The sequence below is a fragment of the Acinetobacter sp. YH12128 genome (assembly GCF_013418655.1).
In the GTDB taxonomy this organism is placed as follows: domain Bacteria; phylum Pseudomonadota; class Gammaproteobacteria; order Pseudomonadales; family Moraxellaceae; genus Acinetobacter; species Acinetobacter amyesii.
The window spans coordinates 1-43,012 of the sequence record NZ_VPBO01000028.1; the positions used below are offsets into that span (position 1 = coordinate 1).

Annotated in this window: 37 protein-coding genes and 1 pseudogene; 27 read left to right on the plus strand and 11 right to left on the minus strand. The window is 39.6% G+C overall.

The genetic code is table 11. The features are described 5' to 3' along the window. Positions 1 to 125: 125 nt before the first annotated feature. The 5 genes and pseudogenes from FTU64_RS13770 to FTU64_RS13790 all read left to right on the plus strand — a co-directional run. Positions 126 to 431 (plus strand): annotated as a pseudogene (locus FTU64_RS13770) (hypothetical protein); the annotation flags it as partial. Next, a complete protein-coding gene (locus FTU64_RS13775; protein WP_180060055.1) occupies positions 431 to 1,981 on the plus strand; it encodes a GH3 auxin-responsive promoter family protein in 1,551 nt (516 codons plus the stop codon). The pseudogene FTU64_RS13770 and the gene FTU64_RS13775, both read left to right, overlap by 1 nt. A 1-nt stretch (position 1,982) precedes the next feature. Next, the gene (locus FTU64_RS13780) at positions 1,983 to 3,149 is read left to right on the plus strand and encodes a GNAT family N-acetyltransferase (protein ID WP_180060057.1); all 1,167 of its coding nucleotides are present in this window, start codon (positions 1,983 to 1,985) and stop codon (positions 3,147 to 3,149) included. 128 nt (positions 3,150 to 3,277) lie between these two features. Beyond that, positions 3,278 to 4,579, plus strand: coding sequence for a DUF945 family protein (locus tag FTU64_RS13785; RefSeq protein ID WP_180060059.1), 1,302 nt, complete (start codon positions 3,278 to 3,280; stop codon positions 4,577 to 4,579). A gap of 497 nt (positions 4,580 to 5,076) precedes the next feature. After that, on the plus strand, positions 5,077 to 5,235 hold the full coding sequence (locus FTU64_RS13790; RefSeq protein ID WP_162689727.1) for a hypothetical protein: 159 nt from the start codon (positions 5,077 to 5,079) through the stop codon (positions 5,233 to 5,235). 41 nt (positions 5,236 to 5,276) lie between these two features. On the opposite strand, the gene rlmKL is transcribed toward FTU64_RS13790, so the two are convergent. Next, a complete protein-coding gene (gene rlmKL, locus FTU64_RS13795) occupies positions 5,277 to 7,481 on the minus strand; it encodes a bifunctional 23S rRNA (guanine(2069)-N(7))-methyltransferase RlmK/23S rRNA (guanine(2445)-N(2))-methyltransferase RlmL (protein WP_180060061.1) in 2,205 nt (734 codons plus the stop codon). A 221-nt stretch (positions 7,482 to 7,702) separates the two neighbouring features. Here rlmKL and FTU64_RS13800 point away from each other — a divergent pair, with 221 nt between their 5' ends. The 7 genes from FTU64_RS13800 (at position 7,703) to FTU64_RS13830 (ending at position 15,228) form a co-directional block, all read left to right on the plus strand. Continuing rightward, the gene (locus FTU64_RS13800) at positions 7,703 to 8,059 is read left to right on the plus strand and encodes a hypothetical protein (protein ID WP_180010389.1); all 357 of its coding nucleotides are present in this window, start codon (positions 7,703 to 7,705) and stop codon (positions 8,057 to 8,059) included. Between the two features lie 369 nt (positions 8,060 to 8,428). Continuing rightward, a complete protein-coding gene (locus FTU64_RS13805; protein ID WP_180060063.1) occupies positions 8,429 to 9,445 on the plus strand; it encodes an aspartate carbamoyltransferase catalytic subunit in 1,017 nt (338 codons plus the stop codon). A 10-nt stretch (positions 9,446 to 9,455) separates the two neighbouring features. Further along, a complete protein-coding gene (locus tag FTU64_RS13810; protein ID WP_180060065.1) occupies positions 9,456 to 10,691 on the plus strand; it encodes a dihydroorotase in 1,236 nt (411 codons plus the stop codon). Between the two features lie 116 nt (positions 10,692 to 10,807). Beyond that, positions 10,808 to 11,518, plus strand: coding sequence for a hypothetical protein (locus FTU64_RS13815; RefSeq protein WP_180060066.1), 711 nt, complete (start codon positions 10,808 to 10,810; stop codon positions 11,516 to 11,518). A 15-nt stretch (positions 11,519 to 11,533) separates the two neighbouring features. Then, entirely contained in the window at positions 11,534 to 12,436 is a 903-nt protein-coding gene (locus FTU64_RS13820; protein ID WP_257222266.1) for a lysozyme inhibitor LprI family protein, read from the plus strand. 166 nt (positions 12,437 to 12,602) lie between these two features. Then, the gene (locus FTU64_RS13825) at positions 12,603 to 14,078 is read left to right on the plus strand and encodes an OmpA family protein (RefSeq protein ID WP_180060068.1); all 1,476 of its coding nucleotides are present in this window, start codon (positions 12,603 to 12,605) and stop codon (positions 14,076 to 14,078) included. Positions 14,079 to 14,199: 121 nt separating this feature from the next. Further along, the gene (locus tag FTU64_RS13830; RefSeq protein ID WP_180060070.1) at positions 14,200 to 15,228 is read left to right on the plus strand and encodes a DUF1311 domain-containing protein; all 1,029 of its coding nucleotides are present in this window, start codon (positions 14,200 to 14,202) and stop codon (positions 15,226 to 15,228) included. Between the two features lie 49 nt (positions 15,229 to 15,277). Here the strand turns inward: FTU64_RS13830 and FTU64_RS13835 are convergent, their stop codons facing one another. Together FTU64_RS13835 and FTU64_RS13840 are read right to left on the minus strand one after the other, a co-directional pair. Beyond that, positions 15,278 to 15,724: a universal stress protein gene (locus FTU64_RS13835; protein WP_078188616.1), complete on the minus strand. Its 447-nt coding sequence runs from the start codon at positions 15,722 to 15,724 to the stop codon at positions 15,278 to 15,280. 142 nt (positions 15,725 to 15,866) lie between these two features. Further along, on the minus strand, positions 15,867 to 16,310 hold the full coding sequence (locus tag FTU64_RS13840) for a universal stress protein (RefSeq protein WP_078191806.1): 444 nt from the start codon (positions 16,308 to 16,310) through the stop codon (positions 15,867 to 15,869). A 312-nt stretch (positions 16,311 to 16,622) separates the two neighbouring features. On the opposite strand from FTU64_RS13840, the gene FTU64_RS13845 reads away from it, so the two are divergent. The 3 genes from FTU64_RS13845 to FTU64_RS13855 all read left to right on the plus strand — a co-directional run bounded on the left by FTU64_RS13845 (position 16,623) and on the right by FTU64_RS13855 (position 18,618). After that, positions 16,623 to 17,630, plus strand: a complete 1,008-nt coding sequence (locus tag FTU64_RS13845) for an alpha/beta hydrolase (protein WP_180004902.1) — start codon at positions 16,623 to 16,625, stop codon at positions 17,628 to 17,630. 81 nt (positions 17,631 to 17,711) lie between these two features. Then, positions 17,712 to 18,056 carry an SMR family transporter gene (locus FTU64_RS13850; protein WP_078188613.1) on the plus strand — a complete coding sequence of 115 codons (345 nt, stop codon included), beginning with the start codon at positions 17,712 to 17,714 and terminating at the stop codon, positions 18,054 to 18,056. Between the two features lies 1 nt (position 18,057). Then, a complete protein-coding gene (locus FTU64_RS13855; protein ID WP_180060072.1) occupies positions 18,058 to 18,618 on the plus strand; it encodes a TetR/AcrR family transcriptional regulator in 561 nt (186 codons plus the stop codon). 330 nt (positions 18,619 to 18,948) lie between these two features. On the opposite strand, the gene FTU64_RS13860 is transcribed toward FTU64_RS13855, so the two are convergent. From FTU64_RS13860 to FTU64_RS13875, 4 genes are all read right to left on the minus strand, one after another. Next, positions 18,949 to 20,118: a benzoate/H(+) symporter BenE family transporter gene (locus tag FTU64_RS13860; protein ID WP_180060074.1), complete on the minus strand. Its 1,170-nt coding sequence runs from the start codon at positions 20,116 to 20,118 to the stop codon at positions 18,949 to 18,951. A gap of 561 nt (positions 20,119 to 20,679) precedes the next feature. Continuing rightward, complete coding sequence (gene leuE, locus FTU64_RS13865) at positions 20,680 to 21,330, minus strand: leucine efflux protein LeuE (protein WP_180060075.1); 651 nt, start codon at positions 21,328 to 21,330, stop codon at positions 20,680 to 20,682. Positions 21,331 to 21,403: 73 nt separating this feature from the next. Next, a complete protein-coding gene (gene tal / locus FTU64_RS13870) occupies positions 21,404 to 22,393 on the minus strand; it encodes a transaldolase (RefSeq protein WP_078191801.1) in 990 nt (329 codons plus the stop codon). Between the two features lie 89 nt (positions 22,394 to 22,482). Next, positions 22,483 to 23,373 (minus strand): LysR family transcriptional regulator, encoded by an 891-nt coding sequence (locus FTU64_RS13875; RefSeq protein WP_111884264.1) that lies wholly within the window; start codon positions 23,371 to 23,373, stop codon positions 22,483 to 22,485. A gap of 116 nt (positions 23,374 to 23,489) precedes the next feature. Between FTU64_RS13875 and aceI the strand changes: the two genes are divergently transcribed. Then, positions 23,490 to 23,915, plus strand: coding sequence for a chlorhexidine efflux PACE transporter AceI (gene aceI / locus FTU64_RS13880; RefSeq protein ID WP_078191799.1), 426 nt, complete (start codon positions 23,490 to 23,492; stop codon positions 23,913 to 23,915). Between the two features lie 204 nt (positions 23,916 to 24,119). Beyond that, positions 24,120 to 25,223 (plus strand): OmpW family protein, encoded by a 1,104-nt coding sequence (locus FTU64_RS13885; protein ID WP_180007892.1) that lies wholly within the window; start codon positions 24,120 to 24,122, stop codon positions 25,221 to 25,223. 67 nt (positions 25,224 to 25,290) lie between these two features. Here the strand turns inward: FTU64_RS13885 and FTU64_RS13890 are convergent, their stop codons facing one another. Next, a complete protein-coding gene (locus tag FTU64_RS13890; RefSeq protein ID WP_180060077.1) occupies positions 25,291 to 26,811 on the minus strand; it encodes an acetyl-CoA C-acetyltransferase in 1,521 nt (506 codons plus the stop codon). A 241-nt stretch (positions 26,812 to 27,052) separates the two neighbouring features. Here FTU64_RS13890 and FTU64_RS13895 point away from each other — a divergent pair, with 241 nt between their 5' ends. From FTU64_RS13895 to dnaX, 6 genes are all read left to right on the plus strand, one after another. Next, the gene (locus tag FTU64_RS13895) at positions 27,053 to 28,444 is read left to right on the plus strand and encodes a 3-oxoacyl-ACP reductase (RefSeq protein ID WP_180055166.1); all 1,392 of its coding nucleotides are present in this window, start codon (positions 27,053 to 27,055) and stop codon (positions 28,442 to 28,444) included. 169 nt (positions 28,445 to 28,613) lie between these two features. Next, positions 28,614 to 29,468, plus strand: a complete 855-nt coding sequence (locus tag FTU64_RS13900; RefSeq protein ID WP_180060078.1) for a MaoC/PaaZ C-terminal domain-containing protein — start codon at positions 28,614 to 28,616, stop codon at positions 29,466 to 29,468. A 75-nt stretch (positions 29,469 to 29,543) separates the two neighbouring features. Continuing rightward, on the plus strand, positions 29,544 to 30,830 hold the full coding sequence (locus tag FTU64_RS13905; RefSeq protein WP_180060080.1) for a serine hydrolase: 1,287 nt from the start codon (positions 29,544 to 29,546) through the stop codon (positions 30,828 to 30,830). An 84-nt stretch (positions 30,831 to 30,914) separates the two neighbouring features. Further along, positions 30,915 to 31,367 (plus strand): copper resistance protein NlpE N-terminal domain-containing protein, encoded by a 453-nt coding sequence (locus FTU64_RS13910; RefSeq protein WP_180060082.1) that lies wholly within the window; start codon positions 30,915 to 30,917, stop codon positions 31,365 to 31,367. A 79-nt stretch (positions 31,368 to 31,446) separates the two neighbouring features. After that, positions 31,447 to 32,178, plus strand: a complete 732-nt coding sequence (locus tag FTU64_RS13915; protein ID WP_180010374.1) for a hypothetical protein — start codon at positions 31,447 to 31,449, stop codon at positions 32,176 to 32,178. A gap of 60 nt (positions 32,179 to 32,238) precedes the next feature. Continuing rightward, entirely contained in the window at positions 32,239 to 34,458 is a 2,220-nt protein-coding gene (gene dnaX, locus FTU64_RS13920) for a DNA polymerase III subunit gamma/tau (protein ID WP_180060084.1), read from the plus strand. Between the two features lie 21 nt (positions 34,459 to 34,479). Here the strand turns inward: dnaX and FTU64_RS13925 are convergent, their stop codons facing one another. After that, on the minus strand, positions 34,480 to 34,911 hold the full coding sequence (locus FTU64_RS13925; protein WP_180060086.1) for a thioesterase family protein: 432 nt from the start codon (positions 34,909 to 34,911) through the stop codon (positions 34,480 to 34,482). Between the two features lie 36 nt (positions 34,912 to 34,947). Further along, positions 34,948 to 36,108 (minus strand): iron-containing alcohol dehydrogenase, encoded by a 1,161-nt coding sequence (locus FTU64_RS13930; RefSeq protein WP_180055180.1) that lies wholly within the window; start codon positions 36,106 to 36,108, stop codon positions 34,948 to 34,950. Positions 36,109 to 36,226: 118 nt separating this feature from the next. On the opposite strand from FTU64_RS13930, the gene FTU64_RS13935 reads away from it, so the two are divergent. Genes FTU64_RS13935 through FTU64_RS13950 form a run of 4 tightly spaced genes read left to right on the plus strand, consistent with a single transcriptional unit; the run spans position 36,227 to position 39,991 of the window. After that, complete coding sequence (locus tag FTU64_RS13935; RefSeq protein WP_111884272.1) at positions 36,227 to 36,742, plus strand: low molecular weight protein-tyrosine-phosphatase; 516 nt, start codon at positions 36,227 to 36,229, stop codon at positions 36,740 to 36,742. A gap of 9 nt (positions 36,743 to 36,751) precedes the next feature. Next, positions 36,752 to 37,786: a UDP-N-acetylmuramate dehydrogenase gene (gene murB / locus FTU64_RS13940; protein WP_180055182.1), complete on the plus strand. Its 1,035-nt coding sequence runs from the start codon at positions 36,752 to 36,754 to the stop codon at positions 37,784 to 37,786. A gap of 22 nt (positions 37,787 to 37,808) precedes the next feature. After that, a complete protein-coding gene (locus tag FTU64_RS13945; protein WP_180055184.1) occupies positions 37,809 to 38,948 on the plus strand; it encodes a YdcF family protein in 1,140 nt (379 codons plus the stop codon). Further along, entirely contained in the window at positions 38,948 to 39,991 is a 1,044-nt protein-coding gene (locus FTU64_RS13950) for an alpha/beta hydrolase (protein ID WP_168377747.1), read from the plus strand. Before FTU64_RS13945 ends, FTU64_RS13950 begins: the two co-directional genes overlap by 1 nt. Positions 39,992 to 40,435: 444 nt before the next feature. Here the strand turns inward: FTU64_RS13950 and FTU64_RS13955 are convergent, their stop codons facing one another. Beyond that, complete coding sequence (locus FTU64_RS13955; RefSeq protein ID WP_078188593.1) at positions 40,436 to 42,106, minus strand: FMN-binding glutamate synthase family protein; 1,671 nt, start codon at positions 42,104 to 42,106, stop codon at positions 40,436 to 40,438. Between the last annotated feature and the right edge of the window lie 906 nt (positions 42,107 to 43,012).

Here is a 43,012-nt window from a genome sequence, read left to right on the forward strand (position 1 = left end):
AGCAAGTAACTTGGACCAGTGTTGATCATTTAGCATTGTTCGAGGCATAGCGAGTGTAAAATTGGGTTTGGCGATTTAATTTTACTATCTCGCTATTTTTTTAATCAACAAATGTCAACAGACCCTATAACCATGAAACAGGTTTGCTAAATTTTGGCGAAGACTACCAGCCACTCAAAGCAGATGTTGCGCCTATCACCCATGAGATGCGCGAAAACAATACCAAGATTGCTTTTTTTGAAGATAAGAACCCAACGTGGGTCGATGGAACTGAACTTCCATGCATTGGTGAATTACGTTGGAGCGATTTATACCGTTATGTAAATCGATTCTTAACCAAGACCACCAGTGTGAGTAAACATGACAGCAAGTTACGTTATAAGTCACGTACATTGCATATTGCGACAGGTTCAGACTCGAAGGTGGCCTAATGGGATTGCTTCTCACCACAGCACATCAAGTCTTGAATATTGCCTGCCGTAAAGCATTTCAACGCTATACACAGCAGGCACATCAGTTGGAAAATGTGCAACGTAAAAAATTAAGTCATTTTTTAAAGCAGCACATTTCGCAAAATTTAAGTTATGAGCAATTTGCCAAAAAATATCCGCTTTCGCGTTATAGCAATTGGAAAAGCCAAATTGAACAATCCAGACAAAGTGGCAAAAATTGTTTAGGGCCTGAAAAAATTGTCCGATTTCAACCGACCAGTGGGTCGAGTGAAGCAATTAAATTCATTCCTTATACTCAGGCTTTTTTAGATGAGCTAGATGAAGCTATTGGGTTATGGCTCACCAATCTATACCGAACTCATCCACAACTGAAAAACTCAACGCATTATTGGTCGGTTTCATGGTTGCCTGAAAGCCAGCGAAAGCTTTTAGAAAATAGTAATTTGAATGATGATAGTGCGCTGCTTAATCTGTCGAAGCGAGTGCTGAGTAAAATTACCCAGTCGGTACCGACTGAAATTGCGATGGCGAATTCAGCCGAAGATGCCATGTTTGCAACCGCAGTGTATCTCGTTGCAGATAAGCATTTAGGCATGATTTCGGTATGGAGTCCTACATTTGCTTTGCAATTGTTGGATATCATTCAAGAACATCAAGCTGAAATTGTGCAGGTCTTGAAAACTGGACAATGGCAACGTGAGGGTTTGAGTTTTCTGCAAGTTCCTAAATCTTGTCAACAATGCTATCGCTTACAAGACTTGGATTTGACCCAAGCAACGGCGTGGAAAAAACTGTGGCCTAAACTCAGTCTGGTTTCGAGTTGGGATACTGCGAACGCAGAGCAGTGGGCAGTACAACTCCAGCAACGAATTGCAGGTGTGGCATTTGAAGGTAAAGGTTTATGGGCAACTGAAGGCGTAGTGACGATTCCATTTGCAGAGCGTTTTACCTTAAGTTATCAGTCACATTTTTATGAATTTATTTTGCAAGACAGCCAAAAAGTGGTGCCATCTTGGCAACTGAAAATAGGCGATATCGTTAGTCCTGTGATTACTACAGGTTCAGGATTAATTCGTTATGTGATTGATGATGAATTAGAAGTCACCGACTTTTATCAGCAAGTGCCATGTTTTAAATTTTTAGGTCGAAAAATGACGGTTGATTTGGTCGGAGAAAAGCTCGACCACAATGCAGCAGTTAAAGTCCTTGCAGAGTTTAAACAAGCGGATTATTTGCCGATTAGTATCTTGGGTATTGAACAATGTTCGGTTAAAAAACCACACTATATTTTACTCAGTGAAGGCAATGTAGATAAACAACCATCCGCTCAAGCACTAGACCGTTTGCTTAAACATAATTTTCATTATGAATTGGCACGCGATCTAGGGCAGTTGGATGAACCTGAAGTGGTACATGTACAAGATGCTTGGGACTACTACAAAACACTAGCCATGAACAATGGCATGATTGAAGGGAATATTAAGCCTGAGCCGCTTAAGAAAATGAAAACAAAAATAATTGAGTATTGAGATGGATATCGATGTGTTAGATGCACCGTTCGACGAAACGGCGTTATATCATTCAAAGAATGAGACTAAGTTTGCGGTTCGAAATGCGACTGTCGAAGATGATGAGCAACTAATGAAAATTAGTGCAGAGACTATGCCAAGCAATGGCATCACATTATCTTATGCGCGTCACCCCAGTTATTTTGATGCCAGCCACGCACAGTATAATCGTCCAGATTTAAAAGTGGTTGTCCCTGTGGAAGATCCATCTATCGTGATTGCGATGATGAATTTGGGATGGCGTTATTGTTATATCAATGGTCAGCCTGACCTGATGCGTTATGTCGCCGATTTAAGAATGAATCCAGCGTATCGTGGTGCTAAAGTCATGCGCTTATTGATGGACTATCTCCATGATGAAATACCACAAGACACGATTTTTGAAAGTGTGGTTTTAAACGACAATATTGTCGCTGCCAGTATTTTACATCATGAAAGATCTGGATTTCCGCTGCCATATTTTTATGATGAAATTCGAACCTTTACCGTTTCACAGGCAGTGAAACCAAAAACTTTCAATCAATATCAATTTAAAACGCTGACTGCTGAACGTGTAGATGAAGCAAATGATTTCATTTTAAAAATGAAAGACCATTATAATTTTTTACCTAGCTATGATTTTAATGCGTTGGTTGATGGTCAAAATCCATTTTGGGCAGGCTTAAATCTGGACGATTTTTATTTGATTTATGATCAGCACAATCAGTTGGTTGGACTCTATGGATTATGGAATCAAAAGAGTTTTAAACAAACCCGCGTAATCGACTATTCGCGTTCATTAAAGTTGATGAAGCCGTTTTATAATGCCTATGCCAGTGTGCGTGGTGTTTTATCACTGCCAAAAATTCATGGAACCTTTGATTATTTAATGTTGCATAGTCCGCTATGTCATCCTGAACATCTGGACGTATTTGCAAGTTTGATTTTTCATGCAAAACAGCAGACAAAGCAACGTGGTAAAGAAACCTATTGTATTACTTTGGCAGAGAAGGACCCACGTATTGAGTGGATGAAAAATACGACCTCACATGTGTTAAAAGCCAAGCACTATTTTCATAGTTTTAAAGCCAATCCATACGCTGCTTTTGATCGTAAACGTATTAGTTATTTTGAAGTTGGGCGTATATAGAGGAAGTGATAACGATCAAAAAATCAATTAAAACTGCCAAATCAATCATTTAAAATCATTCTAATTGTGTACTTATGTAACTGAGTTCTTCAGTATACTGCGCAAAGAATAATCAGAATGAGAAAGACATGTCGAAGTTGATGTGGGGAATTGGCAGTTTAGCGGTGCTTTCAGCAGCAGTGGTGGGAGGGAATTTATATGCAGATAAATCTCTTGCCCAATTTTATACACAGAATAATTGGTCCGCAGCTGTACAAGATGTTGATGTAAAGTACAGCAATTATCAAATGGGCTTGATGGGTGGAACAGTCGATTGGGTATTAACCCTGAAAACAGACCCGTGTAAACCGAAAGAAGTGATCGTGTTGAAGGGTACAGATCAGATTCAACGTGGGTTGAAAGGCTATAATATCAACTCGAATTTTAAGATTGTTCAACAACAAAGTACGTCCGAATATGCCAAGCTTTTTGGCACGGACTTAACGGCAAAAACGTTGGTCAATTGGATTGGTCAAAGTAAAACAGATTTACAGATTCCTGCATTTAAAACGACTGCACAAGGTGCAACAGTACAAGCTGATGCAAGCCAATTGCAAATTCGGATCAGTAGTTTACCGGGGCAAGTCACTAAGGTATCTGAGCTTTCAATCCATTTACCTGTGGTTCGGTTGAGTGAAGGTCCAATGCAAACCATGGTGAAAAATTTTTCGATGAAGACCAATCAAGGTCTAAATCAGAAAAATCTTGAAAATGGCTTTGTTGAAATCCAAGCGGGTTCTATCAAACGTTTAGATCAAAAGTTCTCAGGCGGCATGCGTGGTATGCAACTGCGTTGGGAGACCGAACTAAATAAACATGATGTGGACTTTGAAGGCTACTTAAAAGCTGATGAGATGGATTTCCCAGGTTCACCAGTCACCAAAGATTTCGCACTAAATTTGGCATTACATAAAGTCAATCTAGATAAAGTTCGTGCATTTAGTGAACTTTTGCATCAGGTGGAAAATTCATGCGATGCAGTGAGTGAATCAAGTGAAGAAATGACTCAAGCTTTCTTAGCTATCGCAAGCCAAGGTTTTGATTTTGAGTCTAAAGATAACTCGATCAGTATTGGTGGAGGTAAAGCCTCTGCAAATGTCGTGGGGAAAGTCATGCCGGGTCACCATGCTTCAATGGAGTCTTTTATTAAAATGGTGCCGAGCTTACTGGATTTTCAAGCAGACTTAAGTTTTGATAAAAATATGATGACTGCAATCATGAATAACTTTTTGCAATTACAGGGCAAAAGTTTGTCAGGACAGGAAGCTGAAGCCATGTTTGCTGGTTTTGAAACATCAGGGCAAGGCAAGCGCGATGGCGATAACATGGTCATGAGTATGCAATATAAGTTCGGTCAAAAGCTTTTTGGTCAAGCCATACAAAAGAAATAAGCAACCAGTAGTGAGTAGTTAAGTTTAAAAAATATAAAACCGTCATAGATTGGCGGTTTTGTATTTTTGGCTACAGAATTATGATTTTCAGTTTATCGGAACACAGCGGCCTAGCCATTGTTGAACAGTTGAAAAGTTGCTAGCGTCAATGGGCAACTAGCCAATGAAAACAACAATAGGAAAAACACCATGTCACACGATTATTTTTTTAGACGGAAACTTGTTCATTCATCCATGCCTAAATGTTCTTGGGTAAAACACAGTCTTATTAGTAGCATTTTTCTGATCGCTGTTCAGTCTACAGCTTTTGCGGGTACTTCAATTTCAGATCAACGCTTGTCGAATGAAACGCAAGGGAAAAAAAGTTTAGTGAAGAAACCTTAGATATTATTGAGAGTGAAGCAGCTAAACCCAAAGAAGTGCAGCAGAAAAATTCAAATCATAAATCTAATCGTAATAATAAGATCATTCAAGAGACGCAGCTTGAAGGCTCAACCATGAGTGATTATTTGCTTCAAAAGAAAAGGGCAGCGGATCAGGTCGGGTTAATACAATCTCCTGAAGTTGCACCGATTAACCGTATTGTGCTGCAAGAGCGACATGAAAATATTCGAGTAACGTATCCAGATGGAGTCGTGGTTGAAATGAAGCACTGACGTGCTTCATTTCATAGATCAGGAATTTCTAAAGTCAAACCTTAGATTTGTGGATGAGTGATTTTCCATGCACGGTGAATTTTGGTATTACGTTTAAAGTCTAGGCCAATGGTTTCATTGCTGATTTCTTCAACGTCAAACATTGCCATGATCACATCGTCCATCTCAAAACCACGGTAGTTGTTTGAGAAGTAAAGCGTTCCGTCAGTGGTTAAACGGTTCATGGCACGTTTAAGCAAAGACATATGGTCGCGTTGGACATCAAACGTACCATAGAACTTTTTAGAGTTAGAGAATGTTGGTGGGTCAATAAAGATCAGGTCATATTGCTCGTGACCTTCTTTCAACCATTCAAAACAGTCGCTAGAGAAGAACTGATGTTGTTCATCTGCATGATCTACTGTCAAACCATTCAGTACAAAGTTCTCTTTAGACCAGTTTAGGTAGGTATTTGACAAATCGACACTGGTCGTACTTGCTGCACCGCCAAGCGCTGCATGTAAGCTCGCTGTAGAGGTATAGCTATATAAGTTCAGGAAGTGTTTACCTTTGGCTTCTTTGGCAATACGTAGACGCATTTGACGATGGTCAAGGAACAAACCTGTATCGAGGTAGTCTGTTAAGTTCACCAAAATCTTTGCTTTGCCTTCTTGAACGATAAAACGTTTAGACGCAGTACTTTGTTTGGTGTACTGATTTTTACCTTCTTGGCGGACACGTGTTTTAATGAAAATCGCATCACGACCTAAGCCGGTCACTGCACGAATCGCTTGCAGTGCTAAGTTAAAGCGTTTTTTGGCTTTTTCTGGGTCAATTTTTTTCGGTGGTGCATATTCTTGTACGTGTAAACGATCACCATACAAATCGACCGCGACATTAAAGTCTGGCAAATCGGCATCATATAAACGTAAGCAGAAAATATTTTCTTTGACTGCCCATTTTTTAAGATTCTGCATGTTTTTTTGCAGACGGTTAGTAAAGTCTTCTGCACCTTCAATTTTTTCAAATTGTTGAGGTTCCCAATGCTCGAGGAAAGGCTTTTGAACTGCTGCAGGTTTGACTGTACCAAAACGGACGTAAATTGGGAGCTTACCATTCATCAAACGCAAAATTTGTGGATCATTAAAGGCAAGGACATCGGCCTGTTCAACTTGTGCTGCAATAATCGCAGCAGACTGATTCGGAAAGTTTTTTTGTAATAATGCTGATAGACCTAAATACAGTGCGCGGTTAGAGGCTTTATCACCTAAACGCTCGCCGTATGGAGGGTTGGTGACAACAAAGCTTTTCTTACCCGTCGCTTGGAAATCTGGCCAGTCCGCAAGTGTACGTTCTTCAATTTTAATTTGATCAAGTACAGATTCGAAACCTGCAGCGATAATATTTTGTTTGGTTGCTTTTACTGCTTCCCAGTCTGCATCAAATGCATAGAATTGTGGGAGAGGATTTTCAAGTGCAGCTTTATGACGCTCAGCCGCTTCGCCTTTGATCGACATCCAAAGTTCATGGTCATGACCATTCCAACCATTAAAACCAAAACGACGAACAAGGCCTGGCGCGCGGTCTGTCAAAATCATTAAAGATTCAATGATAAAGGTCCCTGAACCACACATTGGGTCCAAGATAATATCGGGTTGATGTTGTTTAAGTTTTGCTTTCTGTAAGATGGCAGCCGCTAGGTTTTCTTTAATCGGTGCATCTGTCATATAGCGACGGTAGCCGCGTTTATGCAGAGAATCACCTGATAAATCTAAGCAATAAGTATGTTCAGTTTTGCCAGCTAATACATACAACGTTATTTCAGGTTGCTTAATGTCAATGCTTGGACGTTTGCCCACAGCTTCCATAAAGGAATCGACCACACCATCTTTGACACGTAAAGTTGCGAACTGAGAATTGACTTTAATGTCACGTTCGATGTGTAAACGAACGGCAAATGTACTTTGTGGTGCAAAAATAAGTGACCAGTCAAAGTTTATTGCACCTTCATAGAGCTCTTCCGCTACATCACGTGCATCATGCGTGAACTCTAATTCATGTGTATGAATTGGAGTGAGTACACGAGAAGCCAAACGTGACCACATGCAAATACGGTATGCATCTTCAAGTGTGCCTTTGAATACAAGACGACCCGGGAACTGTTCAATATTTTGAACACCTAAACCTTCAATTTCCTCGCGGAGTAAGGTTTCCAGTCCATCTGCACAGGTAACCCAATATGTAGAAAGACGCGGTTTCGAATTCATGTAAATTTCCAAAGGCAAAAAAGCAATCGCATATTTTAACGTATTTTCGTGGATTTGGGCGGACGATATTGCGCTGAAACGGGAGAAATATCGGTAGATTTGAATGACTTTACCAAATTTATTCTGCGTACATTGTGAGAAATATCACTTAATGGTACAAAAATTGCTATAACCCTGATCAAAATTCGATCTTTATAATATTGATATCATTAGGGGTATTTATGACAGGGCTGGCAATCAATAGTCAATCAAACGCATTTTCAATTGCAACTTTAATCTATGCGCGCTTACGTCGTGTGTCAGGTCGGGTTATTGACGCATTATATGTGGTTGAGAATGTCGAATACGCACGCTTTGTTTCTAACTTGGCTTTGGAAACGGCCGATCCTGAATTATCTCGTTTGGTTGCGCGGCTTTACAGCGAGTTGAATTTGCATGAAGCTGCAGTTTCAGCACAAGAAGAACCAATAGTTAGCTCAGTTCAATCTGAAACAGCAGAAATTTTAATGAGCGAACCGACTGCGGAAGATATCTATAAAGCACAGGTTGCACATCGTTATATTGGCGCATTGCGTTAATTCAATCCCGCTGTGAGCAGCAGCATAAATTTCCTGCTGCACACCGCCTGAAGTATCAACCATCTTTCCATGTTTCAAGAGCTGTTGAACTGTGCAGAAGGCGGTTGTTCATAGCTGAACTTTATCTGTTTGAAAGTATTCAATTCAATCAAAAATAAGGACAGATAGAAGTCCTGTTTGAAGGCTTTTTGAAAGGGGAAAGGTGAAGTTTAATTTAAACCGTTTAATTTATCTAATTGAAATGATAGATAGGAATTTGAAAATTCATTTTGAATAACATCATGCGTTTGCATTGAACGTTGAAAACTTCAACTGCCATTTGCCAAGATTCTCTGTATAATGCGTTAACTTAACGATAAGGAATCTCTCATGCACTTGGCGGCATTGCATACACCGAGCCAGATTCAACTCAACCAAGATGGTAACTTAAAACATTTCCTCACCATCGAAGGCCTTTCTAAAGAAACTCTCACAAAAATATTGGACACTGCACAGTCCTTTTTTAATGACCAAAATCAGCTAATTACCAATAACCTTTTAGAAGGTCGTACAGTGATGAACCTGTTTTTTGAAAATTCAACACGTACCCGTACCACTTTTGAAGCGGCAGCAAAACGTCTGTCTGCAAACGTATTGAACATTGATATTGCACGTTCAAGTACATCAAAAGGCGAGACACTGCGTGATACCTTGTGGAATTTAGAAGCGATGGCGACCGATATTTTTGTGGTTCGTCATTCATCGTCAGGCGCGCCGCACTTTATTGCCAAAGATGTTTGTCCGCATGTGGCAATCATCAATGCAGGCGATGGCCGTCATGCGCATCCTACGCAAGCCATGTTGGATATGTTGACGATTCGCCGTGAAACCAAAAAGAATTTTGAAGATATTTCCATTGCCATTATTGGTGATATTAAGCATTCTCGAGTTGCCCGCTCAGATGTCGCTGCATTGCAAACATTAGGCTGTAAAGATATTCGTGTCATTGCGCCAAATACTTTGCTGCCTTACGGTTTTGATGATTATGGCGAAGGCATTCGTCTGTTCAACAATATGGAAGACGGCATTCAAGACTGCGACGTGATTATTACTTTACGTATTCAAAACGAACGTATTGATTCTCCTGCGCTGTCATCTCAAGCCGAATTCTACAAAATGTATGGTTTGAATAAAGAGCGTCTGGCTTTGGCAAAACCAGATTGTATCGTGATGCATCCAGGGCCAATGAACCGCGGTGTTGAAATTGACTCAAGTATTGCTGATGGCCCACAGTCTGTGATTTTAAATCAGGTAACGAACGGTATTGCAGTGCGTATGGCAGTTTTGGCTTTAGCAATGCAAGGTCAATTAGAAGAGAAAGGTTTGTTAGAAGCGGTTGCGGGATAAGGTAGAAGTCATGACTATTGTAAAAATTGAAAATGTACGTGTCTTAGACCCGATTCAAAATACTGACAGCGTGCAAACGGTTTATGTTGAAAATGGTCAATTGGTTGGCGCGACAGACAATGTTGCTGAAACAATAAACGGCCAAGGTAAATGGTTAATGCCAACCATGGTTGACTTATGTGCACGCTTACGTGAACCAGGTCAGCAGCAACACGGTACGCTTAAATCAGAAGGTAAAGCTGCCGTTGAAAATGGTATTTTGCATGTATTTACACCACCAGATTCAAAGCCAATTGTGCAAGACAATGGCGCCCTTATTCATGGTTTAGTTGAAAAAGCCATGTTGGATGGTGGTATTTATTTACAAGTGATTGGTGCACAAACCCAAGGTTTGAAAGGACAACAACCTGCCAATATGGCGGGCTTGAAAAAAGGTGGTTGTACCGCAGTTTCAAATGCCAATGCCCCATTTGCCAATGATGATGTGGTGATTCGTACTTTAGAATATGCAGCTGGCGTCAATATGACGGTAGTGTTCTATGCTGAAGAGCACCAAATTGCGAAAGATGGCTGTGTGCATGAAGGCTTTATTGCATCTCGTCAAGGGTTGCCAATGATTCCAGCTTTGGCTGAAACAGTTGCGATTGCAAAATATCTATTAATGATTGAAGCAACAGGTGTACGTGCTCACTTTGGTTTATTGTCTTGTGGCGCGTCAGTTGAACTTATTAAAAATGCAAAAGCAAAAGGTTTACCAGTAACTTGTGATGTGGCTATGCATCAATTGCATTTAACGGATCAATTGATTGATGGCTTTAATTCATTGGCGCATGTGCGTCCGCCACTTCGTGATGAACAAGACAAAGCATTATTACGTCAAGGTGTAAAAGAAGGGGTGATTGATGCGATTTGTACGCATCATGAACCGCTTAGCAGTTCTGCCAAAATGGCGCCATTTGCTGAAACACAACCAGGCTTTACAGCATTTGATACCTATGTACCTTTTGGTATTCAACTGATTCAAGAAGGCATATTAAGCCCACTGGAATGGGTTGAGAAAGTTACACTCGCACCGGCAAAAGTGGCCAATATGCAACAGCGTTGGGCAGATGAAGCGGGCTGGGTGCTTGTCGATCCAGAGCTGGAGTGGACTATTAATAAAGACACGATTGTGTCAAATGGTAAGAACACACCATTAATTCAGCAAACGGTAAAAGGTAAAGTAGTTCACGCTTTCTTTAGATAAACAAAAAATGAGTAGAATTTAATTAAAAAAAGCTGGCAATAGTCAGCTTTTTTTAATTAAAAATGGTTAGTTTATGTAAATTTGTGTATATTTGATTCAAATAAATAGGGGGTAATATGTCGTTTTATAAAAATATTTTAGCAATTGGTGTGGTTGCAGTATGTGTAACAGGTTGTAAGGGTAATTTATTTTCTAAGCATATAGCATGTGATGACACAGAAGCTTTGCTGCTTGTTAATCAAGTTTTAAAAGATAACCTAACGAACCAATTAGAAAGTGAGCTTAAATCGCTAATTTCGGATGGCGCAATCAAAGATTTGGATCCTGCTAAATTAAAACTTTCAGCACAATCAATAAATTTTACTTTGATGGATAGTCGTACAGAATTTATTGATCCGAATAGTTCAAAGACGAATTGTTCAATTGATTTAGCAACAATTTTACCTTCCGATGTTGTGAAAAAATCAGATGAAGCCCGTGTTAAAGTAGATCGCTATTCAACTGAGAGTCAAGCTAATGACTTAGGTGTTGATTTTGATAATAATAAAATCAACTTAACTTTAGAATATACGCTCCAACCCTCAGACAAGGGCGATAAAATTTTTACACTAGTTAAGAACACAAATAATTTTAATACTTTGATTTCTGATACTTTAACTTATGCATTTTTAAAGCCTCAAATTGAGAAAAATCAAATTAAATTAAAAGAGGCTGAAACGAAGCAAGCAGTTAATGCAGCTTATGAGGCTAACTTGGCTGCGCAAGATGCAGCCGCGGCAGCAGCACAAGCAACTGTAGCAGAAACTGAATATTATTCAGAATATTAAGATGGTAAGATGAATATGAAATTTAAAATTATGTGTCTTGCGGTAGCATCTGTGTTTTTAACAGCTTGTGATAAAGTTTCATCAATTACTGGAACAACTGCCAAATGTGATAATGAAACTGCTAAAGAGCTTGTGGTTGAATCATTTAGTAAAGGTTTAAGCGATCTATCAAGTAATCGTATAAAAGAATTAATTGAGACGGAAAATATCACCATTGATATGGGTAAATTACGCAGTTCTTTGAAGCAAATTACTTTTCAAGTTACTGATGTTCGTACTAATAATTCGGATCCAAATAGTAAGAAAAGTTACTGTGCAACGGATTTTATTGTTAAATTACCAGAGCAAATGATTTTAGACGCAGATGCAGCAAGGGCTGTATACGAACAGAATAATGTTGCACAATCTGCTGTACTTTCGGATCTTAGTTTAGAACAAAATCAATTAAAAAAGGAAATTGAGTACTTAGTTCAACCAACTGATGATGGAAAAAAAGTATTTGTTACTTTGGAAAATTCCGATGCTTTAGTCCATTTTATTAGTGAAGTTGCTGTAGACTCTTTACTAAAGTCTGCAAGGCAAAATGCAGCCGAAGTAGCTAAACAAGAAGAAGTGAAACGTATTGCTGAACAAAATGCAGCAGTACAAGAATATCAAGAAGTAGTGTTAGCAGAAGCTAAGTCGAATTTAGATACAGCAAATGAGAACTTGAATTTAGTTTGGAATGCGACGACAAAAGAGGTTCGTGACCAATTACTTGCGGAACAAAAAATTTGGCTAAAAAAACGTGATTTAGAGTGTAAGTTAGAAAGTTCAAATACAGAAAATCCAGAGGTTTATCGTTTAAACTGTGAAACAAATATGACTGTGACACGAACTACTGAGTTGCGCCAAAAAATATATTATCTAGAACCTTAATTTCATACTAAAAAGTCAGCTTCGGCTGGCTTTTTTAGTGAAGATTGAAAATAAAAGAAGAAATTAAAGCGTTGACAAGTCCGAACAAATTATTACATTTGATCAAAAAATAAGCATATAAACTGAAGTACACATGAAAATAATGACAACTGCATGGAGTACAAATATGAGTATAGATTTATTAGCGCTTATTAAGCAGCACGTCTCCTCGATTGTGCTGGACGGTGATACACAACACTTAACTGAAAAAAATTCAGCCATTAGCCAGTTTATTCCATTCCTGTTAAATATTTTTCGATCCAAACCTGAATTTATTGATGCCTTTCAAAAACAGTTAAACCCACGTATTAGTGATATATTTTCGGCAAATCCCACATTAAAAGATCAATTTCTGCAACATCTTGGTGGCGGTGCTGCTCCAGCGTCAGAAATAGAGCAGACCTTGAATCATTCGATCGCCCCAACCATAGGGGTGCTTGAAAATGAAGCGGGTTCATCTGATCCTGTCGCAATCACGCATTTACTTGATAATCATGTAGATAGCATTTTGGCGGCACTACCACAATGGGCAGTGCCTTTACTCGCAGGTTTAGGGGTAAACACTGCAGCTGGCCGTACATTACACCAAGCGCCTGTTGTTGAACCAACACCTGTTATCGTTGAAGAAAAACGCTCGAATTGGTTATTACCAATTATTGCGCTGCTTATATTATTGGGTCTGATCGCATTTTGGTTTAAGTCTTGTACTAATAAAGAAGAACCAACCACCTCTGCAACAACGGTTGCACAGCCTGCTGCATCTCAGCCAGCACATTTGCAATTTAGCACCGGTACAGATGGGCAGTTAACCAACTGTCAAATTCAAACTGGTGATTCAAATTATCTTGAAATTTTGCAGCAACAAGTCAAACAGATCTTTAACTTTAATACGGGTTGTGGTGCTTCATCTGATGCCAGTTACCATACGCAATTTATTGATCAAGATACCATTCCAACGGTTCTGCAAAAACTTAAAGGTGTGCCAAATACCACTTTAACCTGGACAGAAAATCAGTTATCGATTTTGTCGCAAAATCCTGCGGATGCTCAAAGCCTTGCCAATCAAATTAAGCCTTTAGCAAAAAATATGACGGTATTGATTCAAGAAGGCGTGAGCGAACAAACTGCAGTAGATAACAGTATTACTGATGCACAAAAAGCATTAGCGAGTATTAACCCTGAACAAGTTCGTGCTCTAGATGTTGCGACTGCGCTGAACTTACAAATTATTAATTTTGCGACAGGTTCATCTGATATTCCTGACGTGAATAAATCGATTTTGGATCAAGCGGCAGCGTTAATGCAGCGCGCAACACAGGTACATCTGACTGTACAAGGTCATACCGACGCTGTGGGTAATGCGGAAGCGAATAAAGCTTTATCGCAAGAGCGTGCACAAGCTGTGGTGGATTATTTGGTGTCGAAAGGCGTTGATCCTGCACAGCTTCAAGCGGTGGGTTATGGTCAAGAAAAACCGGTAGCAGAAAACAGCACCAAAGAAGGTCAATTCAAAAACCGACGTATTGAGTTTGAAGTTTTAAATACCGAGAATGGCAAAGTACGAGATGTTACCAATGAAGGCGTGACTGAAAAGGCCAATTAAAACCGTACTAAATGAGATGATATATAAAAAATCCCTGCACATGCGGGGATTTTTCTCGTCAAAGCGCTGTAATTTTGAGTAAAATACGCCCGAAGAATAAAATCATAATGGTACTTATACAATGAAAAAAATAGTCATCACGAGCCTCATGTTGTCTGCGGCATTAATATCCGGCTGTGATAATTTTAAAAATAAAAAAGATACAGAAGCCAAAACGGAAGCGCCTGCTTTGGAAGATTGGAGTTGTACTGCACAAGCCAATATTGACCAATTGCAAGATCATTTAAAAAAAGAATATCTCAAAGAATTAAACAAAGAAATACGTCAGTCAGATTATGAAGCCGATCAGCAACTCATGGATCTGATTGTAAAAAATCTAAAATTTAACATTCAAAATGTCACGACTTTAACTGAAGACCCTAATAAAGCCAAAACATTGGAATGTAGCAGTCAATTGTTGGTGGTTTTCCCGAAAGGATTACAAAAGCGTGCTGAAAACGCCTTTGCTGAACGACCATGTGATGAAGGCTGTGAAGAACGTGGTAATTATACTTTGAATGATTCACTCGAAGATGGTGAGTCAGGCTTAAGCATGGACAATGATCAGCTTAAAGGGAACTTTAGCTATAGCATCACTAAAACGGACAAAGATGGTTTAAGTTTAAGTGTCCCAAGTCAAAATGACGTAATTGATAGCGTTGTAACAGTGACACGTCATGCGGTGCTATATGCGGCATATAGTGCTCAAAATAAGCGAGACGAAGAATCCTATCAGCAAGGGATGGAGAGTCAATCTCAACAAATGAGCCTTGCACAAAAGGCGATGGATATTCGTAAGAAAGAGCTAGATCAGGATAATGCCAAAGTGGTGGACCGTCTCAATCAGACTTGGGATCGTTTTAGTGATGAACAAAAGGCGGAGTTACAGCAAGATCAAGCAGACTGGTTTGAAAAGCGTGATATCGACTGTAAAGTGCTTGCACAAAAAAGTGTTTATTCATTAAATGAAAGTGAAAAAGAGACTTATCAAAAGCATTCGCAATACTGGGATGATGCGATGAATACGCAAAATCAGGAGTTGCAATATACCAAATGTTTTAATCAGAAAACTACAGAACGAATTGTGTATTTAAATAACGTGTTTAATTGATCTAAAAGAAGAAAAGCCCTCAATGAAGGGCTTTTTTTTGAATCTTAGTTTATTGCTTGATGATCAAAACAGGAATTGGGCACTGCGTTAAAATATTTTGTGCTACGCTGCCCAGCATGGCTTTTTTTAAACCTGTGCGTCCATGTGAACCCATGATGATTAAGTCTGCAGAGATTTCATCAGCCACTTGTAAAATCCCTTCAGTTGGCGATACACCATGAATCAAACGAGTTTTAACTTCGATACCATCACGTACAAAGGTTTGTTTGATATCTTCTAAACGCAGCTGAGCACTTTTTTCAGCCTGCATAAAATATTCAGTGATTGCAGGTGCAACAGCATAGAAATCGACACCAACGAATGGATCAACAGCAACAACACTAACAATGGTCACTTGTGCATTTTGACTTTTAGCCAAGCTGAGCGCATGTTCAACAGCAGAATATGAAATTGGAGATTCATCCACAGGGACTAAAATTTGTTGATATTGACTCATATCTGCTTCCTTAATATTTTAAATGTTATCAATCTAATCTTGCTCTATTCACGATATTGTATGAATTAGACAAAAGGGTAAGCTTTTTGGTGAAGGGTGTGCTGAATACAAAAAAAGCCCACATCATGTGGGCTTGGTCATCTTAAGCTTTTACAACCAACACGGGTAATTCAGTATTGCTGAGTACATCTTGTGCGAAGCTGCCGAGTAGCATTTTCTTAAAGCCTTTGCGACCATGTGAACCCATCACGATCAAATCAGCTTTGACTTCATTGGCTGCTTCTACTACACCTTCAGCAGAAACTTGGCCTTTAATGATTTTACTTTGTGCTTCTACACCCACTTCAGTTGTAATTTGCACAGCTTCTTTCAATGCAGATTCTGCATTTGCATAAGCTTGTACGAAATATTCTTTCATGATTGATGAAGAATAATAGAAGTCTGCATCGGTAAATGGGTCTTCAGCAACAAGGCTGATTAAAGTGAGTTGGCTGTTAAATGCCTTGGCAATAATTGCAGCTTTTTTAACTGCAGAAAACGAGATTTCTGAACCATCGACAGGTACTAAAATGTTTTGATATGACATGGAACAATCTCCTGTAATTTTGCTTTTAAACCCTATAGATTATTGATAACACATTGTCGTGAATGGTTCAATTTATTAATCTAAAAAATATTGTAAATTCATAAAATTACATAAATTAATGTCGATAAGTCGTCAAATAAATCTGAGCGAAAAACTCGGACTTTGCTCAAAAAATATTAAAATAAAATCGACTAATTTTCTCGGATTTTGAGCCTAAAAGATCAATATAAACTTTATAAAAATAAGCCTAAACTATATACAGATTTTAAATCTAAGATTTATAACAGAATTGATGCGATTGGATAGTTAAAAATGTCATATAAAGTAGGGTTGGTTGTACTCAGTATTTGTTCAGTGTTGCATTTGTCTGGTTGTCAAAACACGCAAAGCAGTACCAAAGTGATTGCAGGTGCTTTTAACTTATCGACACAAGTTCAAAAGACCTTTATCAACTTACATGCACCTGACAATGTTATTGTGCAGTCAAATATTCAATATCTACAAAATCCAAATTTAAACTTGGATATCTATCAACCTGAAACAAGTACAGCGATTGCACCAAGAGCAACGATTGTTTGGATCCACGGGGGCGGTTGGGTCTCTGGCTCAAAAGAACATGCAGGGGGATATTTTAAGCGGCTCGCAGCCCAAGGTTATAATGTGGTTTCGGTTCAATATCAGTTTGCACCTGAAGCCATTTATCCCACACAGCTCAATCAAATAAATGCAGCACTGACTTTTTTGAATCTACATGCAGCACAATATGGTATTGATTCGCAAAATATGTATTTGGCAGGGGATTCTGCAGGTGCAAATATGGCCAGTCATTATGCCGCCTTGGTTACGAATCCAGATTTTGCGCAAGCGTCAAAGATTCAACCTGTATTAAAGCCTTCACAGCTTAAAGGGCTGATTTTACATTGTGGTATTTATGATTTAAACAGCTTTGTAAATACTGCACCCGACGAGATTGGACTGATCGAGTGGGGCGTCTATAACTTGGTTCAGGCGTATACCGGAGAAAAAAAAGATGATGCCGAGTTTTTAACGCGTATTTCAACGGCCTCAAATATTAATGCAAATTATCCGCCTGTATTTATCAGCGGTGGTAATAAAGATTTTTTAACCAAAACGCAATCTGAGCCTTTTGTAGAAAAATTGAAGGCAAATAATGTACCTGTGACGGCGGTATTTTATCCAGATTCGAAAGAATATTTGGTACATGAATATCAATTTATGATGAGTAAAAAGGCTAGCCAGCAGACCTTTGATCGCACTTTAGAATTTTTGCAACAACACGTACAGTCCGTTAAAAATTAAAAACAGACTTAAAATGCTTGCAGAATAATCTCTAACTTAATAACATACCTACCAGTTGGTATGTTTGTTTTGGAATGAATAATGAATTCGGTAACATTGGCGTATGGCTTACTGTCATTGGCGATTATCTCAGAAGTAATTGGTTCGACATTTTTGGTGAAGTCAGAAGGGTTTACCAAACTTGCGCCTTCATTGGCTGTCGCAGTTTTATTCTGTTTGGCATTTTATTTATTGTCTCAGGTGATTAAAGTCATACCACTTGGTATTGCTTATGCCATTTGGGCAGGCGTTGGTATTGTTTTAACTGCACTAATTGGCTACTTTATCTTTCGTCAAAGTTTAGACCTCCCAGCCATGTTAGGGATAGGCCTGATTGTTTCAGGTGTGGTCGTAATTAACCTGTTTTCAACTTCTGCTGGACACTAGTATGGATAATCCGCATCAGCGCAAGAAAGAACCTCAACTGATACGCCAAAGTATTTTGCAGCATGCAATCCGTCTTGCTGCAGATAAAGGTGTCAACGGGGTGTCGATTCAAGCCGTTGCGGATTTAGTTGGGGTCACAAAAGGTGGTGTATTTCATCATTTCTCAAATAAGCAAAAGCTCTTAGAGTCCATGATCGTCATGCTTTTAGCTCAATTAGACGAGGTTGTTGACCGATTGATTGACGAAGACCCTGAGCCATACGGTCGTTTTACCCGAGCCTATATTGAAATTACCTTAGAAAAACAAATCATGGGTTTGCAACAGTCATGGTCCGCGATTTCGATGACCATGCTGACCGATAAAACTTTTAATGAATATTGGATTGAATGGATGAACTCACGTTTAGAGCGACATCATCAGACCGATTCAGATATAGAACTCAAAATTGTTCGTTATGCAGCCGATGGTATTTGGCTCACCGCTTTTACAGAAGTGGAAGACGAAAGCGAAACCGAATTATTAAAACAAGAACTTATCGCCCGAACGTATCGAGCGAAATAGATTAAATAACTGATGTTACACACGTAAAAGTAATTACGCATTTTTAAAATGATTTTTAAGTCTATTCGACGGAGGCTTACATCTAGGGATTAAATAAAGGGATTAGCCTTCGGTTGGAGGTGCTTTTGTTTAGGTAAAATGAGAAGCGTGCTTCGTAAGGAAGCCATCTTGCGGAGCATTGCTCCTCACCGCAAAACTTGTTCACTAGTGTCTAATTATTCAAAGTATCGCAAAAACATTTTTGATTAGAAATAGTCCTATCTCAAACACTTGCGGATGACGTTACCGCGTATCATTCTTTTATTTGAAGCAAATTATTTAACTGAGGGCTTAATTTCTCTTATATTTGAAAATAGCATGTACGACTAAACCAAAGACCAACCCCCAAAACGCGGAACCAATACCAAAAAATTGTACGCCCGATGCACTAAATAAGAAGGTGAGTAGAGCAGCGTCACGTTCACTCGCTTCTTGGAAAGCAATGACGATGTTGTGTCCAATGGTGCCTAGTAGGGCAATTCCTGCTAAAGCGGTAATAAATACCAATGGAAAAGCAGTTAAGAAACTCACCAAAGTGGCTGCAAACAGGCCCATCAAAATATAAAAGAAGCCACAAGTCATACCTGCGATATAGCGCTTTTTCTCATCGGGGTGGGCTTGGTCATCTAGACTGATGGCCGCACTAATCGCAGCAATATTGACACTAAAACATCCAAATGGCGCGAGTAGCGTTTGGGCTGTACCAGTCCAACCAATCAGTTGATTGACGTGGGGTTGATAACCATAACTTTTAATCATGGCTAAACCCGGTAAATACTGAGAGGCCATATTGATTACAAAGAGTGGTAACGCCAAACCCAGTATTGCTGAGATCGAAAATTCAGGTGTGACCCAAACCGGCTGTGCGAGTTCTAAATTAAGCGCCGGTAATTGAAAGCCAAGTAATAATGGACAAAGCATGATGCCAATGATCACCGTAATGACAATGCTATAACGTGGTAACAGTCGTTTACTGAGGACGTAAGCCGCGAGTAAACCAAGAACGAATGCCCATTCATTTTGTAAACTGACAAATAGCTCAATACCAAATTTAAGGAGTACACCCGCCAACATTGCACTAGTTAGACATTGCGGGATATAGCGCAATATTTTTTCAAAAATACCTAAAAATCCAAGTATTGCTGTCAATAAGCCACAGACCAAGAAAGCACCTAGGGCGGCATTCATGCTGTAACCATTTGCAGTCGCTAAAATCAGTGCCAGTCCTGCAGTGGACCATGAAGTCGCAACGGGATATTTAAATTTCCAAGACAGAATCAGCCCGCTTAAGCCGATACCCAAACCTAGAGCCCAAAACCAAGAGGTTATTTCTGCTGTGTTGGCACCGAGCAGTTGTGCAGATTGGATCACCAAAACAGCCGAGACACTGATCCCGACTAAGAACGTAATAAAACCTGCAAAAGCAGCTGGAATGGAAAAGTCTTGGAGTAGTTTTTGCATAATGATCGAGCTATGAGTATTGTTGGCGCAGATTTAAGATGACATTTTTCAGGATGATACGCTCAAGTCCTGTACAGTAAAAGTGCTCATCGAGAGATTATGGAAATACTTTATTTATTCACTGATGTTACGCAGTAACATCAGAAGAGCCATTTGATTCAAATAAAAGAACGATACGCGGCAACGTCATTCGCAAGTGTTTGAGACAGGACTACTTCTATTCAAAAATGTTTTTGCGATACTTTTGAATAATTAGACGCTAGTGAACGAGTTTTGCGGATGACAATGGTTTTGGGTACTTTTGCCGAAACAAAAGTACCTCCAGCCGAAGGCTAATCCCTTTATTTAAATCCTAGATGTAAGACTCCGTCGAATAGACTTAAAAAGCATTTTAAAAATGCGAAATTACTTTTACGTGCGTAGCATCAATTATTAACAAACGGCACTTTAATAGAACGAATCGACAACCACACATTGTGGATGTTTCATCCTTTTAAAAGTTAAAGGCATCGTAGATTATCCGGAGTTAAAACTTTGAGCTTTGTACTGTATACATATCGTTTACATGGTAGATGTCGCAAGCTTTAGACCAAATCCACAAAATAGAAGGCCAACCGCTGCTACACAGCATGCCGTAAATTTATAACGATGGCTAAAATAGGTGGCCAGTTTTGCACCCGAAAAGATCAAAATCGTTAAATAGCTCATACTGATAATTTGCAGCACGATCGCGAGTGCGGTGAAAGTAATCGCAGGATATGGATATGCAGGATCGACGAATTGTACAAAGAACGATAAGTAAAAAAGAATGGCTTTAGGGTTTAAAATACTGATGGTTAATGCGGTCTTAAACGGTTTCAGTTCGCTCAAACTCAATTGTTTAGTGTCGAGTTGTTCTGGCGTTTGAACGGCATTCCATGTTTGGTAGGCAGCCTTGAAAAGTTTGATACCTAAATAACTTAAATACAGCGCACCGACAATTTTTAATAATAAGAATAACCAAGGGAAGGCGTGAAGTAAGGATGCAGCACCGAGAGCGGTGAGTAAGATTAAGATCAAATCGCCAGTATAAACGCCAAAAGCGCCTAAATAGCCGACCTTAATGCCATAGCGAGAAGCAACAGACATGACATAAAGTGAATTTGGCCCGGGTAAAATCACAATTAATATCGTACCAATAATAAAGGTCGTTAAGTCTGTGATTCCAAACACTGAAGACACTCAAATAAAAAACCGAAGCTGTAGTATACAACTTCGGTTCTAGATGAAACTGAAAATTTCTAATTTATGCTTTTATTTCAGCATCTAAGCCAAAAGTTTGACGCAGTAAGCTACTTAATTGCTCACGGGCTTTAATAAAACCATCAATACCGCCTTGTAATAGTTGGAAAGACATTAAGTCTTTTTCAACTTCAGCTTTGAAAGTTTGCTTGTCGAGCACTTGTACATCGTGTTGACAGTGTGCATGTGCATGATGATTAGACAGTTGCACTTCAACGGTACGCTGATCTTTTTCCAGTTCTGCCAATAAATTTGGTGAAACTGTCAATAAATCACAACCTGCTAAGCCAAGCACTTGATCAATACTACGGAAGCTAGCACCCATAATTTCAGTTTTGATGTCATGTTGTTTGTAGTAGTGGTAAATCTGCTTCACTGATAATACCCCCGGATCTTTCTCAATCGGGTAGCTATCCACATTTTCAGCTTTTTTGTACCAATCTAAAATACGACCAACAAATGGCGAAATCAGCGTGACTTGAGCATCTGCACAGGCTTGAGCTTGATGCAAACCAAACAAAAGCGTCAGATTACAGTGAATGCCTTCAGCTTCAAGGGCTTTAGCGGCTTGAATGCCTTCCCACGTTGAGGCAATTTTAATTAAGATACGGTTTTGATCGATACCATACTGTGCATATAAAGCCAATAACTCTTTAGCTTTTGCAATGGTGGCATCAGTATCATAGGACAAGGCTGCATCGACTTCTGTAGAGACACGTCCTTCGATCAATTTTAAAATTTCTACACCAAATTTGACCGTAAGAATATCGATGGTGCGCTCAACCAGCTCATCATTTTGATAACCTTCTTTACGCGCTTGTTCAAAAGCACTTTCAATCAGTTCTTTATTTTCAGGTTGATTTGCCGCTGCTGTAATTAAAGATGGATTTGTGGTCGCATCCAATGGACGGAATGTATTAATCGCAGCTAAATCACTGCTGTCAGCAACAATCGTTGTTAGGCTTTTTAATTGGTTTAACGCATTTTGAGTCATTTGAAATCTAGTTCTTAATGTTCTTGGTGTACATACTTTTATAACACAATCTGTTTAGAACCCAACCAAAAACCGCCCAATTAGGCGGGCTAAATCGTAGTTTTTCGTGAATTTCGGATGTGATTAATCAAAAAATGAGCAGCCGAGCCGAGTGGTTTTTCACGGTTCCAGACCAAGTCGACGAAATATTCAAATTTGGGTGTGAAATCTTGAAAGCTTAAGATTTTAAGTTGATCTTTGAGCGTCGGATTTTCATTAAACATCTCTAATGGAAGCACACCCCAACCCAGCCCTTGAATAATCATCGAACAGGCAGAGTGGTGGTTATCTGTACGCCAACTGTGTTTGGAAAATAACAATTCTGGTTTGATGCTTTTATCACGACTCGCGACCACGATTTGTCGACTTTGCAAAATTTGCTCAAAACTGACTTGCTTAAATTTCGACAGGGCATGTTTTGTCGCAGCAACAGGAACCAATGCTTCACGCTTCAATTCGACAAATTGTTCATAGCTCTCAAGCTGTTCACGTTCAAACATTAGAGCAAGCTGCGCTTGACCTTGTAATAGCATCTTTTGGGCATCTTCTTGAGGCGCAGAAAAAATATTGATTTGCAAAGATGGAAAATGAGTTTCTAGCAAAGAGATATAGTCGGTCCACTGTGTATGAAGCAGTTCTGATACCACTACGATATTCAGTGAAGACTCTAAACCATGACTCAGCGCAATCGCATGCTGTTTCCACTGATTGATTTCTATCAATAATTGTTCAGTTTTTTCATACAGGTTAAGCGCTTGAGCGGTGGGCACAGGTTCACGACCAACGCGCTCAAACAGTTTAAGGTTGAGATCAATTTCGAAATTGGCAATGGACATGCTGACTGCTGAAGGCACTTTGCCGAGTTGTCTGGCAGCTGCGGAAAATGATCCTGTTTCCATGACTGTTTTAAAAATCATCAGTTGTTCTTGATTAATATTCATGTGCATACAGAAGAATAAAGGAATACAACCTTTCAATAATATTGAAAGAATCTGACTCGATTAATCAATAATATAAAAATAAAATAAGTTTTTTACAAATGATAGAGTGTTTCAAAATGACGATTTCCAAGAGAAGGATTATTCATGCGCTAAGCTATGAGATCATCCTATTGGTGATCATTGCTATTGCGTTAAGTTTTATTTTTAAAGTTCCGATGGAGGTGACAGGTACGCTAGGTATTGCGATGGCGGTGACTTCTGTGATTTGGAACATGATTTTTAATCATTATTTTGAAAAATTTGAAGCAAAAAGAAAGTTAAAAAGAACCTTTGGTGTACGTGTTTTACATGCGATTGGATTTGAAGGCGGCTTAATGCTTGCAACCATCCCAATGGTGGCTTATGCCATGCATATGACCTTATGGCAGGCGATTTTGCTCGATTTTAGTATGACCATGTGCATTTTAGTCTACACATTTATTTTCCAATGGTGCTATGACCAGATCGAAGCGTACCTAGGTTACCAACCACAATATCGTTAAATTTCAATAAGAAAATCACATTGGCCTGTACTGATAAATACAGGCCTTTTTTGCATCAAAATAGTGCAATATTTAACAAATAATAATATATAAAAACATAAACTAACTATAAAAAGTTAGAATAATTACATAACTTTTAAATATAAGAACAAAGAATGTTTTTATAAATTAATTAAAAAAATATGCAAAACAAGGAGTTAGCATATGAAATTGATAAAAATTGTCACACCTGTTGTTTTACTTGGGCTTACACAATTTACATTTGCAGATGGTAACTTTAAGCGCTTTTCTGTATCTGCAGGTTGGTTACACGTGATGCCGCAAGGAAAGGCGAATCCTTTTAACATTAATACTTCTGTGGCAAATGGGACACAGGCCAAAGTTGGAAGCATTAGTGAAGAGGGTTTTTTACAAGCAATTGACCCAAATGCAACGATTCAAGACGGTGATAACACAGTAAATTTAAAGGAGACTTTAGGAACATTATTAGAAGATAGTTTTATTAATGGACTCATGACAGATGGCAAAGGCAATATCAAACCAGATATTGCAGGGACATCGACATTATATGGATTGGAAAATTGGTCAGCAGGAGGCACTGGTCTAGAAGCAGAGGATGTTGATACTTTAGGTTTGATGGTCAATTATTATATCAATGACAACGTATCCTTACAGATGATTGGCGGTATTCCTCCCAAAGTGGATATTCAAGGGAAAGGGATGATTACGGCACCTTTATCTGGCAATGCAATGCCGGGAGGTCTTGCTGGTTTGCTGTTTCCGGACGGTTTACCTTTGGATTATGATGTACCAATTACCAATCTGGATGCTTATGGTAAAGCAGCAACAGCGCGTGCTTGGACGCCAGCATTTCAAGCTCAGTATCAATTTGGAAAATCGGGCGTGAATAAATTCAGACCTTATGTAGGTGCAGGGATTATGTATGCGTATTTTAATGATATTGAACTCAATAAAGGTATTGAATCTGACTTAATTGCTGCAGGGCATATGATTCAAAATATTAAGGATAATCTTGCAGGTGCTGCATTAGACGGTAAAGAATCATCAGGTAAAATGGTGGTCGATGTCGATGCGGATGATGCGATTGCTCCAATTGTCACACTCGGTTTTACCTATGACTTCACCCCAAATTGGTTTACAGCAGCTTCAGTGTCTTATGCAAAGTTAAATAATAAGACCAAGATCGATGTGATTAACCAAACGACCGGTGAACAGTTAATTCATGCAACGACAAAGATCGATATTGATCCCATCATTACTTATTTAGGTGTCGGTTATCGTTTCTAAAAATTATGAAATCTCTGAAATAAAAAACCGCTCATAAGAGCGGTTTTTTGCTTTAAAGCATAAAGGATTATTTTTCAATAATCGCTGTTACGCCTTGACCACCCGCAGCACAAATTGATACGAGTACACGGCCTGAACCTTTTTGGTTCAATAGTTTTGCAGCAGTTGCAATAATACGACCACCAGTTGCAGCAAATGGGTGGCCTGCAGCAAGAGATGAACCTTTCACGTTCAATTTAGAACGATCAATTGAACCCAATGGTGCATCTAAGCCTAAACGTTCTTTACAGAATTTAGGATCTTCCCAAGCTTTCAGTGTAGACAATACTTGAGATGCAAACGCTTCATGAATTTCATAGTAATCGAAATCTTGTAGCGTAATACCTGCACGTTCTAGCATACGAGGTACTGCATACGCTGGCGCCATCAATAAGCCTTCTTTTTTCTCTACAAAGTCAACCGCCGCTGTTTCTTGGAAAGTTAAATAAGCAAGAACTTCGTGACCGTTTGCTTTTGCCCATTCTTCTGACGCGAGAAGGACACATGATGCACCATCAGTTAGTGGAGTCGAGTTACCCGCAGTCATCGTACGCGCATCGCCTTTACCAAACGCTGGTTTTAACTTCGCAAGTTTTTCTACTGATGAGTCTGCACGTAAGTTGTTGTCACGTTCTAAACCTAGGAATGGCGTAATCAGGTCATCGAAGAAACCTTCTTCATATGCAGCTGCCATTTTTTGATGTGAAGATGCCGCAAGTTCATCTTGCGCTTCACGAGAGATACCCCATTCAAGTGTCGTAATTGCTTGATGGTCACCCATAGAAAGACCTGTACGTGGTTCACCGTTCTTCGGTGCATCCATCAAATCTTTAACATTAATTTTAGTTAATGCTTTTAGGCGGTCTTTACCCGTTTTAGCAATGTTCAATTCAAGTAAAGCTTTACGTAAACCATCACCAAAAGCGATCGGTGCATCAGAGGTTGTATCTACACCGCCAGCAACACCCACTTCGATTTGACCCAAAGCAATTTTATTAGCAACCAAGAAAGCAGCTTGTAAACCTGTACCACATGCTTGTTGAATATCGTAAGCAGGTGTTTCAGGAGCAAGTTCAGTATTGAGTACACACTCACGGGTCATGTTAAAGTCACGACTATGTTTTAACACTGCGCCAGCAACAACTTCACCAAGGCGTTGACCTTGAAGGTTGAAACGTTCAACAAGACCATTTAATGCAGCGGTGAACATATCGCTGTTTGATGCAGTGAAGTAAGCGCCGTTAGAACGAGCGAAAGGAATACGATTACCACCGATAATAGCAACGCGGCGAACTGTGTTTTGACTCATGATATTATCCTGTTGAACAGACGTTTGAGTTGTTGATTTTGAAGCTGTTTTAGGGTTTGAAGCGGGTGTCTTAGTACGTGTAGATGCACGACGAGGACGGCTTATTTTAGCGGCATCACTTGTAGACTTGGTTGCTGTGCCCGTACTTTTAGCGGTACGTGGCGTACTCTTTGATGTATTTGACACAGTTTCCGTAGTCGGAATTTCGACTGCTGGATTTTCTTGAGTTGTTTTGCTCATAAGGCTTTTCCAAGCATGTTGATGATCTTCTTGATGGCTACATTAGCATATTCACCAAAGGGGTAAATTGACTAAAATGACATTCGCTAAAGCATTCAGGTCAAGCCATCTGCGGTTTAACTCAAGTATGATTCCATGGAAACTGATGGAACTATTGAAATATAAGTATCTGACATCATCTTGAAGTTAAAGGGATATCTTCAGATCCATCAAAAATTAATCTGTATGAGAGATAATAAACATGACTGATCAATACCAAACATTTGCAAAATCTCCTATTGGTAAATTTGTCATCAAAAATTTAGGTTTACCATCACCGACTTTTTTAGAGCGTTTTGAGTCTGCAACACCTGTAGTTAAAGGTGCGGTTTTATTCGGTGCAGCGCCTGCTTCAACATTATCTGGTGCTATTGCACAAGTCTTGGCAAATATTCATGCCAATAGCTATGCAGGCAATAATGCTGAATTACAACAAGCTGCGGCAAAATCAGGTCTAAACTTAAGCGCATTCAACGAAGGCGATAAAGAGTCTAAGTTTAAAGTTGTGGTGTTTGATGCTTCAGGTATTCAAAATTCAGAACAACTTCATGCGCTTTATGCATTCTTTAATCCAATTGCACGTCAAATTCAGGCGTCTGGTCGCGTTGTCGTTGTTGGTACAACACCAGAAACTGCGAAAACTGTGAAACAAGCCATTGCACAACGTGCATTAGAAGGTTTTGTAAAATCAGTCGGTAAAGAGTTTAAGAAAGGGATTGCTGCACAGTTAGTCTATGTGGACGAAGGTGCTGAAGCAAACTTAGAATCTGCATTACGTTTTGTAATTTCACCACGTTCAGCTTATGTATCGGGTCAGGTGATTCGTGTATCTAAAGCAGATGTTGTGGATGTTGATTGGAATAAGCCGCTTGCAGGCAAAACAGCTGTTGTAACAGGTGCAAGCCGTGGTATTGGTGAAGCAATCGCACATGTATTGTCACGTGATGGCGCGCATGTGATTTGTTTAGACGTTCCACAGCAGCAAGCAGACCTTGACCGTGTTGCAGGTGAAATTGGCGGTTCTACGCTCGCGATTGATATTACTGCAAACGATGCCGGTGAAAAAATCAAAGCGGCTGCAGCTGCTCAAGGTGGTTTGGATATCATCGTGCACAATGCAGGGATTACCCGTGACAAAACTTTGGCCAATATGAAACCTGAGCTTTGGGACTTGGTGATTAACATTAACTTGTCTGCGATTGAGCGTGTAAATGATTACCTTCTTGAAAATGATGGCTTCAATGCAAATGGTCGTATTGTGTGCGTATCTTCTATTTCAGGTATCGCAGGTAACTTAGGTCAAACCAATTATGCTGCTTCTAAAGCAGGTGTTGTTGGTGTGGTTAAATTTACTGCTCCATTATTGAAAAATGGCGTAACCATTAATGCTGTTGCTCCAGGCTTCATTGAAACGCAAATGACTGCTGCGATTCCATTTGCAATCCGTGAAGCAGGTCGTCGTATGAACTCGATGAGTCAAGGTGGTTTACCTGTAGACGTTGCTGAAACGATTGCGATGTTTGCTTCAACGGCATCGACAGGCTTGAACGGTAACGTGGTACGTGTGTGTGGTCAAAGCTTGTTAGGGGCTTAATACATTCCTCTTAAAACTCCCTCTCTTTAAAGGAGAGGGCTAGGGAGAGGTAAAAATTTGCTATAAATGGAATGGGGCTAACCCTCATTCTAGCCTTCTCCTCGAGCCATATATGGCGCAAGAGAATAGGCTTTTAAAACATTGAAATAAAAACTTCCAAAGGTTTAGTATGAATACTCGCCATTTTAGTCAACTTCCAAAACCTTATTTAGCCTATCCAAAAGTGATTCAAGGCTTGATTTTTAAAAAGTCTAAAGCTGAAAAAGTGCTGCCGCAAGTTGAATATGTGGTGGATTCATTTAAGGTTGATCAAAAGCATTTAAAAGCCTATAACGAAGTGTGTGGCTTTAAAAACAATGGTTATATCCCAGCGATTTATTTGGCTGTGCTTTCTCAAAGTTTGCAAATGCATATGATGACCACGGAAGCTTTTCCTTTTGCGATCTTAGGTTTGGTACATATTCGTAACCAAGTGAAGCAATATCGCAAAGTCGGTGTGAATGAAACACTGTCATTGTCATGCAAATTTGGTGAATTACAGCCACATGATAAAGGCGTGCAATTTGACTTTATTACCACTGCAAAAGTGGGCGATGAAGTGGTTGTAGAATCATTAACCACGTATTTAGCACGTCAAAAAACAGAGAACAAAGCTGCGGCAAAATCTACCGAAACAAAGCCAGCAGAGTTGCAAGTTCAAGCTGAATGGAATGTTTCTGAAAATACCGGTCGCCGTTATGCGTTGACTTCTGGTGACTTTAACTTAATTCATATTCATGCTGTAACAGCAAAAGCGTTTGGTTTTAAACAAGCTATTGCACATGGTATGTGGAGTAAAGCTAAAGCCTTGTCGAGCTTAACTTTGCCAGATGCCTATGAAGCAGATGTATGGTTTAAATTACCGATGTATTTGCCTTCTCAAGTTGAGTTCCTTACTGCACAAACGGGTAAAGATACAGAGTTTGCCATTCGAAATAGTAAGAACAAAAAACCGCATGTCGCGGGAAGTGTGAAGGCACTTTAAGACTTAAGCCTAAATCGATATCGATTTAGGCTTTTTTGTTTTAATCTCAAGCGATTCATATTCAAAGGAATGATGATGCAGGCGCTCAAAGAATATCTATTTGCACAGAAGAATAATTATCAAGGTACGGTTGACGAGGCGTTTCAAGATTTGGCGGCGCAATTTAGCCGGATGCAGGATGCTCGAACCCACTTAGGCGGAGCCGCCTTAGTGGTGTATTTTAAAGGTCAAAAAGTCGTAGATATTTGGACTGGTAAAAGGTCAGCCGAAGAAGCTTGGCAGGCCAATACACCCTCAGTCTGTTATTCCACGGGTAAAGGCGTACTTGCAACGCTTGCACATATCTTAGTGAGCGAAGGCTTTCTAGATTACGATACTCCCGTTGCCGTATATTGGCCGGAGTTTGCTCAAAATGGTAAGTCGGATATCACATTAAGGCACATGCTGAGTCATCAAAGTGGTTTATACGATATCCGTAATATCATTGAAACAGCATCTGAAATGGCTGATTGGCCACATATGCTTAAAGTCATCGAACAAGCTAAGCCACGTTTTGAGCCGACAACTGATGCGGCATATCAACCGTTAACCTTCGGTTGGCAAGTAGGTGGTGTACTTGAAAAGGCCACTGGTCGACCGCTTGCTGAACTAATGCAACACTATTTGGTTGAGCCTTTGGCATTGGATCATGCATTTTTTGGCGTACCAGAGCATCAACTTGGTAAGGTTGCACGCTTGATCCCGAAAAAGAAAAAAGAAGAACGTGCTGTAGATACATCTGCACAAGAAAATACCCAAGCGCAGACAACGAAAAAAAAGACAGAGACACGAAAAGCGTCAATCTTTGATCAGCTTCTGCAACTTTCTGGACAAAATTTGCAAGACTTTCAAGATGGTATGATTCCTAAAGGAATGCGCAAGTTTTCATTTTTTAGTGATGAGGGTTTACAAGCCATTATTCCTGCGGCAACAGGCGTATTTAGTGCCAATAGTTTAGCGAAAATCTATGCAATGCTAGCCAATCATGGCCAGTGGCAAGGACAGACCTTAATCACAACACAAGTTTTTGATTCTTTAAGTGAAATTCAATATAAAAAACGTGATCGTATTATGCCTTTACCGATGAATTGGCGTTTGGGATATCATCGAATTTTGACTTTAGGCAAATCGAGTCAAGGTTTTGGACATATTGGTTTTAATGGTTCTGGGGCCTGGTGCGATCCGCAGCGTGATTTAAGTTTTGCTTATACACATAACTTTGCGACGGGTTCAATCACTGGCGATTATCGCTTATGGGGCTTAACTCAAGAAACGCTACGCTGTGCAGACAAAGCACTTAAAGGACGTAAGGGCTGGCTTTAAGATACTTCCGGATAGAACAGGAATTGGGGAAATGTGAAAAATATGCTATTTTCCCACGCAGTTTTAGACTGTTGTGATATCCCTATGAAAAAAGTTGTTTTGATTCCCTTAGTCGCAACGTCGGCAATGTTGGGTTGTCAGGATTCAACTCAAACGAAAGCAAAAGAGATAGAAGCGATTACTGCCGAAAAACAGCAAGCTGCATGGGTCGGTGATTTTAAAGGTACCACGCCGTGTATGGGCTGTCTTTCTCGTTGTGAAGATTGTCCTGGCATGGCTGTGGCTATAGAGCTACATGAAGACCAAACCTATACACTCACTCGTGAAAGTCTAAGTGGTCATAACGAAGTAGAAGTGCTAAAAGGTGTAATTCGTTTTAAAAATGAATCAAAGCAGCAGCTAGAACTTATGAATGTGCAAACGCGCAATCTATTGTATGTAGATTTGGATCAGCAATTACTTGAAATTCGGGAAGACCAGACGGCGAAACGCTATCAAATGCAGAGTGATTTTTTGCTTAAGCGGGCAGAGACTTAATTATAATTAAATCGTTCTTTCTTTACGTAGTTTGTCAGTCATGATAAAAAACCACTTTATAGTCTAATTTTTATAAATAATGATAAAAAAAGAATTATCAATTACGGAGTTATTTGGAATTTTATCCATAGCAGCCCTCACAATTTCTGTTATTTCGAATGCATTTTTCTATTACTCTTTAGATGCTATATGGATAATGTCTGTTTTATCTCCATCATTTTATATTTTTGAAATTATTAAGGTATTAGTCTTAAGTTGTTCAGTCATAGCCGTAGTTGGTGTTCTATTAGATTTCTATAAATTTTTATTTAAACAATATTGCAAAAGTAAGCCTAAAAAGAAAATTTTAGTTTCTAATCATATTACGGAAGCAGAGCTGAAAGAAAAAATCGAACAGTTTTTAAAAAAGCATAAGCTGCTACAAGCTATATTTGTCATTATTGTATGTGTTAGTGGGCTAATTACGCTCTATGTAAATAACTTTATTGGTCAAACTTCAATGCTATGGGGTGCTGTTCTAATTGGTATAACTCTCAATATTTTTACCGATGATGAAGTGCGCAGAGATAAACCACTTAAATTTTTGGTGTTAACCATTCTTGCCATATTTGCTACCTGTTTTTCTGCACAGTTAAAATTAAATGATATAAAGAAGTCGCCTGTAGCTACATTGAAAATCAAAGACGTAAATAAATGGTATGTTCTGGACAGTTTTCAAGGTAATGTAATCTTGTTTAATGATTCAGAAAATAAATCAAATATTAAAGTCGTTAAATTCGAAGATATTGATCGAATTAGTTCCACTGACTAAGAACTTCATTCACTCTTAGACAAAAAAACAGTATGCTTACACCTGTAAAAAGGAGCATACATGTATCAAGTACTTGCACGAAAATACCGTCCACGAAATTTCATTGAACTCGTGGGGCAAAACCATGTGTCACGCGCACTTACCAGTGCCTTAGAACGTGGTCGGTTACATCATGCGTATTTATTTACAGGTACTCGTGGCGTGGGTAAAACCACCATTGCCCGTATTTTGGCAAAATGTCTGAACTGTGAAACAGGTGTAACCTCAACGCCTTGTGAAGTCTGCCCAACGTGTAAAGCAGTAAATGAAGGTCGTTTTATTGATTTAATTGAAATCGATGCGGCATCACGGACCAAAGTTGAAGATACCCGAGAACTTCTCGACAACGTTCCTTATGCACCAACCCAAGGTCGCTTCAAGGTTTATCTAATCGATGAAGTACATATGCTCTCTACGCATTCATTTAATGCGTTATTAAAGACTCTCGAAGAACCGCCAGAGCATGTGAAGTTCTTATTTGCAACCACAGATCCACAAAAATTACCGATTACTGTCATTTCACGTTGCTTGCAATTTACTTTGCGTCCTTTAGCCGTGGATGAAATCACCACGCATCTGACCGATATTTTACAAAAAGAACAAATTCAAGCGGAGCAAGATGCGATTTGGCAAATTGCTGAATCGGCTCAAGGTTCACTGCGTGATGCATTGTCACTAACTGATCAAGCCATTGCCTATGGTCAGGGTTCAATTCAGCACCAAGATGTTAAAGACATGTTGGGCCTAATTGACCGTACGATCATTTATGATTTGATTTTAGCCATTCATCAAAATCAGCGTGAGCGCGTGAGTGCTTTACTCATGCAATTCCGTCAACAAGCACTGGATGTTTCACTGGTATTAGATCAGTTGATTTCGACTTTGCATGAACTGGCATTATTACAATACTTGCCAGACTTAGCGTTGAAATATAGCGCTGAGATCAATCAAAAAATTATGCAATTGTCGCAGTTGATTTCAGCTCAAGATTTGCAGTTGTATTATCAAGTCGCATGCAAAGGTCGGGCAGACTTGCAGTTGGCAGTCACGCAAGAGCAAGGTTTTGAGATGTGTGTGCTGCGTCTATTAGCATTCCGACCATTACAGCCAAACGAAATGTTGGCCTCTGCCGTACAGCAAGAGTCAGCCGCACAGCCACAGCTTGCTCAAAATCAGGCCGAAACAGTTCAGCCGACTCAAACACAGTCTTTGCAGCAACCCAATACCGTTGTTGAGTCTGCTGCACAGGTTGCCACTGTTGAGCAGCCTGAAGCTGTACCCGCTGTAGACACATCGCCAGCTTTCGATGATTTTGATGATTCACATTATGATGACGATGATGGCTATGTTTCTGCACCTGCAGTCGATGAACCTTCATCTGATGATTTTTTAGATGATCCTGAAGAGGATGTGATTAGCCAAACTTCTACAGCATCTACATCAAATGGCACTCTAGATACGCAAGAGGTTGCATCTGTTGAATCTGTAGCGACACAGCAAAATGACACGCTTGTTATGGATGCCGTGGCAGAAGATACATTATTTGATTTAGATCCGACGCCGAGTACTGAAACTGAAGAAGTTGATGTAAGCGCTATAAATTTTGAAGATATTGCACCTTTAGAATCAACAGCTTTAGAGTCAACAAGTACACAGACTGAAACGACTCAGCCACATTTGACAGATGTAGTTGAGCCACAGCATGAGGTGAATGAATCAGTTTCGGGGGCTCAAGATCACAATGGTTTTGATCTAGCATCACCACAAGTTACGCTAAGTTCAGTTTCTTCGGATGCTGTTCAAACGGGTTCATCTTCTACTTTGATGCCACAAGATATTTTGACTTTACAGCCTCAAAACCTAGAAGGTGAGTGGACGGTCGAAAAGTGGGAGTATTGGTTCCGTAATAGTCAACTTTCACCTGCGGTACAAGAGTTGGCGCAGCATGGAATTATGCGCGGTACGATTGACGGTGAATCGACTTTCCATATTCCAAAGCGGTACGAAGCTTTAGTGACTCAATTACAGCATGTATTGGAACAAGCGATTCATACGCAATGGTCAAAATGTCGTTTCCATATCAGCTTTGAAGATGTCGAAGAAACCACACCATATGCTTTACAACATGTCCGCAAGGAAAAGGCCTTTGCACGTGCAAATGAGTTATTACATGCAGAGCCTGTTGTGAAAGACTTACTCAAAAGCTTTGATGGTGAGTTGCAAAATATCCAGCTCAAATAAGTTTTAAGCTGGATATAAAAATTAAAGTAAAAACTGAGTTAAAGCATCTCGCATTTCATCGGGTATCGAGGTGCATTTTCTTGTTTGGCGGTCGACAAACACATGTACGAAATGTCCTTGGGCTGCAGCCTCATTTTGTCCTTGTTTAAAAATAGCCAAGTCATAGCGCAGTGAAGAATTACCAATTTTTTCAATCGCAACCCCAACTTCAATGATTTCTGGATAGGACAGTTCTTGTAAAAAACTGCAGGCTGAATCGACCACTAAACCGATGATCGGGGTATTTTGCAAATCAAAACCGGCATGTTGAATCAAGAGTGCATTTGCAGCGGTATCAAAATAGCTGTAATAGGTGACATTATTAACGTGGCCATACATATCGTTGTCTGCCCAACGCGTTTGGATTGGAAATAAAAATCGATAGTTTTGGCGGCGTTTAGTTTCAGGTTTCATCGTTGGTATTTTCTTTATTTCAAAAATGAGTGAACTTTAGGCATAAATTGATTGGTAAATCTGGCGTGCATCTTCAAACTGCAGTTCTCGCGGATTATTTTGTAATAGTCGTGTTTGTAATAATGCGTCTTCTGCTAAACGATCGAGCATATTTTCAGGCACATTCAGTTGGCTGAGTTTTAGCACCAAACCGCTCTGATCTAAATGATTTTGCATATGATCAATAAATAAATCACATAAACCATCGGTACAGCCCGTACTGTATGGGTCTAGCCAACTCATAAGTTCTGCATAATGCTGCTTGGCCTGAGGTGCATTAAACTTTAACACTTCAGCGAGAACCAGTGCATTGGTATGACCATGCGAGAGATGAAAGTGTCCACCGAGTGGATAGGCGAGTGCATGCACCGCTGCAACTGGTGCATTAGCAAAGGCCTGACCTGCAAGCATTGAACCGACTAGCATGTGCTGACGCGCTTCGAGGTTATGTCCATCTTGTAAAACCACTGCTAAGTTTTTATTTAATAAACGCAAAGCTTGTTTGGCGAGCATATCCGCATACGGATTTTTTTTAATTTTTGACGTATAGGCTTCAATGGCATGCACCATGGCATCGATACCTGTCGCTGCGGTAATATGTGCGGGAAGATTTAAAGTAAAGTTCGCATCGAGGATACAGACATCGGCATACAGTACAGGGGAGACGATACCAGTTTTGGTGGTTTCACCTGTAGTGACGATAGAGATTGGTGTGACTTCAGAGCCGGTCCCTGCCGTTGTCGGGATCAAAATGAGCGGTAAGCGTGGTCGTTTTGCATTAGCAACACCATATAAATCACTGATCTGTTGTGTTTGCTTAGGATGAGCCAAGATCGCGATAATTTTAGCCACATCCATTGAACTGCCACCGCCAAAACCAATAATCAAATCTACTTTTTCATTCTTGGCAAATTGAACTGCATCCAAAACTATATGTTCTGCAGGGTCAGCTTGAATACTGGAATAAATTACATAGTCTTGATGGATACTTTCTAAAATATCCAAAATGGGTAAATGTAATTGTTGTTGCAACATACCGGGGTCGGTCACAAACATGACACGTTTGGCTTGAAAGTCGCCTAGGACCTCTCTCAGTTGGGAAATAGAGCCTAAGCCTGAAATAATATTGCTGACGGTTTGAAACTGAAATTGACTCATTGGCTTATCCCTAATTTTTTATATCCAAATAAACATTATTCTTGAGTGTTGATATAGGATTCATCCTGTAAATAACTTAACATAAGACGCTTGAAATAAAAGTAGTCTTGAGGTTGTTATGTCATCCAGCACGCCATATAAGGTGTTGTGTGTTTGTTTAGGAAATATTTGCCGTTCACCTACGGCTGAAGTGGTTCTCAGACATTTTTGTGATGAAGCGCAACTCAATATTCACGTCGACTCTGCGGGTACGAGCAATTATCATCCGGGCAAAGCGCCTGATCTTCGTAGCCAACAGCATGCAAAATTACGAGGCTATAACTTATCTGCATTACGCGCACGTCAGTTAACGGTTCATGATTTTATTGAATTTGATTTGATTTTGGCCATGGACTACGAAAATTTAGACAATATTCAAAACCTCATGCAAAAGGCGCAGCAACAATTCGGTCAACTACGTGCACAAGTGTCTTTGATGAGTCAACATGATCACCAATATCCGCAACAAGAAGTACCAGATCCGTACTATGGTGGTGATGCAGGGTTTGAACATGTATTAGATCAATGCGAATCTAGCAGTCAGGCTTGGGTCAATTATTTAAAAACTCAGTTACAAGCACAGCAAAAAAATTAAGGTTTAAGAATGCAAATTCAAACACAGGTTCAGCTTAAGCCATTTAATACATTAAGCCTCGATGCTGTAGCATCTCATTATGTACGTGTTCAATCGGTAGAAGATATCCAAGCAGCGCTCGACTTTGCCAAAGCTGAGCAATTAAATGTATTGGTACTTTCAGGAGGCAGTAATATGCTGTTGCCTGAGCAAATACATGCTTTAGTGATGCATATGGATATTCAAGGGATTGAATATGTACAAGACGATGCCGATACACAGACTTTAAAAGTGGGTGCAGGGCAAGTGTGGCATGACTTTGTGCTATGGACGACGGCACACCAGTTTTATGGCTTACAAAATTTAGCATTGATACCCGGTTTAGTCGGTGCTTCACCTGTGCAAAATATTGGAGCTTATGGTGTTGAGGCGGGTGAATTTATTGAATCTGTGCAGGTCTATGACCGAGTAACAGAACAGCAAAGTAGTATTAGCGCTGCCGATTGTCATTTTTCATATCGCCATAGTATTTTTAAAGATGAGCCAGAGCGTTTTATTATTACGCATGTGACTTTTAAACTTTTAAAACATGCCGATTTAAAATTAAATTATGGTGATTTAAAGCAGGCGGTAGGCGAAGACTTAAGTGCAGAAAACCTACAACAACAAGTCATTCATATCCGTCAAACCAAACTTCCAGATCCGAAAGAATTTCCAAATGTCGGAAGTTTCTTTAAAAATCCTGTGATTAGCCAGCAAGCCTTTGACCAAATTGCGCTGCAATTTCCAAATTTACCCCATTATCCACAACCGAATAATGCGGTAAAACTGGCAGCTGGCTGGTTGATTGATCAAGCGGGTTGGAAAGGGAAATCTGTGGGTTCAGTGGGTATGTTCCATAAGCAAGCTTTGGTGTTGGTCAATTATCAGGACGCCACGCTGCAAGATGTACGTACAACTTACAAAGCTGTACAACATGATGTTTTTGAAAAATTTAATATTGAACTACATCCTGAGCCTGTATTATTTGATACAAATGGCTTGATTCGATCTCACGCAGATTAATAAAAACATAGGTTTTAGATTTATGCATAAAACACATTGGATGGTTCGCTTAGTACAAATTGCCGCAGTGCTATTTGTACTTTTGGGCTGTCTGATGATTTTTATCTATACGCCGTTTTATTCTAAATTGATCGTTAAAAGTTTAAATTATTTCGTTCCTGTAGAAGTCAATCAGCTCGCAGCGCAAAGTCAAAAACTCGGTGCTTTGAGTGATGATGATAATTATGAGCCGGGTTCTGACTTATGGATCGCGCGCCAAGCGTATTTAAAACTCATGGAGCAAGCCATACAGTCTGATGAGCCTCAAGACTTGACCCTTATACAAGCGCGTTATAAGGCTTTACAGCAGCTCATTGAAGAAGAACATGAAAAAGAAATAAGTGATAATCAAAAGGACATACCGAAAGTTCCTTTGCTGAATCCTTCTGCATCCGAGGCGGCATCCTCTGAAGCAATGGCGGAAAATCCTGCTCAAAAAATGAAAGAGCTGCTCGAACTCAATAGTGCGGAAAATAAAGGACTCATGACGCAATATACAGAGTTCTTAAAAACTCATGAAATTGAACAAGCTGCTTCAGAAGCGGAACCGATCGATGATGAAACCTATCTTGATCTAGCCAAAATGAAAGATAAAACCCTGAAGCAGCCAACCGCAGATCCGTATGCGATCGTGGTGTTAGGTGGTGGCTTAACTTTAGATAAAAATGATAAAGATATCGTGGTGAATGACTACACACGACTTCGACTGGAAAAAACACTCGATGTCGAACGCGCACATAAGTTACCGATTGTACTGAGTGGTGTGGAAGCACCGTATATGCAAGCTTGGTTAAAGCAATATGATGTCGATGCGAAATTGCTTGAAAACCGGAGTATGAATACTTGCGAAAATTCACGCTTTAGTTCGTTATTGTTACAGAAAAAAGGCGGCGCACCGACGGTTATTTTAATCACCGACCAATATCATATGCCTCGAACACGGCGTTTATTTGCATTAAATGGTATTGAAACCATTCCTGTTGTTGCACCTATGCCAACGACATTAACCACATGGCGACCAAGTGAAAAAAATTATGATCATAGTCGTCGTGCCAATTATGAATTATTAGCTACCTTACGTGACGTTTGGTTTGGCTCAAGTGACTGTCGGGAGGTCCCATAATGTCAGATATCCCATTTCTTAATCCTTCGATTCTTAAACAATTAGATCTTCCAGTTCCAAGTCGAGAATTAACCCCACAATTATTAGAACCGCTAAATTTAAATCGGCCGTTTGAGCCTAGTGTCGAAATACAATCTTATCGACGACTCTACGGCTTAGATGCCTTGAACTGCGAACATTGGCAAGGCTATGTAGAAATGCCTTTGTTCAAACTACATGTACAAGTGTTTCAACCGAAACTAAAGGCTGAAACAGATGTCATTAAAGGCACTGTATTTTTATTACATGGTTATTTAGAGCATAGTGGAATATATCAGCCGATTATTCGTGAGCTCTTAGATCAAGGTTTTAGTGTTTTGACCTATGATTTACCGGGGCATGGTCTAAGCAATGGCTCGCCAGCCAGTATTCAAAACTTTGACCATTACCAACAAGTTTTGGAAGCGGTATATCGTTATGTGAAACATGCAGCTCAATTACCGACACCGTGGTTAGGGATTGGGCAGAGTACGGGTGGTGCGATTTGGCTGCATCATCTGTTAGATTTTGCTGAACATCGCAAAAACCCTTATGTCGAACGAGTTTTATTATTATCTCCGCTGATTCGCCCTGCAAAAACGGCATGGTGGCATAACTCGGTTGGATTAGGCATTATTCGTCGTATTAAACGTGAAGTGCCACGTCATTTTAGACGGAATAATCACAACCCTGAGTTTTTACGTTTTGTACGTTTAAAAGATCCTCTACAACCTCGAATGATGGGGATGGACTGGATTTTGGCCATGTCAAAATGGATGCAGGAAATGGAAGAGCGACCTGCATGTCGTATTCCAGTGTGGTTAGCTCAAGGCGCACAGGATCAGACGGTGGATTGGCGTTATAACATTGAGTTTATACGTCGTAAATTCCGTTTACAGACGCTTCTCATGCTTGAAGAAGGTTCACATCAGCTGATTAATGAACGTGCCGATATTCGTGCTGCATTAACAGGTTTGATCCCGGCATTCTTGCATGCTCAATCGAATAGTAAGTCTTATTACTAACTGATGTTACGCACGTAAAAGTAATTACGCATTTTTAAAATGATTTTTAATTTTATTCGACGGAGTCTTACATCTAGAGATTAAATAAAAGGATTAGCCTTCGGCTGGAGGTACTCTTACGAAACATTGTTTCTCATTAGGCAAAATGAGAAGCAAAGCTTCGCAAGGAAACCATCTTGCGGTGCAATGCACCTCACTGACAAAACTCGTTCACTAGCATCTACTTATTCAAACTATCGCAAAAACTTTTTTGATTAGATGTCGTCCTGTCTCAAACACTTGCGGATGACGTTGCCGCGTATCGTTCTTTTATTTGAATCAAATTGCGCTTCTGGTGTTACTGCGTAACATTAGTTACTAATCAGGACGTTTATAAATGAATCAGTGTTATTGATCTAGACGAAAAAAAAGAGGCGTAGTCGCCTCTTTTTTATGCGGTAAGGATTAGAACTTTTCTAGATGGGCCATATTCCACATACGGAAATAGAAGTTTTCCTCATCTTTATTTTCACAGCTGAGTAGCTCCCCATCTTTTAACCAAAAATGTAGCTGTGCATAGTTTTTAATTTCACGGTTATTAATCCGCTGCGCTAGATGGTGCGCACGGATATCTGATGGATGTTGTAAACCTGCTGAGGCAATAAGTTCAGATAAGCCATGCAAGGTATTTTTGTGGAAATTAAAAACACGTTCTGCTTTGGTCGGAACATGGATGGCTTTTTGACGGTCTTTGTCCTGCGTTGCAACGCCAACTGGACATTGGTTGGTATGACAGCTTTGAGCTTGAATACACCCGACTGCAAACATAAAGCCACGAGCTGAGTTGACCCAATCTGCGCCAATCGCCATGGTACTGGCAATATCAAAAGCACTAATAATTTTACCACTGGCACCGACTTTAATTTTTGAACGCAAGCCTGCACCAATCAGGGTGTTATTGACAAAGAGTAGGCCTTCACGCAGTGGTGTCCCCATATTATCAATCAGTTCTATAGGTGCAGCGCCAGTCCCACCTTCAGAACCATCCACCACGATAAAATCAGGTGTGATCCCCGTATGTAACATGGCTTTTACGATACTCATAAATTGCCACGGTTGCCCGATACACAGTTTAAAACCCACAGGTTTGCCTTCTGACAGTTCGCGCAATTGCTGAATAAATTGCATCATTTCTATAGGGGTGCTAAAGGCAGGATGGCTAGATGGCGAGATACAGTCATGTTCACGGCTGACACCACGGATTTGAGCAATCTCTTCGGAAATTTTGTCTTTAGGTAAAATGCCACCATGGCCTGGTTTTGCACCTTGAGATAATTTGATCTCAATCATTTTGACTTGAGGGTGCTTGGCTTGTTCAGCAAAACGTACAGGGTCGAATTGACCATCAATCGTACGGCAGCCAAAGTAACCACTACCGAGTTCCCAGACAATGTCGCCACCATTTTCCAAGTGATACGGACTAATACTGCCTTCACCGGTGTCATGGTAGAAATTGCCCATTTTTGCGCCTAAGTTTAAGGCACGAATGGCATTGGCACTTAAACTACCAAAGCTCATCGCAGAAATGTTTAATATCGATGCGCTATACGGTTGCTTGCATTGTTCATTGCCAATGTTAATACGGAATGTTTCAGGAATGGCAGGAATGCAAGGTGACAAGGAGTGATTAATAAAGCGGTAATCATTTTGGTAAACATCAACAATTGAACCAAATGGTTTATCTGCATTTTGGTTTTTTGCACGTTGATAGACCAAACTACGCTGCATACGAGAAAAGGGCAGAGCATCTTGATCAGATTCAATAAAATATTGGCGAATTTCAGGTCGAAATTCTTCAAATAGAAAACGAAAGTGCCCCATGATGGGGTAATTTTTTAAGATCGAATGTTTGTTTTGTATGACGTCATACAAACCCAATAAACTCAAAAGCCCAGTAATGACCCAGATACTATTCAATAAGGTTTGTGGAATGAAATATTGAATATAACGAGGGGAATAACCTAAATGAAAACTCGAAATGAGTAGGAAGATAAAAATACAAGCAAACCAAATGGAATGCCGAGAAAAAAAAGTATTTAGTAGCTTGTGGCGAATAGTTTGCGCTGGACTGGCCATATTTTGAAAAATCTTATTCAGCTCATTTGCTCATAATTTGCCGAGTTTATGCACAATGCTCAAGCTTTAATTTGTTGATTCAGTGTAGCATTTATAAAAAGCAGCACTGAAGTTGAATGATTTTTTCATTTAAAGCCAAATGAGATAAGAAAAGCAGGATTGTTCTTTAAGAAAATTTATGAAAAGTAGCGCGGTTCTTGTTATTTCACAGTGAACAAAATGGAGGTTATAGTGATTTTACTTTCTAAACACGAGGTGCTGAATATGACTATGAAATCTATTCGTTATAATAATGCCGACCTAGCCTGCCTATGTCAGTAATTGATTATAGCCATGAGAAATTAGCGCTACGGCATAAGGTATTCAGCAGATACGTATGCTGTAGTTCCTTTGACCTAAACGACTAAAATTACAAAAATATTCTAAGAAATTATCCAGTCCCAGCGTTGGGACTTTTTTATGTGTTGATATTTTAAGGGAAAATCTAAGCATAAATAATGTACTAGATATTCATTATGCGTTAGAAGTTGTCACCTCAAATAAAAGAATGATACGCGGTAAGGTCATCCGCAAGTGTTTGAGACAGGACTACATTTATTTAAAAATGTTTTTGCGATACTTTGAATAAGTAGACGTTAGTGAACGAGTTTTGCGGATGACAATGGTTTTGGGTACTTTTGCCGAAACAAAAGTACCTCCAGCCGAAGGCTAATTCCTTTATTTAAACCCTAGATGTAAGACTCCGTCGAATAGACTTAAAAATCATTTTTAAAATGCGAAATTAGGGTCTGTTGACATTTGTTGATTAAAAAAATAGCGAGATAGTAAAATTAAATCGCCAAACCCAATTTTACACTCGCTATGCCTCGAACAATGCTAAATGATCAACACTGGTCCAAGTTACTT

Bases quoted from the DNA above. Each gene is read 5' to 3' on its own strand.
- FTU64_RS13775 (WP_180060055.1), top strand. From the start codon at position 431: ATGGGATTGCTTCTCACCACAGCACATCAAGTCTTGAATATTGCCTGC.
- FTU64_RS13780 (WP_180060057.1), top strand. From the start codon at position 1,983: ATGGATATCGATGTGTTAGATGCACCGTTCGACGAAACGGCGTTATAT.
- FTU64_RS13785 (WP_180060059.1), top strand. From the start codon at position 3,278: ATGTCGAAGTTGATGTGGGGAATTGGCAGTTTAGCGGTGCTTTCAGCA.
- FTU64_RS13790 (WP_162689727.1), top strand. From the start codon at position 5,077: ATGAGTGATTATTTGCTTCAAAAGAAAAGGGCAGCGGATCAGGTCGGG.
- rlmKL (WP_180060061.1), bottom strand. From the start codon at position 7,481: ATGAATTCGAAACCGCGTCTTTCTACATATTGGGTTACCTGTGCAGAT.
- FTU64_RS13800 (WP_180010389.1), top strand. From the start codon at position 7,703: ATGACAGGGCTGGCAATCAATAGTCAATCAAACGCATTTTCAATTGCA.
- FTU64_RS13805 (WP_180060063.1), top strand. From the start codon at position 8,429: ATGCACTTGGCGGCATTGCATACACCGAGCCAGATTCAACTCAACCAA.
- FTU64_RS13810 (WP_180060065.1), top strand. From the start codon at position 9,456: ATGACTATTGTAAAAATTGAAAATGTACGTGTCTTAGACCCGATTCAA.
- FTU64_RS13815 (WP_180060066.1), top strand. From the start codon at position 10,808: ATGTCGTTTTATAAAAATATTTTAGCAATTGGTGTGGTTGCAGTATGT.
- FTU64_RS13820 (WP_257222266.1), top strand. From the start codon at position 11,534: ATGAAATTTAAAATTATGTGTCTTGCGGTAGCATCTGTGTTTTTAACA.
- FTU64_RS13825 (WP_180060068.1), top strand. From the start codon at position 12,603: ATGAGTATAGATTTATTAGCGCTTATTAAGCAGCACGTCTCCTCGATT.
- FTU64_RS13830 (WP_180060070.1), top strand. From the start codon at position 14,200: ATGAAAAAAATAGTCATCACGAGCCTCATGTTGTCTGCGGCATTAATA.
- FTU64_RS13835 (WP_078188616.1), bottom strand. From the start codon at position 15,724: ATGAGTCAATATCAACAAATTTTAGTCCCTGTGGATGAATCTCCAATT.
- FTU64_RS13840 (WP_078191806.1), bottom strand. From the start codon at position 16,310: ATGTCATATCAAAACATTTTAGTACCTGTCGATGGTTCAGAAATCTCG.
- FTU64_RS13845 (WP_180004902.1), top strand. From the start codon at position 16,623: ATGTCATATAAAGTAGGGTTGGTTGTACTCAGTATTTGTTCAGTGTTG.
- FTU64_RS13850 (WP_078188613.1), top strand. From the start codon at position 17,712: ATGAATTCGGTAACATTGGCGTATGGCTTACTGTCATTGGCGATTATC.
- FTU64_RS13855 (WP_180060072.1), top strand. From the start codon at position 18,058: ATGGATAATCCGCATCAGCGCAAGAAAGAACCTCAACTGATACGCCAA.
- FTU64_RS13860 (WP_180060074.1), bottom strand. From the start codon at position 20,118: ATGCAAAAACTACTCCAAGACTTTTCCATTCCAGCTGCTTTTGCAGGT.
- tal (WP_078191801.1), bottom strand. From the start codon at position 22,393: ATGACTCAAAATGCGTTAAACCAATTAAAAAGCCTAACAACGATTGTT.
- FTU64_RS13875 (WP_111884264.1), bottom strand. From the start codon at position 23,373: ATGAATATTAATCAAGAACAACTGATGATTTTTAAAACAGTCATGGAA.
- aceI (WP_078191799.1), top strand. From the start codon at position 23,490: ATGACGATTTCCAAGAGAAGGATTATTCATGCGCTAAGCTATGAGATC.
- FTU64_RS13885 (WP_180007892.1), top strand. From the start codon at position 24,120: ATGAAATTGATAAAAATTGTCACACCTGTTGTTTTACTTGGGCTTACA.
- FTU64_RS13890 (WP_180060077.1), bottom strand. From the start codon at position 26,811: ATGAGCAAAACAACTCAAGAAAATCCAGCAGTCGAAATTCCGACTACG.
- FTU64_RS13895 (WP_180055166.1), top strand. From the start codon at position 27,053: ATGACTGATCAATACCAAACATTTGCAAAATCTCCTATTGGTAAATTT.
- FTU64_RS13900 (WP_180060078.1), top strand. From the start codon at position 28,614: ATGAATACTCGCCATTTTAGTCAACTTCCAAAACCTTATTTAGCCTAT.
- FTU64_RS13905 (WP_180060080.1), top strand. From the start codon at position 29,544: ATGCAGGCGCTCAAAGAATATCTATTTGCACAGAAGAATAATTATCAA.
- FTU64_RS13910 (WP_180060082.1), top strand. From the start codon at position 30,915: ATGAAAAAAGTTGTTTTGATTCCCTTAGTCGCAACGTCGGCAATGTTG.
- FTU64_RS13915 (WP_180010374.1), top strand. From the start codon at position 31,447: ATGATAAAAAAAGAATTATCAATTACGGAGTTATTTGGAATTTTATCC.
- dnaX (WP_180060084.1), top strand. From the start codon at position 32,239: ATGTATCAAGTACTTGCACGAAAATACCGTCCACGAAATTTCATTGAA.
- FTU64_RS13925 (WP_180060086.1), bottom strand. From the start codon at position 34,911: ATGAAACCTGAAACTAAACGCCGCCAAAACTATCGATTTTTATTTCCA.
- FTU64_RS13930 (WP_180055180.1), bottom strand. From the start codon at position 36,108: ATGAGTCAATTTCAGTTTCAAACCGTCAGCAATATTATTTCAGGCTTA.
- FTU64_RS13935 (WP_111884272.1), top strand. From the start codon at position 36,227: ATGTCATCCAGCACGCCATATAAGGTGTTGTGTGTTTGTTTAGGAAAT.
- murB (WP_180055182.1), top strand. From the start codon at position 36,752: ATGCAAATTCAAACACAGGTTCAGCTTAAGCCATTTAATACATTAAGC.
- FTU64_RS13945 (WP_180055184.1), top strand. From the start codon at position 37,809: ATGCATAAAACACATTGGATGGTTCGCTTAGTACAAATTGCCGCAGTG.
- FTU64_RS13950 (WP_168377747.1), top strand. From the start codon at position 38,948: ATGTCAGATATCCCATTTCTTAATCCTTCGATTCTTAAACAATTAGAT.
- FTU64_RS13955 (WP_078188593.1), bottom strand. From the start codon at position 42,106: ATGGCCAGTCCAGCGCAAACTATTCGCCACAAGCTACTAAATACTTTT.